The organism is Achromobacter denitrificans NBRC 15125, assembly GCF_001571365.1.
Taxonomy (GTDB): Bacteria; Pseudomonadota; Gammaproteobacteria; order Burkholderiales; family Burkholderiaceae_B; genus Achromobacter; species Achromobacter denitrificans.
The window spans coordinates 1-57201 of the sequence record NZ_BCTQ01000032.1 but is presented as its reverse complement, the minus strand read 5'-3'; the positions used below and the strand labels follow the sequence as shown (position 1 = coordinate 57201).

General features: G+C 66.8%; 48 protein-coding genes and 4 tRNA genes (1 of these 52 only partly in view). 29 read left to right on the top strand and 23 right to left on the bottom strand.

Annotated features, from left to right (window positions below):
* The 15 genes from ADE01S_RS32190 to ADE01S_RS23080 all read left to right on the top strand — a co-directional run.
* Window positions 1-310 carry the 3' end of a TetR/AcrR family transcriptional regulator gene (locus tag ADE01S_RS32190; RefSeq protein ID WP_062684092.1) on the top strand. Its footprint begins 356 nt before the window's first position, so 310 of the gene's 666 nt are visible here — the last part of the coding sequence; its start codon lies beyond the left edge, outside the window; the stop codon is at window positions 308-310.
* Window positions 311-367: 57 nt separating this feature from the next.
* Window positions 368-2716, top strand: a complete 2349-nt coding sequence (locus tag ADE01S_RS23145) for an acyl-CoA dehydrogenase (protein ID WP_062684091.1) — start codon at window positions 368-370, stop codon at window positions 2714-2716.
* Between the two features lie 13 nt (window positions 2717-2729).
* Window positions 2730-4025, top strand: a complete 1296-nt coding sequence (locus ADE01S_RS23140; RefSeq protein ID WP_062684090.1) for an acetyl-CoA C-acetyltransferase — start codon at window positions 2730-2732, stop codon at window positions 4023-4025.
* Complete coding sequence (locus ADE01S_RS23135) at window positions 4022-5989, top strand: 3-hydroxyacyl-CoA dehydrogenase NAD-binding domain-containing protein (RefSeq protein WP_062684089.1); 1968 nt, start codon at window positions 4022-4024, stop codon at window positions 5987-5989. Before ADE01S_RS23140 ends, ADE01S_RS23135 begins: the two co-directional genes overlap by 4 nt.
* Before the next feature lie 31 nt (window positions 5990-6020).
* The gene (locus ADE01S_RS23130; RefSeq protein WP_062684088.1) at window positions 6021-7343 is read left to right on the top strand and encodes an OmpP1/FadL family transporter; all 1323 of its coding nucleotides are present in this window, start codon (window positions 6021-6023) and stop codon (window positions 7341-7343) included.
* A gap of 52 nt (window positions 7344-7395) precedes the next feature.
* Window positions 7396-9786, top strand: a complete 2391-nt coding sequence (locus ADE01S_RS23125) for a 3-hydroxyacyl-CoA dehydrogenase/enoyl-CoA hydratase family protein (protein ID WP_062684087.1) — start codon at window positions 7396-7398, stop codon at window positions 9784-9786.
* Between the two features lie 145 nt (window positions 9787-9931).
* A complete protein-coding gene (locus ADE01S_RS23120) occupies window positions 9932-11131 on the top strand; it encodes an acetyl-CoA C-acyltransferase (protein WP_062684086.1) in 1200 nt (399 codons plus the stop codon).
* A 16-nt stretch (window positions 11132-11147) separates the two neighbouring features.
* Window positions 11148-11693: a DUF4442 domain-containing protein gene (locus ADE01S_RS23115; protein ID WP_062684085.1), complete on the top strand. Its 546-nt coding sequence runs from the start codon at window positions 11148-11150 to the stop codon at window positions 11691-11693.
* On the top strand, window positions 11657-12247 hold the full coding sequence (locus ADE01S_RS23110; protein WP_062684084.1) for a chalcone isomerase family protein: 591 nt from the start codon (window positions 11657-11659) through the stop codon (window positions 12245-12247). Before ADE01S_RS23115 ends, ADE01S_RS23110 begins: the two co-directional genes overlap by 37 nt.
* Before the next feature lie 165 nt (window positions 12248-12412).
* Complete coding sequence (locus ADE01S_RS23105) at window positions 12413-14110, top strand: AMP-binding protein (RefSeq protein WP_062684083.1); 1698 nt, start codon at window positions 12413-12415, stop codon at window positions 14108-14110.
* Between the two features lie 252 nt (window positions 14111-14362).
* Window positions 14363-16480: a TonB-dependent siderophore receptor gene (locus tag ADE01S_RS23100; protein WP_062684082.1), complete on the top strand. Its 2118-nt coding sequence runs from the start codon at window positions 14363-14365 to the stop codon at window positions 16478-16480.
* Window positions 16481-16656: 176 nt separating this feature from the next.
* Window positions 16657-17688, top strand: coding sequence for a 2-keto-3-deoxygluconate permease (locus tag ADE01S_RS23095; RefSeq protein WP_082775880.1), 1032 nt, complete (start codon window positions 16657-16659; stop codon window positions 17686-17688).
* A complete protein-coding gene (gene dtnK, locus ADE01S_RS23090) occupies window positions 17685-18902 on the top strand; it encodes a D-threonate kinase (protein WP_062684081.1) in 1218 nt (405 codons plus the stop codon). Before ADE01S_RS23095 ends, dtnK begins: the two co-directional genes overlap by 4 nt.
* Window positions 18899-19951 (top strand): 4-hydroxythreonine-4-phosphate dehydrogenase PdxA, encoded by a 1053-nt coding sequence (gene pdxA / locus ADE01S_RS23085; RefSeq protein WP_062684080.1) that lies wholly within the window; start codon window positions 18899-18901, stop codon window positions 19949-19951. Before dtnK ends, pdxA begins: the two co-directional genes overlap by 4 nt.
* A 5-nt stretch (window positions 19952-19956) precedes the next feature.
* Window positions 19957-20874, top strand: coding sequence for a GntR family transcriptional regulator (locus tag ADE01S_RS23080; protein ID WP_062684105.1), 918 nt, complete (start codon window positions 19957-19959; stop codon window positions 20872-20874).
* 7 nt (window positions 20875-20881) lie between these two features.
* On the opposite strand, the gene ADE01S_RS23075 is transcribed toward ADE01S_RS23080, so the two are convergent.
* Window positions 20882-21550, bottom strand: a complete 669-nt coding sequence (locus tag ADE01S_RS23075; RefSeq protein WP_062684079.1) for a FadR/GntR family transcriptional regulator — start codon at window positions 21548-21550, stop codon at window positions 20882-20884.
* A 190-nt stretch (window positions 21551-21740) separates the two neighbouring features.
* Between ADE01S_RS23075 and ADE01S_RS23070 the strand changes: the two genes are divergently transcribed.
* Both ADE01S_RS23070 and ADE01S_RS23065 read left to right on the top strand, forming a co-directional pair.
* A complete protein-coding gene (locus ADE01S_RS23070) occupies window positions 21741-22610 on the top strand; it encodes a fumarylacetoacetate hydrolase family protein (protein ID WP_062684078.1) in 870 nt (289 codons plus the stop codon).
* Window positions 22611-22671: 61 nt separating this feature from the next.
* Entirely contained in the window at window positions 22672-23643 is a 972-nt protein-coding gene (locus ADE01S_RS23065) for a tripartite tricarboxylate transporter substrate binding protein (RefSeq protein ID WP_062684077.1), read from the top strand.
* A gap of 31 nt (window positions 23644-23674) precedes the next feature.
* Here the strand turns inward: ADE01S_RS23065 and ADE01S_RS23060 are convergent, their stop codons facing one another.
* From ADE01S_RS23060 to ADE01S_RS23040, 5 genes are read right to left on the bottom strand one after another with little or no spacing between them, the layout of a single operon-like run.
* Window positions 23675-25156 carry a class I adenylate-forming enzyme family protein gene (locus ADE01S_RS23060; RefSeq protein WP_062684076.1) on the bottom strand — a complete coding sequence of 494 codons (1482 nt, stop codon included), beginning with the start codon at window positions 25154-25156 and terminating at the stop codon, window positions 23675-23677.
* A gap of 9 nt (window positions 25157-25165) precedes the next feature.
* Complete coding sequence (locus ADE01S_RS23055; RefSeq protein WP_062684075.1) at window positions 25166-25900, bottom strand: CoA-transferase subunit beta; 735 nt, start codon at window positions 25898-25900, stop codon at window positions 25166-25168.
* On the bottom strand, window positions 25893-26726 hold the full coding sequence (locus ADE01S_RS23050; RefSeq protein WP_062684074.1) for a CoA transferase subunit A: 834 nt from the start codon (window positions 26724-26726) through the stop codon (window positions 25893-25895). The genes ADE01S_RS23055 and ADE01S_RS23050 overlap by 8 nt, the downstream gene beginning before the upstream one ends.
* A gap of 42 nt (window positions 26727-26768) precedes the next feature.
* On the bottom strand, window positions 26769-27491 hold the full coding sequence (locus ADE01S_RS23045; RefSeq protein WP_062684073.1) for an enoyl-CoA hydratase/isomerase family protein: 723 nt from the start codon (window positions 27489-27491) through the stop codon (window positions 26769-26771).
* Window positions 27488-28657 carry a CaiB/BaiF CoA transferase family protein gene (locus ADE01S_RS23040; protein ID WP_062684072.1) on the bottom strand — a complete coding sequence of 390 codons (1170 nt, stop codon included), beginning with the start codon at window positions 28655-28657 and terminating at the stop codon, window positions 27488-27490. The genes ADE01S_RS23045 and ADE01S_RS23040 overlap by 4 nt, the downstream gene beginning before the upstream one ends.
* A gap of 311 nt (window positions 28658-28968) precedes the next feature.
* On the opposite strand from ADE01S_RS23040, the gene ADE01S_RS23035 reads away from it, so the two are divergent.
* Window positions 28969-29937 (top strand): Bug family tripartite tricarboxylate transporter substrate binding protein, encoded by a 969-nt coding sequence (locus ADE01S_RS23035; protein WP_062684071.1) that lies wholly within the window; start codon window positions 28969-28971, stop codon window positions 29935-29937.
* 135 nt (window positions 29938-30072) lie between these two features.
* On the opposite strand, the gene ADE01S_RS23030 is transcribed toward ADE01S_RS23035, so the two are convergent.
* Complete coding sequence (locus ADE01S_RS23030; protein ID WP_062684070.1) at window positions 30073-30834, bottom strand: IclR family transcriptional regulator; 762 nt, start codon at window positions 30832-30834, stop codon at window positions 30073-30075.
* A gap of 77 nt (window positions 30835-30911) precedes the next feature.
* Window positions 30912-31526 (bottom strand): cysteine dioxygenase family protein, encoded by a 615-nt coding sequence (locus ADE01S_RS23025; protein WP_062684069.1) that lies wholly within the window; start codon window positions 31524-31526, stop codon window positions 30912-30914.
* A 192-nt stretch (window positions 31527-31718) separates the two neighbouring features.
* On the opposite strand from ADE01S_RS23025, the gene ADE01S_RS23020 reads away from it, so the two are divergent.
* The 3 genes from ADE01S_RS23020 (at window position 31719) to ADE01S_RS31350 (ending at window position 33671) form a co-directional block, all read left to right on the top strand.
* Window positions 31719-32525, top strand: a complete 807-nt coding sequence (locus ADE01S_RS23020; RefSeq protein ID WP_062684068.1) for an SIR2 family NAD-dependent protein deacylase — start codon at window positions 31719-31721, stop codon at window positions 32523-32525.
* A gap of 148 nt (window positions 32526-32673) precedes the next feature.
* Window positions 32674-33291 (top strand): helix-turn-helix domain-containing protein, encoded by a 618-nt coding sequence (locus ADE01S_RS23015; protein ID WP_062684067.1) that lies wholly within the window; start codon window positions 32674-32676, stop codon window positions 33289-33291.
* 131 nt (window positions 33292-33422) lie between these two features.
* Window positions 33423-33671 (top strand): hypothetical protein, encoded by a 249-nt coding sequence (locus ADE01S_RS31350; protein WP_075873443.1) that lies wholly within the window; start codon window positions 33423-33425, stop codon window positions 33669-33671.
* A gap of 111 nt (window positions 33672-33782) precedes the next feature.
* Here the strand turns inward: ADE01S_RS31350 and ADE01S_RS23010 are convergent.
* Window positions 33783-33859 (bottom strand) — tRNA-Arg (locus ADE01S_RS23010).
* A 184-nt stretch (window positions 33860-34043) separates the two neighbouring features.
* Here ADE01S_RS23010 and ADE01S_RS23005 point away from each other — a divergent pair.
* The 3 genes from ADE01S_RS23005 (at window position 34044) to ADE01S_RS22995 (ending at window position 36996) form a co-directional block, all read left to right on the top strand.
* Window positions 34044-34268, top strand: coding sequence for a DUF3079 domain-containing protein (locus ADE01S_RS23005; protein ID WP_062684066.1), 225 nt, complete (start codon window positions 34044-34046; stop codon window positions 34266-34268).
* A gap of 414 nt (window positions 34269-34682) precedes the next feature.
* Window positions 34683-36125, top strand: coding sequence for a DUF1254 domain-containing protein (locus ADE01S_RS23000; RefSeq protein ID WP_062684065.1), 1443 nt, complete (start codon window positions 34683-34685; stop codon window positions 36123-36125).
* A 94-nt stretch (window positions 36126-36219) separates the two neighbouring features.
* Window positions 36220-36996, top strand: a complete 777-nt coding sequence (locus ADE01S_RS22995) for a hypothetical protein (protein ID WP_062684064.1) — start codon at window positions 36220-36222, stop codon at window positions 36994-36996.
* 127 nt (window positions 36997-37123) lie between these two features.
* On the opposite strand, the gene ADE01S_RS22990 is transcribed toward ADE01S_RS22995, so the two are convergent.
* The 3 genes from ADE01S_RS22990 to ADE01S_RS22980 all read right to left on the bottom strand — a co-directional run bounded on the left by ADE01S_RS22990 (window position 37124) and on the right by ADE01S_RS22980 (window position 38272).
* Window positions 37124-37200, bottom strand: a tRNA-Arg gene (locus ADE01S_RS22990).
* Between the two features lie 98 nt (window positions 37201-37298).
* A tRNA-Arg gene (locus tag ADE01S_RS22985) sits at window positions 37299-37375 on the bottom strand.
* Between the two features lie 102 nt (window positions 37376-37477).
* Window positions 37478-38272 carry an IclR family transcriptional regulator domain-containing protein gene (locus ADE01S_RS22980; RefSeq protein WP_062684063.1) on the bottom strand — a complete coding sequence of 265 codons (795 nt, stop codon included), beginning with the start codon at window positions 38270-38272 and terminating at the stop codon, window positions 37478-37480.
* 97 nt (window positions 38273-38369) lie between these two features.
* Here ADE01S_RS22980 and ADE01S_RS22975 point away from each other — a divergent pair, with 97 nt between their 5' ends.
* Window positions 38370-39251, top strand: coding sequence for a TauD/TfdA dioxygenase family protein (locus ADE01S_RS22975; RefSeq protein WP_062684062.1), 882 nt, complete (start codon window positions 38370-38372; stop codon window positions 39249-39251).
* Between the two features lie 23 nt (window positions 39252-39274).
* Entirely contained in the window at window positions 39275-40237 is a 963-nt protein-coding gene (locus ADE01S_RS22970) for a Bug family tripartite tricarboxylate transporter substrate binding protein (protein WP_062684061.1), read from the top strand.
* Window positions 40238-40244: 7 nt separating this feature from the next.
* Here ADE01S_RS22970 and ADE01S_RS22965 read toward each other — a convergent pair whose 3' ends face one another.
* The 11 genes from ADE01S_RS22965 to cysS all read right to left on the bottom strand — a co-directional run bounded on the left by ADE01S_RS22965 (window position 40245) and on the right by cysS (window position 54507).
* A complete protein-coding gene (locus ADE01S_RS22965; protein ID WP_131828754.1) occupies window positions 40245-42530 on the bottom strand; it encodes a hypothetical protein in 2286 nt (761 codons plus the stop codon).
* Between the two features lie 46 nt (window positions 42531-42576).
* On the bottom strand, window positions 42577-43470 hold the full coding sequence (locus tag ADE01S_RS22960; RefSeq protein WP_207554429.1) for a hypothetical protein: 894 nt from the start codon (window positions 43468-43470) through the stop codon (window positions 42577-42579).
* Between the two features lie 121 nt (window positions 43471-43591).
* The gene (gene mnmH, locus ADE01S_RS22955) at window positions 43592-44656 is read right to left on the bottom strand and encodes a tRNA 2-selenouridine(34) synthase MnmH (RefSeq protein WP_062684059.1); all 1065 of its coding nucleotides are present in this window, start codon (window positions 44654-44656) and stop codon (window positions 43592-43594) included.
* 195 nt (window positions 44657-44851) lie between these two features.
* Complete coding sequence (locus ADE01S_RS31645; protein ID WP_131828753.1) at window positions 44852-45871, bottom strand: hypothetical protein; 1020 nt, start codon at window positions 45869-45871, stop codon at window positions 44852-44854.
* A 4-nt stretch (window positions 45872-45875) separates the two neighbouring features.
* Window positions 45876-47576: a hypothetical protein gene (locus ADE01S_RS31640; RefSeq protein ID WP_131828752.1), complete on the bottom strand. Its 1701-nt coding sequence runs from the start codon at window positions 47574-47576 to the stop codon at window positions 45876-45878.
* A 1064-nt stretch (window positions 47577-48640) separates the two neighbouring features.
* Window positions 48641-48733, bottom strand: a tRNA-Ser gene (locus tag ADE01S_RS22950).
* 87 nt (window positions 48734-48820) lie between these two features.
* Window positions 48821-50086 carry an aspartate kinase gene (locus ADE01S_RS22945; protein WP_062684058.1) on the bottom strand — a complete coding sequence of 422 codons (1266 nt, stop codon included), beginning with the start codon at window positions 50084-50086 and terminating at the stop codon, window positions 48821-48823.
* Window positions 50087-50262: 176 nt separating this feature from the next.
* Window positions 50263-51237, bottom strand: a complete 975-nt coding sequence (tilS, locus tag ADE01S_RS22940; protein WP_305954979.1) for a tRNA lysidine(34) synthetase TilS — start codon at window positions 51235-51237, stop codon at window positions 50263-50265.
* A 151-nt stretch (window positions 51238-51388) separates the two neighbouring features.
* A complete protein-coding gene (locus tag ADE01S_RS22935) occupies window positions 51389-52354 on the bottom strand; it encodes an acetyl-CoA carboxylase carboxyltransferase subunit alpha (protein WP_062684056.1) in 966 nt (321 codons plus the stop codon).
* 36 nt (window positions 52355-52390) lie between these two features.
* Window positions 52391-53032 carry a DNA-3-methyladenine glycosylase family protein gene (locus tag ADE01S_RS22930; protein WP_062684103.1) on the bottom strand — a complete coding sequence of 214 codons (642 nt, stop codon included), beginning with the start codon at window positions 53030-53032 and terminating at the stop codon, window positions 52391-52393.
* Window positions 53033-53052: 20 nt separating this feature from the next.
* Window positions 53053-54507, bottom strand: a complete 1455-nt coding sequence (gene cysS, locus ADE01S_RS22925; protein WP_062684055.1) for a cysteine--tRNA ligase — start codon at window positions 54505-54507, stop codon at window positions 53053-53055.
* Between the two features lie 277 nt (window positions 54508-54784).
* Between cysS and ADE01S_RS22920 the strand changes: the two genes are divergently transcribed.
* From ADE01S_RS22920 to ADE01S_RS22910, 3 genes are all read left to right on the top strand, one after another.
* Window positions 54785-55468 carry a tetratricopeptide repeat protein gene (locus tag ADE01S_RS22920; RefSeq protein WP_062684054.1) on the top strand — a complete coding sequence of 228 codons (684 nt, stop codon included), beginning with the start codon at window positions 54785-54787 and terminating at the stop codon, window positions 55466-55468.
* A 134-nt stretch (window positions 55469-55602) separates the two neighbouring features.
* Entirely contained in the window at window positions 55603-56112 is a 510-nt protein-coding gene (locus tag ADE01S_RS22915; RefSeq protein ID WP_042794482.1) for a peptidylprolyl isomerase, read from the top strand.
* Entirely contained in the window at window positions 56105-56872 is a 768-nt protein-coding gene (locus ADE01S_RS22910) for a UDP-2,3-diacylglucosamine diphosphatase (RefSeq protein ID WP_062684053.1), read from the top strand. The genes ADE01S_RS22915 and ADE01S_RS22910 overlap by 8 nt, the downstream gene beginning before the upstream one ends.
* Window positions 56873-57201 lie beyond the last annotated feature (329 nt).

The window sequence follows — 57201 nt, the reverse complement described above, 5'->3', positions numbered from 1 at the left end:
ACGCACCATGACCGACCCTTCCGATTTCATCCGCGCGCTGTTCGCCGAGGAGTACGCGGACGTGCTGGAGCGCTACCGCAACGCGCTGTTCGCGGCGCTGCCCGACGTGCCCAAGGCGGAAATCATGTGGCGCTTCCAGTTCATGCTGGGCGCCACCTCGTACGCCATCATCGGCACCGACCTGCTGCGCTCCGTCACGGGCTGGACCATCGACGAAGCCGAGCAGCCCGACAACCCCGACCTGCTGCTGCCCCGCCTGATGAGCTTCCTGCTCGGCGGGCTGCGCTCCCCCCTGCCGCACGTGCCCTAGGGCCCCAAGCGGCAACGCGGCCCGCCGGCCGGAAACGAACACCATGGAGGCAAGACCATGAACGCAGTCATCCTCGCCCTGGCTCTCATCGTGCTGCTGGCGGCCGCCGCGCTGGCCTTGCGGCCCGTGCGCCGGGCCCTGCTGTCCGCGCCGATCTTCAACCTGTACCGCAAGGTGCTGCCGCAGATGTCGGACACCGAGCGCGACGCGCTGGAGGCCGGCACGGTGTGGTGGGAAGGCGAACTGTTCCGCGGCCGGCCCGACTGGAGCCGCCTGCTGGCCTATCCCCGCCCCAGCCTGACCGCGGAAGAACAGCGCTTCCTGGACAACCAGGCCGAAGAGGCCTGCCGCATGGTCGACGACTGGAGCGTCACGCAGGAGCGCCACGACCTGCCCGCGGAGGTCTGGGACTACCTCAAGGCCCAGGGCTTTCTCGGCATGATCATTCCCAAGGAATACGGCGGCCTGGCGTTCTCCGCCTACGCCCACTCGGAGATCGTCACCAAGCTGTCGACGCGCTCCTCCGCGCTCGCGGTGTCGGTCATGGTGCCGAATTCGCTCGGCCCCGCCGAACTGCTCCTGCACTACGGCACCGAGCAGCAGAAGCGCCACTACCTGCCGCGCCTGGCGCGCGGCGAGGAAGTGCCGGCCTTCGCGCTGACCAGCCCCTGGGCGGGTTCGGACGCTGCCGCCATCCCCGACAGCGGCATCGTGTGCAAGGGCGAATGGCAAGGCCGCGAAGTCATCGGCATGAAGGTCACCTGGGACAAGCGCTACATCACGCTGGCGCCCGTCTGCACCCTGCTGGGCCTGGCCTTCCGCCTGTACGACCCGGAGGGCCTGCTCGGCGGCAAGAAGGACCTGGGCATCACCTGCGCGCTGGTGCCGCACGACCATCCCGGCGTGGACACCGGCCGCCGCCATTTCCCGCTGAACGCGATGTTCATGAACGGCCCCACCCGCGGCACGGACGTGTTCATGCCGCTGGACTTCATCATCGGCGGCCCGGCCATGGCCGGACAGGGCTGGCGCATGCTGATGGAATGCCTGGCCGCGGGCCGCTCGATCTCGCTGCCCTCGTCCAACACCGGCATGTCCAAGCTGACGGCGCGCGCCGTAGGCGGCTACGCCCGCGTGCGCAGCCAGTTCCACACCGCCGTCGGCAAGTTCGAGGGCGTCGAGGAAGCGCTCGCCCGCATCGGCGGCAACACCTACATGATGGACGCCGCCCGCGCCATGACGGCCGGCGCGGTGGACCTCGGCGAGAAGCCCTCGGTCGTCTCCGCCATCGTCAAATACCACGTCACCGAACGGGCGCGCCAGGTCGTCAACGACGGCATGGACGTGATCGGCGGCAAGGGCATCTGCCTGGGCCCCTCCAACTTCCTCGGCCGGGCCTACCAGCAGATTCCCATCGGCATCACCGTCGAAGGCGCCAACATCCTCACGCGCAGCCTGATCATCTTCGGCCAGGGCGCGATCCGCTGCCACCCCTACGTGCTGGCGGAAATGCGGGCCGCGCAGTCGCCCGACCGCCGGCAGGGGCTGGACGATTTCGACCGCGCCTTCTGGGGCCACGCGGCCTTCGTCGCCCGCAACGCGCTGCGCGCCGCCGGGACCGCCCTGACGGGCGCGCGCCACGTTGGCGTGCACGCCGACGTGGCGCCCGACATGAAGCGCTACTACCAGTTGCTCAGCCGCTACAGCGCGGCGTTCGCGCTGCTCGCCGACACCGCGATGCTGGTGCTGGGCGGCAGCCTGAAACGGCGCGAGCGCCTGTCCGCGCGGCTGGGCGACATCCTCTCGCAGATGTACCTGATCAGCGCCACGCTCAAGCGCTTCGAGGACGAAGGCCGGCAGGCCGCCGATGCGCCGCTGGCGCACTGGTCGATCCAGGATGCGCTGTTCAAGCTGCAGCAGGCCTTCGACGGCGTGCTGGACAATCTTCCGAACCGGGCGCTGGCCTGGGTGCTGGCCCGCCTCGTCTTTCCCTGGGGCCGCCCCCAGGGGCAGCCGTCCGACCAGCTGGGCCAGGACGTGGCGCGGCTGCTGATCCAGCCCGGCGCCGCGCGCGACCGCCTGACCGCGGGCTGCCACCTGCCCGCCACCGACGCGGAACCGGTGGGCGCCATCGAGCAGGCGCTGGCCGCCACGCTGGACGCCGAGCCCATCGAAGCCAAGATCCGCGAACTCGAAAAGCGCGGCGCGCTGGAAGGCAATCCGCAGGCCAACGTGCGCGACATCGCCGATGCCGCCTTCGCGATCGGCGGAATCACCGCGGAAGAATATGCGGTGGTGAAACGCCGGAACCGCTTGCGCGATACCGTGGTGAAAGTGGATGATTTCGCCTTTGATTTCGGCGCCCAGGACCGCATGCATCCCGCGGCCGAACGCAAGGTCGCCTGAGGGAGGAAGTCGGATGGCATTCAAACCGGTTTACGTGGTCGACGGCCTCCGCACGCCTTTCCTGAAGGCGCGCACCGGGCCGGGCCCCTTCTCCGCCGGCGACCTCGCCGTGCAGGCCGGGCGCGCCCTGCTGCTGCGCCAACCCTTCGCACCCACGGACTTCGACGAGGTCATCGTGGGCTGCGCCGCGCCTTCCCCCGACGAAGTGAACATCGGCCGCGTGATCGCGCTGCGGCTGGGCTGCGGCAACAACGTGCCCGGCTGGACCGTGATGCGCAACTGCGCGTCGGGCATGCAGGCGCTGGATTCCGGCATCGCCAACATCCAGTCCGGCCGTTCGGAACTGGTGCTGGCGGGCGGCACGGACGCGCTGTCGCGGGCGCCGGTGTTGTTCTCGGACGACATGGTGCGCTGGCTGGCGGGCTGGTACGCGGCCCGCGGCATGGGCGCCAAGCTGGCCGCGCTGCGCCGGTTCCGGCTGCGCAACCTGGCGCCCGTCATCGGCCTGCTCAAAGGGCTGACGGACCCGGTGGTGGGCCTGTCCATGGGGCAGACCGCCGAAAATCTCGCGACCCGCTTCGGCATCGACCGCGCCGCCATGGACGCCTATGCGGCGCAGAGCCACCAGCGCGCGCTCGCGGCGCGCGCCGCGGGCGCCATGGGCGAGATCGCGCCCTTGATCGATACGCAAGGCCGCCTGTACCCTGAGGACGACGGCGTGCGCGCGGACTCCACGCCGGAAAAGCTGGCCAAGCTCAAACCCGTTTTCGACAAACCCTGGGGCAACATCACCGCGGGCAACAGTTCGCAGGTCACCGATGGCGCCGCCATGCTGGCGCTGGCCTCCGAAGAGGCCGTCCGCAAATGGAACCTGCGGCCGCTGGGCCGCATCGTGGACAGTCAGTGGGCCGGCCTCGACCCCGCGCAGATGGGCCTGGGGCCCGTGCACGCGGCCACCCCGATCCTGCAACGCCACGGCCTGGGCCTCAACGACCTGGACCTCTGGGAAATCAACGAGGCCTTCGCCGCGCAGGTGCTGGGCTGCCTCGCCGCCTGGCGCGACGAGGCCTATTGCCGGGAGCATCTCGGCACCCCGGCCTGGGGCGACCTCGATCCCGCCCGGCTCAACGTCGACGGCGGCGCGATCGCCATCGGGCATCCCGTGGGCGCATCGGGCGCGCGCATCGTGCTGCATCTGCTCGATGCCCTGAAGCGCCGCGGCGCCCGGCGCGGCATGGCCGCCATCTGCATCGGCGGCGGGCAAGGCGGCGCGATGCTGGTCGAAACCCTGGACGAGGACCGCCCATGACGACGATCGATACGCTTTCCCACTGGCGCCTGGAGCGCGATGCCGACGGCCTGGCCTGGCTCACGTTCGACCGCGCCGGCAGCGCCGTCAACGCGCTGTCGGCCGACACCCTGGCCGAATTCGCCGCGGTGCTGGACGCGCTGGACGCGGCGCCGCCCAAGGGCCTGATCATCCGGTCCGGCAAGGCGACGGGCTTCATCGTGGGCGCGGACGTCAACGAATTCGCCAGCCTGGATACCCCCGAGCAGGCGCGCGCGCTGGTCGCGCGCGGCTGGAATCTCTTCAGCCGCCTGGCCGCGCTGCGCTATCCCACGCTGGCGCTGATCGAGGGCCATTGCCTGGGCGGAGGGCTGGAGCTGGCGCTCGCCTGCCGCTACCGCCTGGTGGCGGACCAGCCCGGCACCTCGCTGGCGCTGCCCGAGGTGATGCTGGGCATTTTCCCCGGCTGGGGCGGCATGCTGCGCCTGCCCAGGCTGATCGGCGCGCCCGCGGCGCTCGACATGATGCTGACGGGCCGCGGCGCCGATGCGCGCCGCGCGGCGGCGCTGGGGCTGGCCGACGCCCGCGTTCCTCCGCGGTTGCTGCTGGCCGCCGCCCGCCAGACGGTGCTGTCGGGCAAGCCGGCGCGGCGCGCGCGGGGCCTGGGAGGCTGGGCCAACCGCTGGCCGCTGAAGGCCATCGTCGCCCAGCGCGCCCGCAAGCAGATCGCGGCCAAGGATCCCCAGGGCCACTACCCCGCCGCGTCCGCCATCGTCGACATCTGGGAACGGCACGGCGGCAACGCGCTGCAGGCGCCCGACGTGATCGACCGCATCCTATCCTCCGGCACCGCGCGCAACCTGTTGCGCGTGTTCCGCTTGCAGGAGCGCCTGAAGGCCAACGGCAAGCAGGCCGGCGCCGCGCCCGCGCGCCGCGTGCACGTGGTGGGCGCCGGCGTGATGGGCGGCGACATCGCGGCCTGGTGCGCGCTCAAGGGCCTGACCGTCACCCTGCAGGACCAGGACATGGGCCGCATCGCGCCCGCGCTGAAACGCGCGGCCGAGCTGTTCTCGCGCCGCCTGAAGGATCCGCGCCAGGCGCGCGCCGCGTTCGACCGCCTGATCCCCGATCCGGCGGGTGACGGCGTGCCGCTGGCCGACGTGCTGATCGAAGCCATCAGCGAACAGCCCGAGGCCAAGCGCGCGCTGTACCGCTCGCTGGAGCCGCGCATGAAGGCCGACGCCCTGCTCGCCACCAACACGTCCAGCCTGTCGCTCGAAACCCTGCGCGCGGGCCTGTCCCGCCCCGAGCGGCTGGTGGGCATCCACTTCTTCAATCCCGTGGCCAAGATGCCGCTGGTGGAAGTGGTGCACGCCGACGGCGACGCCGGCGAGGCGCAGGCCCGCGCCTGCGCCTTCGTAGGCCAGATCGACAAGCTGGCGCTGCCCGTGCGCAGCGCGCCCGGCTTCCTGGTCAACGCCGTGTTGGCGCCCTACATGCTGGAGGCCATGCGCAGCGTAGACGAAGGCCTGACGCCGCAGGCCGTGGACGCGGCGATGGTGGCCTTCGGCATGCCGATGGGGCCGCTGGAACTGGCGGACACGGTGGGCCTGGACATCGCTCGCGCCGCCGGCGAGGAGCTGGCCGGCGGCGCCGCGCCGCCCCATTGCCTGGCCGACCGGCTGGCGCGCGGCGACCTCGGCAAGAAAACCGGCCGGGGCTTCTACACCTGGCGCGACGGCAAGCCCGTCAAGCCCGAGGGCTCGCCGGCCGGCGCGCCGCCCGGACTGGCGCGGCGCCTGATCCAGCCCTTGATCGACGCCACGCGCCAGCGCGTGGACGCGGGCATCGTCGCCGACGCCGACCTGGCCGACGCGGGCGTGATTTTCGGAACCGGGTTCGCGCCTTTCACGGGCGGACCCTTGCATTACCAAGGCAGCGACAGGCCGGCGCCAGCCGGGCTGGCAGGACCCGCAGTGCAATAGAGGCATACATCCAATACGAGGAGGCAGTACCATGAGCAGACGTTCATTGTCCCTGAGCACCTTGTCGGTCTTCGTGGCCGGCCTGGGCGCAGCAACGGCAGCCCATTCGGCCGGCTTTCAGCTCCTTGAGCAGAACGCCAGCGGACTGGGCAACGCATACGCGGGCTCGGCGGCAAATCCGGAAAACGCCAGCATCATCTACTACAACCCGGCCGGCATGACCTACCTGCCGGGCTTCAACGTATCGGGCGGTGTCAACCTGATCAAGCCGTCCTTCAAGTTCAAGGACAACGGCAACAGCCGCAACCCCACCATCCCCGGCCTGCCCGGGGCCGGCCTGGGCGGCTCGATCCCCACCGGCGGCAACGGCGGCGACGCCGGCAACCTGGGCGTGGTGCCCAACCTCTACGCCTCCTGGCAGGTGAACGAACAGTGGTACCTGGGCCTGGGCATCGGCGCCCCCTTCGGCCTCATGACCGAATACGACGACGACTGGGTGGGCCAGTACCACTCCAACAAGTTCGACATCAAGACGATCAACATCAACCCCTCGGTCGCGTACAAGGTCAACGAACAGTTCTCGATGGGCTTCGGCCTGAACTGGCAGCACATCGACGCCAACTACAAGAAGAAGGCCGTGCTCCCCGTTCCCGGCATGGCGCTGGGCACCAACGGCGACGCCGACCTGAACCTCAAGGGCGACGCCTGGGGCTGGAACGTGGGCTTCATGCTGCAACCCACCGAAGACACCCGCATCGGCCTGTCCTACCGCTCCAAGATCAAGCACACGGCCAAGGGCGACACGGACATCGACAACATCTATCCGCGCGGCAACTCGGTCTCGTTCGACTCCAAGGCCACCGTGACCCTGCCCGACACCCTGGTGCTGAGCGGCGCGCACCAGCTGAACGAACGCTGGGAACTGCTGGGCGACATCTCGTGGACGGGCTGGAGCAGCATTCCGAGCCTGAAGATCCGCAATTCCGGCACCGGCGCGCGCGACGACGAGCTGCCGCTGAACTTCCGCGACACCTGGCGCGTCGCCGTGGGCGCCAACTACAAGTTCGCGCCCGACTGGAAGTGGAAGTTCGGCGTAGCCTTCGACCAGTCGCCCGTGTACAAGGAATCCGACCGCCCGACCTCGCTGCCCGACAATGACCGCTACTGGCTGTCGACCGGCGTTCAATGGCAGGCCACCAAGAACACGACGCTCGACGTGGGTTATACCTATCTGTATCTGCGCAAGACGGACATCGACACCACGTCCGGCAGCCAGCTGACCAAGGGCCGCGTCGCGGGCACCTACGACAGCAACGCCCACATCCTGGGCGTGCAGCTGTCGTCCCGCTTCTAGCCTTGCCCCGGACGGCGGGTCCGCCCGCCCTCCGCTCTTTCAGGAGACTTCCTTGAGCAAGTTCGTCGTCAAACACGTCGCCGTCCTGGGTGCCGGCGTCATGGGCGCGCAGATCGCCGCCCACCTGGCCAACGCCGGCGTGCCGGTCACGCTGTTCGACCTGGCCGCGCCCGAAGGCGACCGCAACGGCATCGTGAAGAAGGCGCTGGCCGGCCTGAGGAAACTGGAACCGGCGCCGCTGGCGGGCGCCGCGCGCCTGGCGCTGATCACGCCGGCGAACTACGACGACCACCTGGACCGGCTGCAAGGCTGCGACCTGGTCATCGAAGCCATCGCCGAACGCATGGACTGGAAGACCGCGCTGTACGAACGCATCGCGCCCCACGTCGCGCCCGGCGCCATCATCGCCTCGAATACTTCCGGCCTGTCGATCGACGCCCTGGCCCGCGCGCTGCCCGAAAGCCTGCGCGACCGCTTCTGCGGCATCCACTTTTTCAACCCGCCGCGCTACATGCGGCTGGTGGAGATCATCGCCACCCCGCACACCCGCCTCGCCGTGCTCGACCAGCTGGAAACCTGGCTGACGTCCAAGCTCGGCAAGGGCGTGGTCCGCGCGCTGGACACCCCCAACTTCGTGGCCAACCGCATCGGCGTGTTCTCCATCCTGGCCGCGATGCACCACACCGCCCGCCTCGGGCTGGGCTTCGACGAGGTCGACGCCCTGACCGGCCCCAGGATCGGCCGGCCCAAGAGCGCCACCTACCGCACCGCCGACGTGGTCGGGCTGGACACGCTGGCCCACGTGGTGGGCACCATGGAGAAGAACCTGCCGGACGACCCCTGGCATCGCTACTTCGCGCTGCCCGGCTGGCTGTCCGCCCTGATCGCCAAGGGCGCGCTGGGCCAGAAGAGCGGCGCGGGCGTCTACCGCAAGCAGGGCCGCGACATCCTGGTGCTGGACCTGAAGGCGCAGGATTACGTGCCCAGCGCGGGCAAGCTGTCCGATGAGGTCGCGGCCCTGCTCAAGGAACGCGACCCGGCGCGCCGATTCGCCGCGCTGCGCGCCAGCGAGCATCCCCAGGCCCAGTTCCTGTGGAGCCTGTTCCGCGACATCTTCCACTACAGCGCGGTGCAGCTGGAACACGTGGCGGATAACGCCCGCGACCTGGACCTGGCCATGCGCTGGGGCTTCGGCTGGGGGCAAGGGCCGTTTGAAACCTGGCAGGCCGCCGGCTGGCAAGGCATCGCCGCGGCCGTGGCCGAGGACATCGCGGCCGGCCGCAGCATGAGCGACGCCCCGCTGCCGGCCTGGGCGCTGGAGCCCGCGCGCCAGGGCGTGCATACGCCGGAAGGCTCGTATTCCGCCCGCACGGGCCAACTGCGTCCGCGCTCGGCCCTGCCGGTGTACCGCCGCCAGCTGTTTCCCGAGCGCCTGTACGGCGAGGGCGCGCCCGAACGCGGCGTCACGGTCTGGGAAAACGAGGGCGTGCGCCTGTGGCATCTGCCGCAGGTCGACGCCGGCATCGCCATCCTGTCGGTCACGTCCCGCAATCACACGCTGGGCGCCGAAGTGCTCGACGGCATCCTGGAATCGGTGGCCAAGGCCGAACGCGAATTCGACGGCTTGGTGATCTGGCACGACGCGCCCTTCGCCGTCGGCGCGAATCTCCAGCAGGTGGCCGAGGCCTGCGCCGCCGGCCAATGGGAAATGCTGGAAGCCACGGTCGAGAAGTTCCAGCGCACCTCGCTCTCGTTCAAGTATGCGCAGATCCCGACCGTCGCCGCCGTGCAGGGCATGGCGTTGGGCGGCGGCTGCGAATTCCTGATGCACGCCTCGCACCGGGTGCTGGCGCTGGAAAGCTATATCGGCCTGGTCGAGGCCGGCGTGGGGCTGATCCCGGCCGGCGGCGGCAGCAAGGAATTCGCCGCCCGCGCCGCCGTGCTGGCGGCCCGCACGGCCACGCCGGGCGAGGTCTTCCCCTACCTGCAACCGGTCTTCCAGAACATCGCCACGGCCCAGGTCGCCAAGAGCGCGCTGGAAGCCGTCGCGGCGGGCTTCGCCCGCGAGCACGACGTGGTGGTGTTCCATCCCGACGAGCTGCTGTTCGTCGCCATCAGCCAGGCGCGCGCCGCGGCCGAGGCCGGCTATGCGCCGCCGCCGCGCCTGCGCGACGTGCCGGTGGCCGGCCGCAACGGCATCGCCAACTTCGAAATGGTGCTGGTCAACATGCGCGAAGGCGGCATGATCAGCGCGCACGACTACCGGGTGGCGCGCAGCGCGGCCGTCGCCTTGTGCGGCGGCGAGGTCGACACCGGCGCGAAGGTGGATGAGGAATGGCTGCTGGCCGTGGAGCGCAAGGAGTTCGTGGCGCTGCTGCGCACGCCCGAAACCCAGGCACGCATCCGCCATACGCTGGACACGGGCAAGCCATTGCGGAATTAGGGGCTCCCCCCCGCAGCGCCTGCGGCGCTTCCCCCCCGGGGGGGCGCCGGTGGCGGACCGGCGGAGCCGGATCCGCGCGGCCTGGATTAGGGAAGACCGCGGCATGCGGGAGTGTTATGTCCTGTGGACACATGAGGAAATGAATATGAGCACGCAGATTCAAGACGCCTACATCGTCGCCGCCACGCGCCTGCCGGTGGGCAAGCGCAACGGCGCCTACGCCACCACCCGGCCCGACGACATGCTGGCCGCGGCGCTGAACGGCGCGCTGGCGCAGGTGCCGGGGCTGGACCATGCCCGCATCGAAGACGTGATCGCCGGCTGCGCCATGCCGGAGGCCGAGCAGGGCATGAACGTGGCCCGCATCGGCCTGTTGCTTGCCGGCCTGCCGCAAAGCGTGGCCGGGGTCACCGTGAACCGCTTCTGCGCCTCGGGGCTGCAGGCGGTGGCGGACGCCGCCGCGCGCATCCGCATGGGCGAGGCCGACATCATGATCGGCGCGGGCACCGAGTCCATGAGCGCGATGCCGCAGATCATGGGCAACAAGGTATCGATGAACCCGGCCATCTTCGCGCATGAAGAGAACCTCGGCATGGCGTTCGGCATGGGCCTGACGGGCGAAAAGGTCGCCGAACGCTGGAAGGTCTCGCGCGAGGACCAGGACGCCTTCGCCCTGGCGTCGCACCAGAAGGCCTGCGCCGCCATCGCCGCCGGGCATTTCCGCGCCGAGACCACGCCTTACGAAGTGGTCTCGCACCTGCCCGATGGCGCCAGCGGCGCGGTGCGCGTCGCGCGCCGCCTGGTGGAGGTGGACGAAGGCCCGCGGCCGGACAGCAGCATGGAGGCCCTGGCCCGGCTCAAGCCGGTGTTCGCCGCGCGCGGCAGCGTCACCGCCGGCAACAGCTCACAGATGTCGGACGGCGCCGCCGCCGTGATCCTGGTGTCCGAACGGATCCTGCGCGAGTTCAACCTGAGCCCGCTGGCGCGCTTCGCCGGCTTCGCGGTGGCCGGCGTGCCGCCCGAGATCATGGGCATCGGCCCGGTCGCGGCGATCCCCAAGGTGCTGGCGCGCGCCGGCATCGCCCAGGACGACCTGGACTGGATCGAACTGAACGAAGCCTTCGCCGCCCAGTCCCTGGCCGTCATCCGCGAACTCAAACTCGATCCGGCCAAGGTCAACCCGCTGGGCGGCGCCATCGCGCTGGGCCATCCGCTGGGCGCCACCGGCGCGATCCGCACGGCCACCATCACCCACGGCCTGCGCCGCACCGGCGGCAAGTACGGCCTGGTGACCATGTGCATCGGCACCGGCATGGGCGCCGCGGGCCTGTTCGAAGCCATGTAGGCGGCGCGGCGGCAGCATGAAGCCCTATTGGTTCAAGAGCCTGTCGCCGCAGTGGCGCGCGCGCCTGATGCGGGTGGGATTCAACCTGCATCCGGCGTTTCGCGCCACCGGCGGCCGCGTGATGCTGGTGTCGCCGGATTTCCAGCACATCCGCATCAAGCTGCCGCTGCTGCGCCGCACCCGCAACATCGTGGGGTCCATGTACGGCGGCTCGCTGTTCGCGGTGACCGACGGCGCCCATCCCACCATGCTCATGGCCGCGCTGGGCGCGGACCACGTCGTCTGGGACAAGGCGGCATCCATCCGCTACCGCAAGCCCGCGTACGCAACCCTGTACGCCGACTTCCGCCTGCCAACCGGCGAAATCGCCGAGATCCGCCGGATCCTGGCGCGCCAGCACGAGACCACCCGCGACTACACGGTGGAACTCAAGGACAAGGACGGCGTCGTCTATGCCGTCGTGGAGCGCACGATCTACATCGCGGACAAGGCGTTCTACAAGCAGAAGAACACAGGAGGAGACAAATGCCCTGCCCCCCCGGAGGACGATCCGCCGCCCTGAGCCTGGCGCTGGCGGCCTGCCTGGCCGCCGGCCCCGCCCCAGCGGCCGACCTGCAGATCGCCGGCGCGAGCGTGCCCGCCACCGTGTCGTCGGGCGGGCAGGCGCTGGTGCTCAATGGCGCCGGCGTGCGCACGAAAGTCATCGTCAAGGTCTATGTGGCCGCGCTGTACGCCACCGAAAAAAACAGCGACGCGGCCGCGCTGATCGACAGCGACCAGCCCCGCCGCCTGCGCCTGCGACTGCTGCGCGACGTGGACGGCAAAACCCTGGACGAGGCCCTCCAGGACGGTTTGCGCGACAATACCCCGGCGCGCGAGCTCGCCGCCCTGCAAGCGCCGGCGCAACGCCTGTCCGCCCTGATGGCGGAAATCGGCACGGTCCGCGAAGGCGACGTGATCGACCTGGACTTCGATGCCCGGGGCGTTTCGGTGGCCGGCAACGGCCAACCGCGAGGCCGCATCGACGACCCCGTTTTCGCCCGCGCCCTGTTGCGCGTCTGGCTGGGCGACAAGCCCGCGCAGGCCTCACTGAAGAAAGCCCTCTTGGGCAACTAGAGCCTGTCAACACTAAAAGGAGCCTCGCATGAGTACCCAGATGGGCGACTATCAAGGCGCGAAGCGCAGTCGTGGCGGGACCACGGCGAGCCTTCGCAACGCAGAGAGGCGCCCGATTACGGGCCTGTGCAAGGTTCCTTTTAGTGTTAACAGGCCCTAACGACGATGGAACGAATCTGGCAGAAAAGCTACCCTCCCGGCGTGCCCGCGGAAATCGAGATGGATGGCGTAACGACGCTGGTCTCGGTCGTGCGCGACAGCTGCCGGCGCTACGCCGACAAGACCGCGTACATCAGCATGGGCAAATCGATCCGCTACGCGGAGCTCGACCGCCTGACCCGCGACTTCGCGGCATGGCTGCACGCCAACGGCCTGGGGCACGGCGACCGCGTCGCGCTCATGATGCCCAACCTGCTGCAATACCCCGTGTGCCTGTTCGGCGCCCTGCGCGCCGGCTGCGTGGTCGTCAACTGCAACCCGCTCTATACCGCGCATGAACTCCAGCACCAGCTGGCCGATTCCGGCGCCCGCGCCATCGTGGTCGCGGACAACTTTGCCGCCACCCTGCAAAACGCGCTGGCCGGCACCGCGGTGGAGCGCGTGGTGGTGACCTCCATCGGCGAACTGCTGGGCCCGGTCAAGGGGCGCCTGGTGGACTTCGTGGTCCGCCGCGTCAAGCGCCTGGTGCCCGCGTGGTCCCTGCCCCGCAGCATCCGGCTGCGCGACGCCCTGCGCGCGGGGCGCGCCGCGCCCTTCGCCGAGGTGGATCTCGACCAGCGCGACCTGGCCTGCCTGCAGTACACGGGCGGCACCACGGGCGTGGCCAAGGCCGCCATGCTGACCCACGGCAACCTGGTGGCGAACCTGAGCCAGGCCTATGCCTGGGTGCGGCCCCTGGTGACCGAAGGCCGGGAGTGCATCGTGACGGCCTTGCCGCTGTATCACATCTTCGCGCTCACGGCGAACTGCCTCACCTTCATGAAGATGGGCGCGAGCAACCTGCTCATCCTCAACCCGCGCGACATCCCCGGGCTGATCAAGGAAATGCGCAAGGTGCCGTTTTCCGCGTTCACCGGCGTCAACACGCTCTTCAACGCGCTGCTCAACCACCCCGACTTCGCGCGCCTGGACTTCTCCCGGCTGCGGCTCACCATGGGCGGCGGCATGGCGGTGCAGCGTTCCGTGGCCGACCGCTGGCAGGCCGTGACCGGCCGCTCGCTCGCGCAGGCCTATGGGCTCACCGAAACCTCGCCCGCCGTCACCATCAATCCGCTGGACGTGAAGGTCTTCACCGGATCCATCGGCCTGCCCGTGCCGTCCACCGAACTCTCCATCCGCGACGACGAAGGCCGGGAACTGGGCGTGGGCGAAAGCGGGGAGATCTGCGTGCGCGGCCCGCAGGTCACGCAAGGCTACTGGAAGCGCCCCGATGAAACCGCGCTGGTGCTGTACGCGGACGGTTTCCTGCGCACCGGCGACATCGGCTACGTGGACGAAAACGGCTACGTGTTCCTGGTCGACCGCAAGAAAGACATGATCCTGGTGTCGGGCTTCAACGTGTACCCCAACGAGGTCGAGGACGTCGCCGCCCTGCACCCGGGCGTGAAGGAGGTGGCCGCGGTCGGCGTGCCCGACGAGCGCTCCGGCGAGGCCGTCAAGCTCTACGTCATCCGCAAGGATCCCGGCCTGGACGCCGAGACCCTGATCGCCCACTGCCGCAAGCAGCTGACCGGCTACAAGGTGCCGCGCTACGTCGAATTCCGCGACGACCTGCCGCGCACCAACGTCGGCAAGATCCTGCGCCGGGAACTCAAGCCCGCCGCGCCGCCCGCCGAACCGGCGCGGTCCCCCGCCAGGCCCTGAACGGGCATCTGTCGCGCCGCGCCAACAATCGGCGACGGAACCCCGGCGCTCCGCCCGCCGCCGCCAAGCCGCTGATAGCACGGCGCTTTTTCGGCTCGCGGCGCGGCCGCCCGCCCTGCCCCGCAGGGCTTTCTTACATCTGGGATCGGCCCGTATCCTGACAGCCGCCGGTGAATCAATTAATAATAATTATCGTTGTTATTCGTATATTTAATTGAAAGCCGGTCGCCCCGCGGCCGCTGGGGAGATCTCTTGAAACGCCATTCCTATCCGGCCGCCCGGCCGGCGCGGCCGCTGGCCCTGTTGCCCATCGCCGCCGCGCTGGCCGCCTGCCTGGGCGCCGCCGCTCAGGCCCAGACCGCCGAACCCGCCACCATCCTGCCCGCCGTGCAGGTCACCGGCACGGGCGAAACCGCCACCGGCCCGGTCGAAGGCTACGTGGCCACGCGCAGCGCCGCCGGCACCAAGACCGACACCCCGCTGTCGGAAACGCCCCAGGCCATCACCGTGATCCCCCGCGACCAGATCGTGGACCAGGGCGCGCAGAACATCCAGGACACCATGAACTATGCCGCCGGAGTGCGGCCGAACGCCTACGGCGTGGACAACCGCGCCGACTACGTCCGCATCCGCGGCGTCGAGCCGGTCCAGTACCTGGACGGGCTGCGCCAGTATTTCAGCTTCAACAATCCGCGCACCGAGGTGTATGCGATGGAACGCGTGGAAGTGCTGCGCGGCCCCTCGTCGATGCTGTACGGACAGGGCAGTACCGGCGGCATCGTCAACCTGGTCAGCAAGCGGCCCCTGGAGGAAAGGCAGGGCGAGATCGGCGTGGTGCTGGGCAACCACGACCGCCGCGAGATCCAGGCCGACCTGACCGGCCCGGCCAGCGAGGACGGGCAGTGGCTGTACCGCGTCATCGCCGTGGGGCGCGATAGCGACACGCAAGTGCAGTACGCGCCGGACGACCGCCTGATGCTGGCCCCCTCGCTGACCTGGCGCCCCAGCGCCGCCACCTCGCTGACGTTCCAGGCCACCTGGCAGAAGGACCGCGCCGGCACCACGCAATCGTTCCTGCCGTGGAGCGGCTCGGTGCAGGAGAACCCCAACGGCCGCATCCCGACGCGGCGCTTCGCCAGCGAACCCGGCTTCGACGCCTACGACACCGAGCAGTTCAGCGTGGGCTGGCTGTTCGAGCACCGGTTCAACGACACCTGGAAAGTCCGCCAGAATTTCCGCAACACGGTCAGCAGCGTCGACTACAAGACGCTTTATCCCAACGTCTACGGGGCGCGCCGCGGCGATTCCTACATCGATCCCGAGCAGACCACCGTCGACCGCATCTTCTACGTCAACAAGCCGCGCATGCGCACCCTGCTGGCCGACCAGAACCTCGAAGGCAAGCTGAACTGGGGCCGCACCGAGCACACGGTGATCTTCGGCATGGACTACTCGCGCTACCGCGAAACCAGCAAGACGGCCGGCGGCGCCGGCTCGCCGCTCAACCTGTTCCATCCCGAGTACGGCAACGTGCCCGCTTACGAGCTGTCCGACACGCCCAAGCAAAACCAGCAACAGCTGGGCTTCTATGCGCAGGACCAGATCAAGTTCGACCGCAACTGGATCTTCCTGGCGGGCATCCGCCGCGACCGCGCCGACAGCACCACCGAAGGCCAGGACCGGGAAACGGACCTGGCCACGACCAAGCGCTTCGGCCTGATGTATGCCGCCGACAACGGCTGGTCGCCCTATCTCAGCTACAGCGAATCGTTCACCCCGATCGCCGGCGCCGACTTCTATAACCAGCGCTGGAAGCCGATGCGTGGCAAGCAGGTGGAAGCCGGGATCAAGTACATGCCGAAGGACGCCGACATCGAGTTCACCGCGGCCGCCTACGACCTGCGCGAGAAGAACCGCCAGACCAACGACCCGAACAACCCCAACAACCAGCTGCAGGCCGGCAAGACGCGCACGCGCGGCGTGGAACTGGAGCTGCGCGGCCGCGTCACCAAGGAGCTGGACGTGATCGCCAACTACATCTACACGGATCTGGACCCGCAGCTGGAGGCGCAGCCCAAGCACATGGCGTCCCTGTGGGGGAAATACCGTTTCGCGCTGGCCGGCCAGCCCGGCTTCGCGGTGGGCGCGGGCGCGCGCTACTTGTCGGCCTTCCGCGACGGCGGCGCGCCCGAAACGCCCGCCGTCACGTTGTTCGACGCCATGCTCAGCTACGACAACGGGCCGTGGCGCTATGCCCTCAACGTGAACAACATCGCCGACCGCACCTACGAGGTGGTCTGCCTGGACCGCGGCGACTGCTTCTACGGCGCGCGCCGCACGGTCATGCTCAGCGGCGCCTACCGCTTCTAGCATCCGCTTCTACAATCCGCCGGCAGGATCCGCGGGGCCGCTCCAGGGCGGGAAAACCTGTACGTACATGCTGTACGTACAGGTGTACACTACGGTTTTTCCTCGTCTTTTCAACCGTCTGACAGACGCGCATACGAACGTCTGCAACCCGAAAAACCGTCCTGGAGACTCCGACAGTGTCGACCGAAACTTCGCGCTCGCCCTTTTTTGGCACGATGCAGAAAATCCCCGGAGGATTGATGCTGGTGCCGCTGATCCTGGGTTCCCTGATCGGCACCTTCGCCCCCGACGCGCTGGCGATCGGCGGCTTCACCACCGCCTTGTTCAAGAACAGCGCCCTGCCCCTGATCGCGCTGTTGATCTTCGCCACCGGCACCCAGGTCAATACGCGCACGGGCGGCCCGATCCTCGCCACCGCGGGCACCATCCTGCTGATGAAGACCATCGTGCCCGCCACCCTCATCATCATCCTGGGCAGCTACGTCGGCCTGGACGGCGTGCTGGGCGTTTCCATCCTGGCGATGCTGGCGGCCTTCGACAACAGCAACGGCGGACTGTGGCTGGCCTATACCGGTCAATACGGCGATGCCCGCGACCGCGGCGCCTACGTGGCCAGCGCGGTCAACGACGGCCCCTTCTTCAGCCTGCTGTTCCTGGGCGCCTCGGGCCTGGCCGACATCCCGATGATCGCCCTGGTGGCGGCGCTGGTGCCCTTCCTGCTGGGCGTGGTGGTCGGCAACCTGGATCCCAAGTGGCGCGACGTGCTCAAGCCCGTGCCCAACATCGTCATCCCGTTCTTCGCCTTCGCGCTGGGCACCGGCATCAACCTGGGCGCCGTCGTCAGCGGCGGCATCAGCGGCCTGATCCTGGGCCTGATCATCAGCCCGATCACCGGCGGCCTGGTCTACCTGGGCTACCGCCTGATCCTGCGCCGAGGCGGCAAGAGCGGCCTGGGCTTCGCGGCCGGCACCACCGCCGGCAACGCCATCGCCACCCCCGCGGTGGTGGCGGCGGCCGACCCCAACTTCCAGCAGTACGTGTCGACCGCCACCGCGCAGGTCGCGGCCTGCGTGCTGATCAGTTCCATCCTGGCGCCGGTGCTGGCCTCGTACTTCCTCAAGCGCGCGGGTGAACTCAAGTCCGAGGACGCGGATACGCCGGAAGGCCTGCCCGCCAGCCTGCGCGAAGCGCGCGGGGAGGCGCTTTGAATCCTACGATCGCCATCGTCGCCGACGACCTGACCGGGTCGGGCGACACCGCGGTGCAGTTCGTTCGCGCCGGCTGGAGCACGCACCTGTCCATCGGCGACGCGGACGAAGCGCTGTCCGGACCGGCCACGGCCGGCGTGGAAGTGCTGGCCGTGACCACCAACAGCCGCGCCCTGTCCGCCGCCGAGGCGGCGCGGGTCGTGCGGCAAAACGTGCAACGACTGCGCGCCGCCGGCGTATCGCGCCTGTACAAGAAAGTGGACTCCACCTTGCGCGGCGCCTTCAAGGCCGAGGTCGACGCGGCGCGCGAAGCCTGGGGCCCGGACACGGTAGCGGTCATCTGCCCCGCATTCCCCGCCACCGGCCGCACGGTGGAGGATGGCGTCCTCTTTGTGAACGGCAAGCCGGTCACGGAGACCTCGGCCGCCACCGATCCGGTCACGCCGGTGAAGGAAAGCCACATCCCCACCCTCCTGGGCTGCGCCCACGTGGCCGCGCTGGCCGGCGACACCCCGGAAACGCTGGCCGAGCGCATCCGGCAGGCCGGCCGCACGGTGGTGGTCGACGCCAAGACCGACGCGGACCTGGAGCGCCTGGCGCGCGCCATCGGCCTGCTGGGCGTGCATGCGCTGCCGGTGGGCGCGGGCGGCCTGGCCGTGCCGCTCGCCCGGGTCTGGGCCGGCGCGGACCAGGCGGCGCCCGTCGTGGTCGTGGTCACGTCCCAGCACAGCGCGGCGCGCGCGCAGGCCGCCGCGTTGCAGGCCGCGGGCGCCGACACCTGGACGCCTTCGCTGGCCCAGCTGGCCGATGACGCCGCCTGGCAGGCCTGGAGCCAGCCCCTGCTGCAGGCGCGCGCGCAGGCCCCCGCCCGGGCCGGCACCGTGCTGCTGCTGGCGCCCGAAGGGCAACGGGACGGGCTGGATTCGGAAACCGTCGCCCAACGCCTGGGCAGCCTGGCCGCGCAGTTGATCGCGGCATCGCGCGCGGCCGGCGTGGTCGCCACCGGCGGCGACGGCGCGCGCAGCGTGCTGCTGGCGCTGGGCGCGCGCGGCATCGCGCTGGTGGATGAAGTGATGGGCGGCGTGCCCCTGGGCACGCTGACCGGGGGCGCGGCCGCTGGCCTGCCCGTGGTGACCAAGGCCGGCGGTTTTGGCGCCGAAGACGTATTGGTTCGCGCGGTGCGCGCGATCCGCGACAGGAGATTCAATCGATGACACAACCCCAACCCAACAAGCTGCCGTTGCTGGCCGTGACCCTGGGCGACGTGGCGGGCATCGGGCCGGAGATCACGGCCAAGATGCTGATGGGCCATGACGACCTGCGCCAGAAGGCCCGCCTGCTGGTGGTCGGCGACGTGGACGTAATGACCAACGCCGTGCGCGGCCTGGGCGGCGATCCCGCCATCGTCCGCAAGCTGGACCGCGCGGCCGATTGCAGCAACGCGCCGGGCACGATCGAAGTGCTGCAGGCCGGCCCCTCGCTGGCCCACGTCAAGCTGGGTGAAATCAACGCGGACGCGGGCGACGGCTCGGTGCGCTTCGTCACCACCGCCTGCGCCCTGGCGCGCGCCGGCGAGGTCGACGGCATCGTGACCGCGCCCTTGAACAAGGCCGCCATGCACGCCGCCGGCCACAAGTGGCCCGGCCATACGGAACTGCTGGCGCACGAATTCGGCGTCAAGACCTTCTCGCTCGTGCTGTCGGCCGGCGACCTCTACATCTTCCACGCCACCACCCACGTGTCGCTGCGCCAGGCCATCGAAGACTTGACCCCGGCGCGCATGCGCGCGGTGCTGCGCCTGGCCGGCTCGTTCGCGAAGGCCCTGGGCCGCGGCGACCAGCCGGTGGCCGTCTCGGGCCTGAACCCGCACGCGGGCGAAAACGGCATCTTCGGCACCGAAGACGCCGACATCCTCGCGCCGGCCGTGGCCGAAGCCAATGCCGACGGCATCCTGGCCGCCGGCCCGATCCCGGCCGACGCCCTGTTCCCGCAGGCCGTGCGCGGCAAATGGCAGTTCGTGATCGCCTGTTACCACGACCAGGGCCATGCGCCCTTCAAGGCGGTGTACGGCGACGACGGCGTGAACATCACGGTCGGCCTGCCGGTCGTGCGCGTGTCCGTGGACCACGGCACCGCCTTCGATATCGCCGGAAAGGGCATCGCCCGCGAAGACAGCCTGGTCCTGGCCGCCGAGCGCGCCGCGCACCTGGCCCCGGGCTGGACGCATGTATGGGAAACTGCGCGGGCACAAACCGGAGGTTGATTTCCATGGCGCCCGCCACGCACGACGCATTGCCCGTTCTTGACCGCTCCGGCGACACGCCGCTGCACGCCCAGGTGGCGGCCCTGCTGCGCGGATACATCCGCGGCAACAAGCTCGCGGCCGGCGCCGCCCTGCCCAGCGAGGCCGCCCTGTGCGAACGCTTCGGCGTGGCGCGCAGCGTGGTGCGCCAGGCCCTCGGGGCCCTGGCCGCCGAGGGCCTGATCCAGCGCGAGAACGGGCGCCCCGCCACCGTCGCGGCGCCCCAGGAGCACCGCCGCCTGGTGCAGCGCTCCACCGGCCTGTACGAGCAATTCGCCCAATCGGGCGTTGCCCTGCAGACGCGCGTGCTGGCCTTCGCGCGCGCCGAACCGCCGGCCGAAGTGGCCGAGTTCTTCGGCTCCACCCGGCTGCTGATGCTGGAACGCCTGCGCCACGTGGCCGACGCGCCCTTGGCCTATGTCCGCACCTGGCTGCCCGCCGATGCCGTTCCCGGCCTGCGCGCCGAAGACCTGGCCGATGCCTCGCTGCATGGGGTGCTGACGCGGCGCTTCGGCCTGCGCCCCGGCGCGGGGCGCAACCAGATCCGTGCCGTGGCGGCCGACGCCGCGCTCGCGGACCTGCTGGACGCGCCCGCGGGCACGCCGCTCCTGATGCTTCAAGGCCGCGGCATGGACCAGCACGGCCGGCCGCTGGAATGGTTCACCACCTGGCACCGCGCGGAGCAACTGGTGTTCGACGTCGATGTCAGCGTGGGCCACGAAAGCGTCCAGCCCCGGCTGCAAACGCCGCCGGCGCAGCCCGACGCGGCGCCCGATGCGCCCGATCCCGCCGCCGCGTTCGACGGGCATGATCCGCTGGCTCGCGCCCAGGCCCTCGTGGCCGAACTCTCGGCGGAACTGGCCAGGCTGCGCGGCCAGCGCTGAAGCCCCCCTAACCCAGCAGATTGTCCCTGACGTGCAGCAGATGCCGGCGCACGGCCTCCATGGCCCGCTCGGCATCGCGGTCGCGCAGCGCCTCGACGATCTCGCGATGCTCGGCCTGGTAGGACTCGCGCCGCTCCGGCGTGAGGCTCTTGCGCTTGAGCGCGCCCCAGGTGGCCTGCGACCGCGCCGCCGTCATCAGGGCGAACACTTTTTCGATGAAGAGATTGTGGGTGGCGGTGGCCATCAGCTCGTGCAGCTTGGCATCCCAGACCTCGAACGCCTCGAAGCCGGCCGCGGCCTCGGCTTCGTCGCAGGCGTTCTGCATGGCGGCGAAATCGGCCGGCGTGCCGTGCTGCACCACCAGCGCGGCGATGGCCGGCTCCAGGACCAGCCGCGCCGCCATCAATTCCGCCGGGCTGGTGGACAGCACTTCGCCGCGCAGCACGGCCTCGACCTGCGCCAGTGACGACGGCGGATTGACGTAGGTGCCGCTGCCCACGCGCTGCGAGATCAGTCCTTCGCTCTTGAGTTCCGACAGGGTGCGCCGCACCGTGGACCGGCTGATGCCGAACTGCTCGCTCAAGGCCCGTTCCGTGGGCAAACGGTGCCCGGCCGGCCAGGCGCCGGAGTGCAGGTTTTCAATGATGACCGCGCGCAAGGCGGAGGCTTTGTCCATGGATGCTCTCTGAATGGCTGGCGCCAATCATACCAAATCAGTCCAATTAAAAAGCGCAGCGCAGGGCGCTTATTCCCTCCCTTTCTGGTTCACTTGGTATATCCTTTGCCAGAATTGGGTGGCCTATTCGCCTAATTGGTATTTTTTGGTATTAGATCAAGGGCGGCGACGGGCCGCCCGGGGAGCAAGCATGAAAATCGCAGTATTTCGGGTCGATGGCGAACGCCGCGTGGGCGTGGTGTCCGGCGACGGCAACACGGTCACGGCGCTGGACTTTCCGCGCGAGCTCGCGGCGGCCGGCGCGCTGACCGCGGTGGAATGGCTGGCCGAGGGGCGCGCCCTGCCGCCCGCCGTCGGGCCGGCCTGGCGCTGGGACCAGGTGGCGCACGAGGCGCCCCTGCCCGCGCAGCGCCGCAACCTGTTCTGCGTGGGGCGCAACTATCACGCCCACGCCAAGGAATTGCGCGACTCCGTGTTCAAGGACAACGACGCCAACCCCGAATCCTGGCCCATCGTGTTCACCAAGGTGCCGCAGACGGTGGTGGGCCCCTGGGCCGACGTGCGGCTGCCGGCGGGCATCTCCGAGAAAATCGATTACGAAGCGGAGCTGGCCGTGGTGATCGGCAAGGGCGGCTGCAATATTTCGCGCGCCGAAGCCATGGGCCACGTGGCCGCCTACACGGTCGTCAACGACGTCACCGCGCGCGACGTGCAGATGCGCCACCAGCAATGGGACCTGGGCAAGTCGTTCGACACCTTCTGCCCCATGGGCCCCTGGCTGGTCACGGCCGACGAACTGGACGGCCGGAAGACCCGGGTGCGCTGCTGGGTGAACGGCGAACTGCGCCAGGACGGCAACACCGAAGACCTGATCTTCGACATTCCCACCCTGATCGAAACCTGCTCGCGCGGCATCACGCTGTATCCCGGCGACGTGATCGCGACCGGCACGCCGGCCGGCGTGGGCCAGGGCCTGACCCCGCCGCGCTTCCTCAAGCACGGCGACGTGGTGCGCGTAGAGATCGACGGTATCGGCAGGATCGAAAACCGCTTCGTCTGAGGCAAAGCGCCGGACATGGACACGGCGCGCCGCAGCACATAACGACACTGAGGAGTGAGACATGAATCTGCGCTGCAAGCAGGTGGCCGCGGCTGCCTTGCTATCCCTGGGCGCGGCCGGCGCGATGGCCGCCGGCTACCCCGAACGCCCCGTGACCATGCTGGTGCCCTTCCCGCCCGGCGGGGTGGCCGACACGATCGCCCGGCCGCTGGCCCAGGCCATGGGCGACAAACTGGGCCAGCCCATCGTCATCGAGAACAAGGGCGGCGCGGGCGGCGCCATCGGCATCGGCCAGGCCGGCCGCGCCAAGCCGGACGGCTACACGCTCTTGATGAGCCTGTCGTCCATTTCCATCCTGCCCGCGGCCGATCGCCTGCTGGAACGCAAGCCCGCCTACCAGCTGGACCAGTTCGTGCCGATCGCGCGGATCACGGCCGACCCCACCGTGCTGGTCGTGCGCGCCGACGCGCCCTACAACACGCTGCCGGAGTTCATCGCCGCGGCGAAGAAACAGGCGGGCAAGCTCAGCTATGGCAGTTCCGGCATCTACGGCACCATGCACGTGCCGATGGAAATGCTGCAGGACGCGGCCGGCATCAAGATGATGCACGTGCCTTTCACCGGCGCCGGTCCGGCCGTGCAGGCGCTGGTGGGCGGACAGGTCGATGCCCTGGCCACCGGCCCGTCCAGCGTCATGCAACTGATCCAGGCCGGGCGCGTCAAGGCGCTGGCGCACTGGGGCGAGGGCAAGCTGGACAGCCTGCCCCAGGTGCCGTCCTTCAAGTCGCAAGGCTACGACATCAGCTTCGTGCAATGGTCGGGCGTGTTCGCCCGCGCCGGAACGCCGCAGGCCGTGGTGGACAAACTGCGCAAGACCGTCGGGGAGATCGCGGCGGACCCCGAGGTGCAGGCGCGCATCGCCGGCACCGGCAGCCCCGTGCAGTACCTGGACGCGCCGGCGTTCGACGCGTACTGGAAGAAGGACTCGGCGTCGCTGGAAGTCGCGGTCCAGCGGATCGGCAAGGTCGAGTAAGGGCGCAGCCGCGTTCCGCCGGGGGTGGCCGCTACGCGGCCACCTGCCCCGCCAGCGCCTTGCGGTCCACCTTGCCGACCGCGTTCTCCGGCAGGCGCTCCACCCACCGCACCTCGCGCGGCACGTAGATCCGGCCCAGGCGCGCCAGCACCTCGGCCTGGATGGCGGCGGCATCCGGCGCCTCGTCGCCGGCGCGCTGCACGAAGATCACCGGCACTTCGCCCAGGTCCTCGTCCGGCGCCCCCACCACGCAGCAGGCCGCCACGCCCTGCAATCCCGTGACCACGCCTTCGACCAGCGCGGGCGAGATGTTCTCGCCGCCCCGGATGATCACGTCCTTGATGCGGCCGGTGATGCTCAGGTAGCCCTCTGCGTCGAACCGCCCCAGGTCGCCCGTGCGCAACAGCGACGGCTCGCCCTCGGCCGCGTCGCCCACGCCCAGGTAGCCCAGCATCAGACTGTCGCCCGCGATGCAGATCTCGCCTTCGCCTCCCGGCGCGGCCTCGGCGCCGTCGGGCAGCCGCAGAATCACGCGCTGCCCCGCCAGCACCGTGCCGACCGAACCGAGGCGCCGCGCGCCCGGCGGATTCATGGTCGAGGTGCAGGTCGCTTCCGACAGGCCGTAGGACACCACCAGCGGGCAGCCCAGGAACGCCTCGATGCGGCGATGCAGAGCCTCGGTGATCGGGGCCGAGCCGCAGCGCGCGAAACGCAGGCCGGCCAGGCTGTCGGGATCGAATTCCAGCTCCAGCATGCGGGCATACATGGTCGGCACGCCAGTGACGATGGTAGGCCGGAACGCTCGCAGCAGGCCGGGCATGTCGTCCGCGCGGAAGCGGCCCGCCAGCGCCACGCTGGCTCCGGCCAGCAAGGGCGCGAAGATCTGGTTGTTCAGCGCGTTGGTGTGATGCAGCGGCATCACGTGCAGCAGCCGGTCTTGCGCGGTGAGGCCGGTGTGCGCCAGCAAGCCGCGCGCATTGTTCACCAGGCCCCGGTGGCTCAGGAGCACGCCCTTGGGCGCGCCCGTGCTGCCCGACGTGAACAGCAGCAGGCCCGGATCCTGCGGCGCGACGCCAACGGCGCCGCTCCAGTCCGGCGGCCCCTGCGCGACCAGGCCCGCGTCCAGGCAGCGCGCCGGCGCCAGGCCGCAGGCCCGCGCGGCCTCGGCGTTGGCGTCGTCGTGCAGCATCCAGGCCAGCCCGACCGCCGCCACGCGCCTGGCGGTCTCGTCGACCGACAGCCGCGGCTCCAGCGGGCACGGGCAAGCGCCGGCCGCGATAACGCCCAGGATCGCCAGCACCTGCTCCAGCGAGCGCTCCATCGCGACGGCCACCAGACTGCCGCGCGCGACGCCGGCGGCGCGCAGGCCGCCCGCAACCTGCCCGACGCGGCGATGCAGATCCGCATAGCTCAGCGCGCCCCGCGCGGTCACGATGGCCGCGCGCGCCGCCCATTGCGGCTGGCTCCAGGCGCGCCCGCACGCCGCCCCCAGCGTGGCATCGGCTATCGTCATTGGAGGCTCCTAGCGCAGCGTGACCGCGGCGTCGCGTTCGAACTGCCCGTCGGCATCGAGTTCGCGCAAGGCGCGGGCCTCGGCCGCGGTGGGCGGCTCGGAAGGCGCCGCCCCTGTCGCGTCGAACTCGAAGCCGGTGCGCTCGCGCACTTCGGACAGGCTGGATTCGGGATGCCACGATTCCAGGGCCAGCCGCCCGTCGCGCTTGACGAACACCGCGATCGGCGTCACCACGCCCTGGAATCCGCCCCAGGAGGTCATGAAGTCCAGCTTGGGCACGAAGGTGCGCCGCGAGTGCTCGGTGCGCCAGGTGCAGGCGCGCCTAGCGGTCGGCAGCATCACCGCGCCGCCTCCGCCGCCCGGCAGCCGCACCTTGGGCTCGTGCCAGTTTCCGATGCAGGAATTGTTGGCGCAGCCTTCGCCGTCTATCTGCGCCGCGCCCAGGAAGGTCAGGTCCATGCGGCCGCGGGTGCAGAGGTCGTAGAAATCCTCGTTCGAGAAGATCGACGCCGTGTGTTCCGCCAGCACCGGATCCGAGCTGGAGAGCGGAATCCGCGACGGTTTCGGGTTCACGCCGCCGGCTACGTTGATGTAGACGAAGTCCCAGTCGTAGGCGCGCTTGGCCATCAGGCAGGCCAGCATCGGCAGGGTGGAATTCACGCCGCTGAACGTGATCTCGTCCGGCCGGATGAAACGCGCCAGATTGGTCACGATGTACGAAAAACCCGACCACTGCTCAGCCATGTTGCACCTCCCGCGCTTCGGGCGCCGCGGCCATGTGCGCCTGCAGATCGCCCTGCTTGTCCATGTATGCCTCCACCGCCGGATAGTCGATGGCGTAGTCGGGCCAGCACGAGCCCGGCCAGGCGCCCCGCGGCACGACCGCATAGGCCTGCACCATGAAGAACGGGATCAGCGTGGATTCGGGGTTGGCCTCGAACACGGCGCTGTCCACCCGCTTCTCGGCCACCACCAGCACGCTGCCGGCGGCCCGCGACATGATGCGGTCCCAGTGCGCCGTGCCGTGCACGCGCACGTTGCCTTGCGCATCCACCTCGGAAGCCTGGATCACGGCGAAGTCCGGGCGGATGGCCGGCACCACCCAGGTCTTCTGGCCGCTGCCGTAGGGATCCTCCAGGCATTTCCAGCCATTGAGCTCGGGCAGCGCGCTGCCATGCAGCCCGCCGCAGGGCTGGAACGGCACGCCGAAGGCCGCCGCCCGCAGGCCCGCGGTGAGGCTGGCGCAGGCATGCTCTTCCAGTTCGACCTCGCGGCGCTCCACGGCCTTGCGATACCACGGCGCCAGGCCGAAGTTTCCTTCCATGGCGACGATGCCGGCGCGCACGCGGCGCAGCGCGCCCGCGCGGCACAGGATGTCCACGTCGTAGCCGGGCGACTGCTTGACCAGTTCCAGGTCGCGCCGCCCCTGGCGGATCAGTTCGCGCACGAAGGCGAACGGCCCGCGGTGCAGAAAGCTGCCGCCCAACGCGATGGACGCGCCGTCCGGCACCAGCGCCGCCAGTTCCGACAGCGAGCGCTGCTTGTTCTGTTGGTTGAATCCCGATGCCATGTTGTCTCCTTGCCTGCTTGTTCCCCGGCCTGCTGCCTGCGGCTAGCGCGCCTGCAGATAGGCCGCCACGCGCTCCTTCAGGCCGGGCTGCGCGGCCGATCGCACCAGCCGCGCCAGATCGGTGTCCGGCGTCTCGGTCGACAGCGCCGCGTACAGCTGCACCCGGCTGGCGCACGTCAGGGCGGACGCGGTCTCCAGCGCCTGCCGTTCGATGTCCGGCCATTCCTGTGCCGCGGCGAGGCGGCTGGCGAAACCGTCGCGCAATGCCTCTTCCGCGCTGAACGTGGCGGCCTGCTCCAGCACGGCGCGCGCGCGCTCCGCGCCGACCAGGGCGGCGTAGCGTCGCGTGCCGAGCACCAGGCCGAACTTCAGCCCTGGCATGCGGAACGTCGCGTCGGGCGTGCCGACGCGCCACTTGCAGGCGCCGAACAGGTCCACGCCGGCGCCGAAGTTGCGCCCGTGCGCCAGGGCCAGCGTCAGGCAGGGCGTGCCGGCCAGCCGCTGCAACAGCATCTCGATGCGCACGAAACGCAGCAGCAGGTCGCCTTCGCTCTGCGCCTGCCAATCGCCGAAGTCGAAGCCCGCGCTGAAGTTCTTGCCTTCGCCCTTGAGCACGATGAGCTTGGCGCCCTCGGCCTCGGCCTCGTCCAGCGCGGCGATCAGCGCCTCCACCAGATCGGCCGACAGGGCATTCATCTTCTCGGGCCGCGCCAGCGTGAACACATGCCGGCCGTCTTGCTTGTCGATACGCAGGACCGCGCTCATGCCGCCGCTCCCTTCTTGCCGGCGCGCAGCGCGCCCAGCACCTCGTCATTGTGTTCGCCCAACGCGGGCGGACGGCGGCGCAAGGCCGTGGTCTCGCCGTCGAAGCGCACCGGCAGCCCGAAGGTGCGCGTCTGCACCCCATTCGGGAGCGCCACCGGCTGCACCCAGCCCATGTGCTCCACCTGGGGATCGGCCAGCACTTCGGAATAGGTGTTGATCGGCGCGCACGGCACGCCCGCCGCGCGGAAGCGCGCCAGCCAGGCCTGCGCGTCCTCGGCCTCGAAGATCGCTTCGAGGATCTCGCGCAACGCCGTCTGGTTGCGCGCGCGGGAACTGGTATCGGTGAAACGGGCGTCGGCCAGCAGGTCTTCCCTGCCGACGGTGGCGCATACGCTCTTCCACAAGGCCTGATTGCCCGCCGCCATGCCGAAGTAGCCGCCCTTGCAGCGGAACGCCTGGTAAGGCGCGTTGCGCGGATGCGCCGAACCCAGCTTGACCGGATCCCGGCCGCTGCCGAAGAACTCCGAGGTCTGCAGGGCCGCGATGCCCAGCGTCGCGCCCAGCATCGGCACGTCGATGTGGGTGCCCTGCCCGCTGGCCTGCGCCGCGCGCAGCGCCGACGCGATGGCGAAGGCGCCGTACAGGCCCGCCGAAAAATCCGCCACCGGCACGCCGCACTTCACGGGTTCTCCGCCGGCTTCGCCCGTCACGCTCATCAGGCCGCTCATGGCCTGGATGGTGAGGTCGAACCCGCCTTCCTGCGAACGCGGCCCGGATTGGCCGTAGGCCGAAATCGAGCAATACACGAGCCGGGGATTGGCTTCGCGCAACTGGGCATAGCCCAATCCCAGGCGGTCCATCACGCCCGGCCGGTTGTTCTCGATCAGCACGTCGGCCGTCGTGGCCAGCTCGCGCGCCAGGGCCAGGTCCGCCGGATCCTTCAGGTTCAAGGTGACCGAACGCTTATTGCGGTTGAGCGATGCGAAGTTCTCGCTGTAGCCCTCGGAGATGGGCGGCCAGCTGCGCAGCGTGTCGCCGCCTTCGGGGTTCTCGACCTTGATCACGTCGGCCCCCATATCCGCCAACAACATGCCGCAAAACGGGCCCGCCGCGACATTGCAAATCTCCAGCACCGTGATGCCGGCTAGTGCCGAACTGGGTGTCATTTCTGACCTCTCGATATGAAAATTCAATATTTGGGACTTCAAAAATATTATAAGTGTGCGCGTTTCCGAATGGCATCATCCCTGGGGACTTGGCTCATCCCGCCCTGTTTTCGCGGGATTCCTAGTGCAATCCCTAGGTGCGACGCTTAATTGTTGACCAGCATAGCACCGTGTGGAATTCTACGTAAACCATTTATTGAAACTTGAATCCTATTATTTAGGATTTAAAAAGTGGCCGTGGCGGCAATAAGCATCCGCGCATACGAACCGCCATCCCGAAAGCCGGCACCCCCGACCCAAAGGAGACTCCCATGAAAAAGTTGTGGCGCATTGCCCTGGCGGGCGCGATCTTCGCCCTGGCCGCCGGCCCGGCCGCGGCCGACGGTTGGCCCGCGAAACCCGTGCGCATGGTGGTGCCGTTCCCGCCCGGCGGCGCGACGGACGCCGCCGCGCGCATCTACGCGCAGCACCTGGGCGATTACCTGGGCCAGGGCGTGGTGGTGGAGAACAAGGCCGGCGCGGGCGGCGAGATCGGCGCGGAGTTCGTGGCGAAGTCCCCGGCCGACGGCTACACCCTGCTGATGGGCGCCGTGGGCAGCCATGCCATCCACGCCGCCATGCCGGACAAGCCCGGCTACGATTTCGGCACCGCCTTCGTCGGCGTGTCGATGGCCACCAGCATGCCCATGGCCGTGGCCGTGAACAGCAGCAAGATCCCGGCCCGGAACGTCCAGGAACTCATCGCGCTGGCCAAGAGCAAGCCCGGGTCCATCACCTACGGTTCGGCCGGCCCCGGCACCTCGCAGCACATGGCGGGCGAACTCTTCCAGGTCGTGACCGGCACCCGGTTGATGCACGTGCCGTATCGCGGCAGCGGGCCGGCGATCACCGATCTGCTGGGCGGCCAGATCGACATGGTCATCGAAACCCTGCCGGCGCTGTTGCCGCAAGTGGCCAGCGGCAAGATCCGGCTGCTGGGCGTTACCACCGCCACCCGCGCCACGGCGCTGCCCGACCTGCCCACCCTGATGGAACAAGGCGTGAAGGACTACTCGGTCGCCACCACCTACGCGCTGCTGGCGCCCGCCGGCACGCCGCCGGCCGTGGTGGACAAGCTGTCGGCCGGCATGCAGAAGGCGGCCGCCATGGCCTCGGTGCAGCAGGCCGCGCTGAAGCTGGGCGCCGATGCGGTGGCCACCACGCCCGCCGACACCAGCCGCGTGCTCACGCAGGAAGTCGCGCGCTGGGCCGACGTCGTGCGCCTGTCGGCGGCCCGATGATGGCGCCGCAAGCAAGGCCCGCGCCGCAGGCGGCGGACCTGGCCATCGTGGGCGGCGGTTCGGCTCCAGCCGCTATCTGATCGACGCCACCAGCTTCTCGGTGCTGGGCAGCCTGGCGGCTAGCGCCCTCGCGCGCTAGCCGAGGAACCCCCGGCGATAGCCCATCCCTTGGGAAATGGACTGCGCACAGGCCGCCACGTCGGGGGCCAGCTGCTTCATCCTGGCGGCGCTCAGCCGGTCCAGCGGGCCGGAGATACCGACCGCCGCCACGGGCTGGTCCAGGCTGTTGAAGAGCGTCACGGCCAGCCCGCCCACGCCTTCGCGCCACTCGCCCCGGTTGACCGCGTAGCCCGCGCGGGCGATCTTGCGCAACTCGTCCTTGAGCAGCGGCATGGAAACGATGGTCGAAGGCGTGTGGCGCTGCAGCTTGTCGGCATAGCGCTCGACGTAGCCCTCGGCCTGATAGGCCAGCAGGGCCTTGCCCGTGGCCACCGCGTAGGCGGGCGCGCGGCCGCCCACCATCGAATAGGCGCGTATCGGCTGCGGGCTGTCGATCTTGTCGATATAGACCACGTCGAAACCGTCCAGCACCGACAGGTGCACGGTCTCGCCGGTCTGGTCCGCCAGGGCGCGCATGAAAGGCGCGGCAAGCTTGCGCACGTCCAGCTGCGCCAGCTGGCGGGCGGCCAGCTCGAACAGGCGCACGGCGCCCCGGTATCCGCCGCCGTCGTCGTCCTTGATCACGTAGCCGGCGTGTATTAGCGTCTGCAGGGTGCGATGGGTGTTGCTGCGGGTCAGCCCGACCCGGGCGGCCAGCGCGTCGATGGTGCGCGGCGGATTGTCCACGTCGGTCACCGCCTCCAGCACCATCAGACCTTTGAGCAGCGTCTTGTCCATGATTTTTCCTAATATTTAGGACGGAAACATAGCACGAGACGCCGCGCGCGAACAGGCTTGCGCGCGCGGCCGGCGCGCTAGGCGAGAGCGGCGCGCACCGCGGCGGAACGGTCCCACAGATTCGGCACGCTGGGCGAGGAATAGCCGGACACGAAAGGCTTGGCCTGGCCGGTGTCCGGGTCGTACACGTGGCGCGACACGGCGCCGATGTTGCCGCCGTACAGGTGCACGCTGATCGACACGCGGTCGGGGTAGGCATTGGACACGCGATGGATGTCGCCTTCGGCGGGCGACAGGCGTTCCACGTGGCCGGGCTGCAGCGTGACCGCGGGCCCCGCCAGCGCGATGCGGCCTTCCGGATCGCGCTGGTAGCGCTGATTCACCTCGGCGCCGCGCAGCATGCCCACATAGCCCCAGACCTCGTGGTCGTGCACGGGTGTGGACTGGCCGGGCCCCCAGACGAAGCTCACCAGCGAGAACCGCTCCAGCGGATCGCAATGCAGCAGGTACTGCTGGTAGAACTGCGGATGCGGGGCGGTACAGGCCTCGGGCAGCCAGTCGTCGTGGCGCACCAGGTCGGCGAACGCGGCCTCCAGCGCCGGCCCCTGCTCCAGCGCGGTCGGCGAGGCCAGCCGCGTCGCGGTGGCGATGAAACGGCGCAGCCGGTCCAGGCCGGCAAGAGATTCAGGCATTGCGTGTCTCCAAGGCGTAGAAAAATCCCAGATAGGAAAAACAGTATCTACCATTCGGGACGGATGCGCATCCATGGCCCTGCCGCCGGCCGGGTGATCCGTCGCGGGCTATTCTTGGCAGGTCCGCCCCGGCACGCACAGCGTATCGGGTTGCCCGTATGGGGTTGCCTTCCAGACAGATCGATCATCACCATGCCCTCCTCCCTGCGCCCGCCTGGCGCCCCCGCCCACCACGACATTCCCGCCGCGCTGGCCGACGCGCTGCGCGAGGCGCGACGCGTGGTCGTCTTCACCGGCGCTGGCGTCTCCGCCGAAAGCGGCATCGCCACTTTCCGCGACGCCCTGACCGGGCTGTGGTCGCGCTTCGACGCGCAGGCGCTGGCCACGCCCGAGGCGTTCCGCGCCCAGCCCGACATCGTCTGGGGCTGGTACGAATGGCGTCGCGCCCAGGTGCTGCGCGCGACGCCGAACGCGGCTCATCGCGCCATCGCCGAACTGGCGCGGCACGTCCCGGAACTACGGGTCATCACACAGAACGTGGACGACCTGCACGAGCGCGCGGGCAGCACCGGCGTCGCGCACCTGCACGGCAGCCTGCACGCGCCGCGCTGTTCCGTCTGCGCGGCGCCCCACGCCTGCGCCGCCGAAGCGCCGTCCGAACCCGAGGAAGGGCGGCGCATCGAGCCGCCCGCCTGCACGCGCTGCGGCGCGCCGGTAAGGCCGGGCGTCGTCTGGTTCGGCGAAAGCCTGCCCGCCGATGCGTGGGACGCGGCGATCGACGCCGCGCAGCGATGCGACCTGCTTCTGAGCATCGGCACTTCGGCGCTGGTCTACCCCGCGGCCGAGCTGCCGCGGCGCGCGCTGGCCGCCGGCGCGATCGTGGCGCAGATCAACCCGGCGGCCACGCCGCTGGATGCGAGCGCCCATCACAACCTGCGCGGCGCGGCCGCCGACATCATGCCCCGGTTGCTCGCCAGCGCCGGCTTCGACGCGCGCTAGCTCCGCCAACCGCCGCCGCGCGACGTGAAGATTCGTGAGGATGCGCGACGTCGGTGTCGCGCCGAATCCACGACGCCGCCGTTGCCAGGGGAAACCCCAAATCCCTCCTTGCGCACCGCGGGATAAAGTGGCGCAATAGGTTTCGGCCGTGGAGATAATCATTCCGTTTTCCTGGAGACTTCCCGACGTGTTCGTGCGTTCGCCAGACGGTGTCTTGCACCGCGTGGTGCGTCACGCCACGACCACCGAAACCATCGCCCAGCTCGAAAGCATGCCCAGCAATTACCACCTGGATTGTCAGTGCATGCTGGACAACGGCGAGACCCTCTGCTGGATCGGCAACGATCAATACCGCCAGCTCAACGGCGGCGCGATCTTCACCGCCGAATCCGTCGTCACCGCGCCCCGCGGTGAAGCCCGCAAGAGCGGCGCGGGCAAAAACGCAGCCGCCAAGAGCGGCGTGCACGACACACGCAGAAAAGCCGCCCCGCGCAAAAAGCTTGCCGCGGGCCAAGGCCACGTCCCATTGGCTGTCGTCAATCTCAAAACCGGCAACGACTGGAGCCTGATCCGCGCATGGCGCGAGCATCTCAATATCAGCACCGCTGACATGGCTGCCCGGCTAGGCGTCGACCACTCCATCTATATCGAACTGGAACGGCCGCGCCCCCGGCCCCGGCAGGTCATCCTGGACCGCGTGTCCGAAGCCCTGGGCGTCTCGCCCGACCAGCTCGACGATACCTTGTTGGGAGGACCGATTCATTAAGGCCTGTACATCCTGAAGGAATGGGCAGTCTTTGGCCACCGCCGGAACACGAGACTTCCCGCCTGGCTCTCTGAAATGTTCCAATGACTCTGGCGCCGAATCAATAATGACCCGCGCATGGAGGTGTGAATATGCTCGGCACAGCAAGACGACTTACCGACGTCCTCGCCACCGCTCCGGACGGCACGTTGTATCGCATTGAACGATTCGTCTCGGATCCCGACGCGTACTCCGCGCTGGGCACGTCGCGGTTCGATCCCCAAACCCACTGTGTATGCCGCACCAGCGCGGGCGACAAAGTCGCCTGGCTGGGCGGACAGACCTATCAGCTGCTCAAGAGCGGCACCGCATTGACCGCCGTGGACCGACGGCGAGCCTGATCATCGCGCAAAACAAAAAAAAGCGGCTTGATGATTTCTCATCAAGCCGCTTTTTTTCTTGCGGTGTTTTCTTGCAGTGGGAACGCGGCAAACCGCGATCCCGAATCAGGTTGGCGCGCCCGGCAGGATTCGAACCTACGACCCCCTGGTTCGTAGCCAGGTACTCTATCCAGCTGAGCTACGGGCGCCCCGAAAGAGGCGTGTTTATACCATGGAATAAATGGGGCGCGCAAGTTGACCTCGCGCCTGGCGGGGCCGCGCGCCCCGGCGATCCGGTTTGCGCCAGGTCAAGGATCGGCACCCGGGATGCGCAGTACGCTGGACATGTACGCGACGAATCGCCCCGAGCGCCGCCCCATCAGGCAACCGGCAATGGCCAAGAAGTTTCCCCTCCATCCCACGCACCCCGAGCGCATCTGCTGGGGCTGCGACCGCTATTGCCCCACCGATTCGCTCGCCTGCGGCAATGGCTCGGGCCGCACCATGCACCCCGCCGAACTGCTGGGCGAAGACTGGTATACGGTGGGGGATTGGGGATTCGACGACGACGAGATCAAACCGCAAGAGCAGGTCGTGAAGCAGACTGCGCAATCCTGAGGCAAACGCCGCGGCGCGGCAAACCGCGGAACAGGCTCCGTGCGAACCCCCGCGAAAAAACCTTGGAAAATCCGACGGGAAAGTCTTCGGAAAAATGCCCGCAAGAATAAATACATGAAACGGCCGAAAAACAAATAGTCCGAAAACGCCGGTTAATCCGCGCTCCGTTGCGCAAGCCCGCCATCAAACGAATAATTGTTTTTCTGTGCAATCTGGACAGAATAAGCAGTCATCGCGCGGGGAATCACTGCACAGGGCCCCTACGCGGCGCAGCGCCTGCAGCCGGGATTATCGAATCCCGGTTTCCTGCATCCCATACGTTTTTCCCGAGCGCGGCCCCTCCACCCGGCAGCGGCTGGTTTTTTTTGTTTGAAGCCTTTCGTGAACCCCCCGTATTCTCGTTGGAGCCACAACATGAAACTGACACGTCGCACCTTCAATGCTGGCAGCCTTGCCCTGCTGGCCGCCGGCACCCTGGACGCCGCCGCCCGCAGCGTCGATGGCCTGGTCATGGATTTGCCCGAAGGCGATGAGCGATTCGGCCTGGCGACCGATGCCTATGTGTACGCCTACCCCCTCGTCACCATGGAGATGACCCGGCGGGTCATTACCAATGTCGCGGAACCCAAGGGAACGCGGGCGCCGATGGGACAGCTCATCAAACTGCGCGAATATCCGAACGCCAAATTCCGGGACGTGACGGCGCCCAATGCCGACACGCTCTACACCACGGCTTTCCTCGACGTGGGCGACGAGCCCTGGGTCGTCAGTCTGCCCGACCTGAACGACCGCTACGCCCTGTTTCCGATGCTGGACGGCTGGACCACGGTATTCGACGTGCCCGGCAAGCGCACGACGGGCACCGGCGCGCAAACCTTCGTAGTGACCGGCCCCGGCTGGGAAGGCGCCGTTCCGCCGGGCATGACGCAATACAAGTCCCCTACCAGCATCGTCTGGCTGCTGGGCCGGATCTACTGTACCGGCACGCCGGAGGACTACGCCCAGGTCCACAAGCTGCAGGACGAGGTGAAACTCTGTCCGCTGAGAGCCTGGGGCAAGGAATGGACGCCGCCCCAGGGCAAGGTCGATCCGGCCATAGACATGAAAGCGTCCGTCCGCGACCAGGTCAACCGGATGGATGCGGTGGAGTACTTCACGCTGTTCGCCGACCTGTTGAAGCGCAACCCGCCTGGCGCGGCGGACGCGCCGATGGTGGAAAAAATGGCGTCGATAGGCATCGTGCCCGGCCAGGATTTCGACAAATCCAAACTAGACCCGGCCATCGCGAAACGCATTCCGGAGGTCGGCTTCGGCAGGATCATGACGCATTTCAAAGCCAGCGGCGGCGATATCCAGGACGTGGACGGCTGGGGCTTCACCACCAAGACCGGCATCTACGGCACCAACTATCTCCAGCGCGCCTTGATCACCGCCATCGGCCTGGGCGCCAACCGTCCGCAGGACGCGATCTACCCGACCTCGCTGAAGTCCGACACAGGAGCCGTCAAGCGCGTCTACAACGGCTCCGAAAAGTATGTGCTGACGTTCAAGAAGGGGCTGACTCCGCCCGTTTCCGGATTCTGGTCGCTGACGATGTACGACGCGGATTACTTCTTCGTCGACAACCCTTTGAACCGCTATTCCATCAGCGCGCGCCAGCCATTGAAGGCGAAGCCGGACGGTTCGATCGACCTGCTCATCCAGCATGAGTCGCCCGGCGCCGAGCTGGAGTCGAACTGGCTGCCGGCGCCCAAGGGAAAGTTCATCCTGATGATGCGCCTTTACTGGCCCAACGAAAGCGATCCCTCGATCATCAACGGATCATGGACCATCCCGCCTGTCCGGCGGATGAGCTGACGCCGGGGTTGCGCCGTTAAGGCCGGACTGGACTTGCGCTGAGGCTGGCGTGGCGGACCCGATCCGTCACGCCGCCGCCTGGAAAGGGGTTGCGATGAAAAAGAAGATCACTGGCTGCCTGGTCTGCGGGCTGCTTTATGCCGGTTCCGGGCTGGGCGCCGAACCGGAAGCCGCGCCCGGCGCGGACGGCCTGCCGTCGGACGAATGGAAATTCTCGGTCACGCCCTATTTCTGGGCCGCGGGCCTGTCCGGCAAGGTGTCGCAGCCGCGCCTGGCCGTCATCGATATCGACACGAGTTTCGACAAGCTGTTCGGCAACCTGGATTTCGGCGCCATGTTGATCGGCGATGCGCGCAAAGGACGCTACAGCATTTTCGGCGACCTGATCTACACCAAGATCGGCACGCAAGGCGATACGCCGCGCGGCATCCTGGCCACCAGCGCCGACGTGCGGGCTTCCACGTTCGCAGGATTACTGGGCATGGGCTATTCCGTGCTGGAGAATTCGCCGCATCAACTCGACGTAGTCGCGGGGCTGCGGGTTTGGTCGGTCGACACCGACATCACGCTCAAGGGCGCGCGCCTGAACGATAGGACGCGCAGCGACGGCGCCACCTGGGTCGACGGCCTGGTGGGCGTGCGGGGCAACTACGTGTTGAATCCGAAGTTCTACCTGACCGGCTGGGGCCTGATCGGCGCGGGCGGCGCGGATGCGGACTGGGACATGGGGCTGGGGCTGGGCTACAACGTCAGCAAGAACGTCTCGGCGGCCATCGGCTACCGCGCCCTGGGCGTGGATTACAACCGCAGCGGCTTCAAGTTCGACGCCGTGCTGCAAGGCCCGATGGCGGGCGTGACGATCCGCTTCTAGGTGCCGGGCTGGGTTTCACGCTGGGTTCGGCCCGGCGTTCCGCCGCGCGCCGCAAAACAAAAAGGCCTTCGATGCAAGATCAAAGGCCTTTCCATTTTTCTTTGCTGTATTGGCCAAGTTGAAAACTTGGCGCGCCCGGCAGGATTCGAACCTACGACCCCCTGGTTCGTAGCCAGGTACTCTATCCAGCTGAGCTACGGGCGCTCCGGCAAAGAGGCAAAATTATATCAGAAAATTCTGCCGTTTTTACTGCACTTGCGTTTTACTGCTACTGCGTTTTACTGCACTTGCTTTGCTGGAACTGGCGCGCCCGGCAGGATTCGAACCTACGACCCCCTGGTTCGTAGCCAGGTACTCTATCCAGCTGAGCTACGGGCGCGTTTCAAAGCAAGCCTTGAATAATAGCGTTATTTGAGGGACCGTGCAAGTCGAAACGGCTGCGCTGGGCCATCGCATTGCTACGCGTTGGCCCGACGTCGGGCTAGCCCAGCGCCCGCCCGACCTGCGCCGCGGCCTCGCGCAGCTTCGGGCAGAACTTGGCGGGAATCTCGCCGAGATCGTGCCGGGCCAGATTCAGGCTGGTGGTCAGGGCGGCCACGACGCGGCCTCTTTCGTCCAGGATCGGCACCGCCAGTCCGCAGATGCCCAGTTCCAGCTGCTCGCTCGCCAGCGCGTATCCCGCCGCGGCCGCGTCGTCGATGGCGCGGCGCAAGGGCGCGGCATCGACCAGCGTGTGTTGCGTATGGCGCTCGAACGGCGCCCGGGCGAGGAACGCCTCGCGTTCCTGCGCGCTCGCGCCGGCCAGCAGCACGTGCCCGCTGGAAGTCGCGTGCGTGGGCAGGCGTTCTCCCACCCCCAAGCGGCGCGACAGCGGGCTGGGCATCTCCGCGCGCGCGACGTACACCACGTCGTCGCCGTCCAGCACCGACACCGTGCAGATCTCGCCGGTGTCGCGCATGAACGCCTCCACCGCATGGCGCGCGATATCGCGCCACGACAGCGAAGACAGATAGGCGTAGCCCAGTTCCAGCACCGCCGGCGTCAGGCTGAAGCGGCGCTCTTCGTTGCGCGCATAGCCCAGCGTCACGAGCGTGTACAGCAGCCTGCGCGCGCCCGCCGGCGTCAGCCCGGTGCGCTCGGCCACTTCGCTGAGCGTCAGCGCCTGATGGCCCGGGCCGAACGCCCGGATCACCGCCAGGCCGCGCGCGAAAGCCTCCACGAATTGATCGCTGCCCTTGGGTAAACCCCAAGTTTGTTCGCTCGGAATATTGGGCATGATATTTTCGATAGAAGAAATATTTTTCGATAGTCGAAAAATAATAGCACGCCAGGATGCGATCGAGCACGAAGGCTGCGCGAGGAAAAGGAAAAAAATGATTGAAATCACACCCGTCGATGCGGACTTCGTCGCGGAGGTCTCCAACGTCGACCTGCGCACGCCGCTCTCCGCGCAGGACGCGGAGGCCTTGCAGGACGCGCTGCACCGATACGCCGTGCTGGTCGTGCCGGAGCAGCCGCTGAACGAAGCGGAGCAGATGGCCGTGGCGCGCCAATTCGGGCCGCTGGAGATTTCCGTGGGCGCCTCGGTGTACAACGCCGACCGGCCGCGTCGGCTGGGCCATGCCGAACTGTCCGACATTTCCAACCTGGACGAACGCGGCGGCATTCTCGATCGGGGCGACATCCGCCGCCTGATCAACCTGAGCAACCAGCTCTGGCACACCGACAGCTCCTTCAAGCGCACGCCCGCCAGTGTGTCGCTGCTGTCGGCCCAGGAGATCCCGCCCGTCGGCGGCGCCACCGAGTTCGCCGACATGCGGGCCGCCTGGGACGCGCTGGACGAAACCATGCAGACTCGCCTGGCGCCGCTCATCGCCGTGCACGACTATTTCCACTCGCGCGGCCTGACCGACTTCGACGTCGGCTCGATCCCCGACGCCTGGCGCGAGCGCCAGCCTCCGGTGCGGCAGGTGCTGGTGCGCACGCACGCCGCCACCGGCCGCCGCGCGCTGTACATCGCCTCGCACATCAGCCGCATCGAAGGCATGAGCGACGAAGCCGGACGCGCCCTGGTCGATGAGCTGATGGCTTTCGCCACGCAGCGCCGGTTCGTGTATCGGCATCGCTGGCGCACCAACGACCTGGTCCTTTGGGACAACCGCTGCACCATGCACCGCGGCGCCGGCTTCGACGAGAAATACCGCCGTTCGATGCGACGCGCCACGGTGCAGGACACCGACCCTACCGTCGCCTGATCCCAAGACCGAGACCCCTATCCATGTCCAAAACGATGAAGCAAATCGCGACGCTCCTGCTGCTGGGCGCCGCCTGTATGAACGCCAGCGCCGCCTTCCCCGACAAACCGATCAACATGGTGGTGCCGTTCGGCGCCGGCTCCGCCACGGACACGCTGGCGCGCGGCGTCGCCAAAGGCCTGAGCGAACGGCTCGGGCAGCCCGTCACGGTAGAGAACAAGCCCGGCGCGGGCGGCGGCATCGGCGCCGCCTACGTCGCCCGCAGCGCGCCCGACGGCTATACGCTGCTGATGGGCACCAACGGCCCGATGGCCGCCAACGCCAGCCTCTACCAGCGCCTGCCCTACGACCCGGTCAAGGACTTCGCCCCCGTCGCGCTCATGGGCCGCCTGCCCATGATCCTCATCGGCAACGCCGACGCCAAAGCCACGACCCTGCCCGAACTCATCGCCGCGGCCCGCGCGCAGCCAGGCGCGCTGAACTTCGGCGCCAGCAACACCACGGCGCGGGTCTGGGTGGAACTACTCAAGCGCATGGCCGACGTCGACGTCGCGACCGTGCTGTACAGCAACGTCGGCGGCATGATGACCGACCTGATGAGCGGGCGCATCACCTACGCCTTCGAGAACGTCGGCCCCAGCCTGCCGCAGATCGCCGCGGGCAAGGTGCGGGCCCTGGCCGTCACCACGCCGCAGCGGGCGCCGTTCGCGCCCGACATTCCAACGGTGGCGGAAAGCGGTCTCGACAAGCACGAGCTCGTGGTGTGGTTCGCCATGTTCGCGCCGCGCGGCACGCCGGCGCCCGTCGTCGAGCGCATCAACGCCGAGGTCAACCGCGTGCTCGGCACCGACGAGCTGCGCCAGCTCTCCGCGCAGATCGGCATGACCCCGGCCGCGGGCAGTCCCAAGGACCTGAAGGCCTACCAGGAAAGCGAAGTGAAGAACTGGCGCAGCCTCGTCGACATGACGGGCGTGCGCATAGACTGAAGGCGGCTCACGCCGCGCCGATACAGGCGCCCTCCTGCACGAGCCGCGGACCAGAATCCTGCGGCCGCAGCAGCATCTGGGTGGACAGGGCGGGAAACCCATTGAAGACCATGGTCAAGGCCAGCAGGCTTTTCCCGTCCTCGGACATCCGTTCGGACGCAATCAATTGGCTCATCCTCCAGCGATACGACAAGTCCCTGACCAGCCGTTCCTGCACATGTGCGGGCAGCGCCCGCGCAGTATCACCCTGCCAGTTCTTCTCATTCAGCGCAAAGGCGCGGAATGCGCGTGTCCGTATTTGCGCCGCGGCGGGCAATTGCCATTGCTTTTCCAGATCGATCAGGCAAGTGAATTCTCCCAGGCTAGAGAAAGCCTTCGCCGCCAGATCCGTGTTGCCAAGCGTCAGCACCTGGAACCGTAGACGCACCGTTTTCTTGGGATCGGCAGGGGATGGATCATCAGGCGCTCCCCGCGTCAGCGGGTCGTCGACACGCACGAAAACGAACAAAGGGGAGTCCATTCCAGGCTGGCGCACGACCACGGGAGGAATATCGATGAATCTATCCTTCAGCGCCTGAGGCAGCGCAACCTCCACGGGCTGGGGATCAGGAAGCTGCCCCGGAGCCGGCATGGTCCAGAGCTTCACAATGGGAGCGGATGCCGGCGGCTTTCCGTCTACGACACGACCGAGGTCATCTCCCTTCCAGGCAAGCCCCATCAATACAGTTCCCGCCGCCGGTCCCAGATTCACCAGGGAAAGCGGTTCATCCGCTTCCGATACGTTCAGGGAAAAGCGCTGCGTATCGTCATGCTTCCCATTGCCCAATGCCTGACGCACGACCACCAGCCTGGACGCGTAGTCCTTCCCCGGACTCTCGGTGACAAAGGGAACGCCCTCGCCGGAAGTGAGTAAGGCCCCGCGGCCCAGCACCCAGGCGTGAGTCGCGTTGCCCGCGCCATCTTGCTCCAGCAGGACATCGTGCTGCAAAAAGCGGTACTTGTCCCCGACCAACCTGGGGCCGTTCAAGGGATAGTCGTCCATTACGCACCTGGACCTGCCGTCGGATCCGGTGACACTGATGGTTCCCGCCATGCATACGACATCCGAAGCGCCGGACGAACCTGACCCCGCGTCATCGACGATTAGCCGCGCGAGGCTTTTCTGCACGATCTTCACCGTGCTGCCGCTCCCAGACCCGGTGTCGGCGGAACCTTTGAGCGTTCCTCGATGGGTCAGTGACAGGAGGACGGGAGCGCCGTCGATCACCGCCAGTTTTCGTATCGACGCGTCGGTCGCGCTCACGCAGGGGCCTTCTTGTCCACCCTCGCATGTCGAAAGTGAAAACGCGGGATTGGACTCGCGGCCCGAGGGCGAGCCGCTGATGCGATAGCTGACAACCGTCAGATCGGTGTTCCCAAAGGAATCCCGGGCCAAGGCCGCGAACCGCTCCTGGGACGATCCCGCCGCAAGCAACATAGGGGGAGTGGCGATCAGACGCTCGGGGAACAGCGCCGGCCCTGTCCGTCGCCCGCCCAACCCCGGTTCCGCAGGCGAGGGACTCGTCAACATGGCCATTTCCACCGTATTCCGTCTGACGTAGAAGGTACGGATCCCGATGTCATTCTTGTCGCCGCCCTCTCCGGCCATGGGCACCGCCCTTCCGACCACGTAATCATCCGCGCGCACCGGCATCGGGTCATACTCGAAATAGGTGGAACGGTCCGCCGCCAGATACGACCCGCCCCCCCCCAACGTGACCCCAAGCAGTACCTTCTTCGCTTCGGTCTCGCAGTCATCGTAGACCTTCTGCACGGCGGAGTTGCCCGCCGGGCGATAGATCTGACGGCACAGCCTGTATGCCGACTGCTGCAGCATCGTGTCGCAGTCCGCCTGGGTGTAGCGATACGTGGCATAGCCGTGCCGATAGCACATGTCATGCATGACGCAGGCCTGACGAAAACGCAGGCTCACATCCGACTCGTTGCCTTCCCCACTAAAGGCCAGGCGCGCCAGCAGCGGCGGAATCGAACAATTGAGCCCCTGGCCCCGCCCGCCCAGGATCGCCTGAGTGGTTGCGGAAGGCAGGTACGCGGTAAAAGTTGGCGGAGCTTCGGTTTCTTCAGGTTGGGCCAGGCTGGGATAAACAGTGTTGGCAACGCTTCCCATCACCCCACTGCATCCTGCGGCGAGCAATAGCGCCAGCCCGGCGCAAACCAGCGCCAACAGCATGATCGGCCCTTTGGAGGCCCATTTCCGCCGCGGCAAGGCGGCCTCTTCGGTTTGTGCATGCATATCCCCTCTCCCCGTGCGTCAACTGATTTTCTGGCACACCTCTGTATCAATTCCCGGGTTTCGGTTGACGCTCCGCGAGCCGCCGTTCGACATACACCAGCATGCGCACGGAGTTCATCAAAACGTCCCGGTACTGCAAATCGAACAGCGCATCGAGTTGCTCCCGCCCCTTGCATCCCTGAGCGGCGTTGTCGACCTTGAATTCACAATCCCCGTAACTGCCCCAGCCGTCGCGCGCTTGCGAGGAATCCTTGGACGGATAGATCCAGTATCTCTCCCACTCTCCCGCGCCGGGCGTCGGACCAGGCTGGCCTATCCGCTGCAGTGTGGCCAAGGCCGTTGCCTGCAACAGCGTCTGCGGATATCCCCGGCCGGTCGTCACCGACTGGCGCAAGGCGGCGCATTCCGGCGCCGAGAGGCTGAATGGCGGCGCTGCCGCGTTTCGCCGGTAGGCATCGAACGGGTCTCCGCCTCCCAACAGCGGCAGTTTCGCGTGATACACGGGAACGACATGAGCCGGCACGCTCATGTCCTGGATGTAATGCAGCACCCGGCCTGCCTGTTTGTAGATCTTTTCGGTGTCGAGTTTCCTGGCCGTCAGCAGCGCCTCAAGCTCGTCGTTGCGCTTGGCGAAAATCACGTCGAGGCTGCGGTTGACGAACCAGCCATCCTGGAGCTTTCCGTCGCGGTTATGGAAATGCCAATTGGCGGCGCGCTGCCCCAGGGTGACGAGATTGGAGTCCTCGGCCTCGGTACCGTCGGCGTAGGCTTCAGCCTGCTGCTCGGAAAGCGTTCCTCCGCCGCAATGACGGTATGCCGTCACCGCCTGCTTCGTGTATGCCGGATGCATTTCCGCATCGAACGCGCTGGCCGTCGTGGGCGCGACGATGATCGCCGTCAGGCAAGGCAAGACCCCGGTTCGCCACAAGGTATGCATCATCGTCGCTCCGTAGCAGATTGCTGCAAGGCAGATGATTCGCCCAAATGACGCTGATTCTCTCGCAATTCCCTGGAAAACGCGATCGTCACCGCCCCCCTTCGAATGGATGGGCCGACACCGCCTAGATACCATCTCCCGCCGCGTCCAGCCGAGCCAGCAGCGCTTTCGCCTGCTCCACCACGTCGGCATCGTTGGGCCGGAACTCCAGTCGCAAGGCTTGCGGCAGCCGCGTGAAATGCGCGTGGCAGCTGCGGGCATAGGCCGGGTCGTAGTGCCGGTCTATCAGTTCGCGGGCCAGTTCGGCGCGCGCGCCGCTATCGACCAGCGCCTGCCAGCCGCCGACGCGCTCGCGGCTGTGCAGGCCGATCATGCGCGCCAGCTGCGCCTTGAGCGAGCCCGGGTCGTCGAACAGCTGGGCATAGTCCTGCTGCAGGAAGGCGGCGCGGTCTTCGCGGCGGGAATTGACCTCGACGCACGGGCTGGCGTGCATGGCCGCGAGCAGCGCCGCCGGCAAGGCGACCGCGCCGATCTTGCGGCTCTCCGCCTCGACGAAGACCGGCCGCGCCGGATCGAAAGCGCGCAGCGCCTGCGCCAGCAGCGTATCGAAGCCTTTCTGCGAGGGCTGGGGCACGCCGGCCCATGCGCCCAACAGGGAGCCCCGATGCGCGGCCAGGCGCTCCAGGTCCAGCGTCTGCGCGCCCGCCTGCACCAGCGCGTTCAGCAGCCGCGTCTTGCCGCTGCCGGTGGGCCCGGCCAGCACGATGTAGCGCAAGGCGGCCGGCAGCGTATCCAGCGCGTCCAAGGTGGACTGGCGATAGGTCTTGTAGCCGCCGTCCAGCTGCCGCGCGCGCCAGCCGATCATGTTGAACATGGTCGTCATGGAACCGGAGCGCGTGCCGCCGCGCCAGCAATAGATCAGCGGGCGCCAGCCCTGGCGGCGGTCGGCGAAGGTGGTGTCGAGGTGCGCGGCGATGTTGCGCGCCACCAGCGCGGCGCCGACCCGCGATGCCTCGAAGGGCGAGACCTGCTTGTACAGCGTGCCGACCACGACCCGCTCTTCGTTGCTCAGCACCGGCGCGTTGGTGGCGCCGGGGATGTGGTCGTCGGCGAATTCGAGCGGCGTGCGCACGTCGATGATTTCATCGAATTCGTCCAGCCGGTCCAGCGTGGCGAGCAGGTGTTTCAAGTTTGCGGCGCTAGTAGGGGAAAGCGGGATTTTCGCACACCAGCTCAACACGCTAAGGATGGACTATCAAGAACAACACGACCACCACGACTTACGCACGTGCCGTCTATTTTATTTTCAGCCACGCTTAGGGGCAGCATCTTTCCCTCTCCAAACCCATCAATTCGTCGCAATCAAATAATATGAAATACGCTATCAACCGGGAAATTCCGGGCCAAATTCTCCAACACTAAACTCCACATTCCGCAGATTATCCTCCGCAATCGTTGCCTCACCGGCTATCGGGGGAACTATCAGCGGAAATAGCCCTTTCTTTGCATACTCTTTAGCGCTCTTCTCTGCCTCCAACAACTCTTCATGTGTCCGCTTTCGAAACGCACGCTCGCCCTCAAAAAACGTCTCTATAGAGTCCCCTTTGAAAAATCGCTGTACTCGTATCGCGCTATATGAGGTCTGCCATTCACTTGGATGATGGAGCCTACTTACCGAAAGCAGTCGTCGTTCAGAACTTCGAATTACTTCGCAATCCTTCACATAATCTGTCTTTACAGATGGACAGCCACCAAAGAACGCATCGCGATAGCCAAGCCCATTTGTTCCTCCCTTTTGGGCGGAAAAATATCTAAACCCCACTGCAGACTTGCCATCTGAAGGCGCCCCTAATTTATTGAGATAGGAAATAAAAACTGCTGCGTGCCCGCCGCCGCCCGCCCGATTAAAGTATATAAAATCCCCTGCTTTGGCTGCTTCGAAGGCCACATACCTTCCCATCCCAAACAGCACAAACGCATCACCAGCCCCAGCCGAAAATTTTCTCCCATACTCAGGAAAAATCGCGTTCGATCTATATTGAAAAATGTATGGCGCAACACTTAAAGCCGAGGATCCCCCGAGCACCTGTCCCGGCATCAAGCGATCACTAACCAACGTCCCATCCTCTTGCCTAGCGTCGGCTAACGAGCGAACAATGATCTCGAAAACGGCTGCCACACACATAGTATTCGGGCTATTCCTTCCGGGAAACACATACGAACCGTATTTCAAATTATCTGTATATCTTGATTTTAAATCATACCCCAGGCTTGCCTTATTTTTTGCCAACCAATCCACAGTATCAACAATGTTCTTATTATAGTCTTTCCACTCCTGGGCCACCGCAGGCGAAGTCAAAACAAACAAACTAACCAACAACGATACAGTTTTATCTGCGACCATGAGCTCACCTCTTATGCGTATTATCGCTACCGAACTGAGAATTTGGCTTGGTAGAAAGTGGCAGTAAGGCTTGATTATTCTTAGCTCTGTACTGCCAGCGGTCATCCGTAGCATTGTCAAGCATTATTAGACTTTGCGCAGAAACACAGACATTATCCGGATTAAAAACACCAGACATAATATCCTTATTGAGAACTCCCACCATTTCTGGATGAGGGACTCCGAACCAATGCCCTACTTCGTGTACAAGGATGGGTCCAAGACTATGGGTAGCCTTTGAGGTCGCACTCCTCAACATCGTCGTACCTGAGGGAGTCGATATACGGAACTCATAGTCGCGAATTGTGATCTGCACCTTGCCGCCGGGCACAGCGCATGCAATGGCCATTTCTCCACAATCAGTCGGAGTTTTTTTTATTTCCAACGTGGGCAGCAAAACCATCTTGGACTGAGGCGATCCATCGCACAGAAATCCTCGTGCGCTGTTCACCCAATCACTTCCAGTTGACGAACCCAACCCGCACAGAACATTTATAACTTCGTTGTCCCCATCTACTTGACTGAATCCTACGATGGCGCTTCTAGGCACTAATGGGCTTGGAGCATTAATGTATGTAAGAGTCTCGTCTGGCAATGACTTACCAAGGTCGAAATCAACCCTAATGTTCCTATCCTGCAAAATCCTCCTTATTCTGTTGGTTGCTTTCCGATCCAACCAAACACTGGACCCCACCCGCACGACCGACAGAGCACTCCCTCGACACCTCTCACACCCGGATCGCCAGATCGCAATAGCCTTCGCAAACGCTACGCCGATTCCTTTCATACATACGTTGTCACACAAGCCGGTTTCATCCAGAACGGAAATATCTATCCCTGTCTGAAGCGCCACTGGCATCGTATGTGTGCCCGCCTCCTCGCGACTCTCACTAATCTTCGCCCTGCCGGCATTGAACATTGCCAGCGCGCCGATGAGTTTTATTTCGCCTGACGGACTACAGAAGCTCTCAAGAGGAACGTCGATTCGTCCAGTCGTAGCGTCAGCCTCGTTCATCTCCTTCCATCTTCCAGTTCCCAACATAGGCATTTCCACTCGCACTGATACAACACTCCCATCGCCCGCAGTGGCCACCAAATCATGGTTCCCAGGACTGAGCAACAGAAAATCAGCTGCGCTCCCAATCCGCTCCAGGCCGTACGCGGTACGCAACGAAATATCTGTGCGCCGGAACCTTTCCGGAACTTGCACAATTCCAATATAATTTTCACGTTTTTCAGCAATGCCTACATCGGCCATAGTCAAGCCTGCACGATGTGCCATTCGTGAAGAGATAGTTTCTATCTTGGCTGGACGCCTAAGCGCATCAGCAAGGAAAGCCGCCACAATAGAGCGCAGTTCGTCCTCATTGAAAAAGACAGCAGTACAGGGATCCTGGGCACCTTTTGGAGCATATTCCCCGCAGAAATTCGCCACAAATCCGACAGAATCCGCCACGATTTCCTGGCCAACTACAGGATCGACACCTAATGATTTATTGTTTGCCGCATCGCGGATTGCGTCTCCTACCCGCTTTTTCACGACATCCAAAGTGGGCGTAGGCAATGGCGTGCTCGCGAGAGCGTGCCACCCACTCATTAAAAATAAAACCAATGCTAGACACATCCGAAGTTCACGGTTGCAAGCAATCATGGCAATCATTTCCATTCGATGCCATCTCTATTGGATATAACGAAACTAAGCAGTACTGATCTGGCGTCCTTTATTTTTCATTTGAATCAAAGAACCGTCAATCATGCAAAAGTAGACATCCTTCTTCCTTCCGTTTCGGGGAAGAACATCTTCCTTTCACACCCAGAGCGAAGGGCGGCTCACAATCCGCCCCCTTTTTTTTTCAAACCCCGACCAGAAAATGTGCCAGATCATTTTTTCTACGGAGCTTTCGCTCTCTCTGCCATTCCCAACATAGTTCAGAGATAGGTCGACAAAGAAAAGATTAGTTCGACTATATTTTCACCGCCACTTTCGCTTCAAAGTCATCATCTGGGTCGAAACCAAGTAGTTTTAGATTCAAGCCCTGGCGCGTCGCCTATCCATAGATGAGATGTCTCGCCGCGACGGCTATGAGTGGCAGGTCAAGCTGAGTTGACGTGTTGGACTAACGGAACAAGCCTCTGCGCCCATAGCGGATTTGGTGGAACTCAGGAGTTGCTGGCCGCATCCATTGATTGCCGTACGGAATTGTAGGTATCCCGGTGCTTGGCCTTACATTCCGCATTTCCTGACGTTATTGCGCTACGCGACGACCGGGCTCGGCCATGATCCCGGACATCTGCTGAGCTCCGCTCGTTCTGCACGTCGGACGTTGAAAATGAAGAAATGCGACGATTCCAGGAGCGAGGTATTCGTGGAGGTAGCTAGCACCCCTTCAACCTGCACTACTACACCTGTCTGTGTACACAGTGAGTCTCGGCTCAGGTTGCCTTCGATGCGTATCCAACGCCTCCGCTTTAGGTCGCAAGGGTAGACCGCGTGACTCATCTTAGCTACGCCCGATTTGACCTCGGCGTGTTTCTTCAGAGCCGTACCACTCAGACGTTGGCTTGCTCCTGTCCACGAGTAGACTCCTCTGGCGCCAAACAAGGCCGTTGGATACCGAGACTTACTGAATCCTGGGAGACAACGATAAGATAATGAAAAAACCCGCAATCACTTTCGCGATTGCGGGTTTCTTATCTCCGGGGCCGGTCGGAACCGGCTCGGAGAGAATCTGGCGGAGATGGTGGGATTCGAACCCACGATGCAGTTTTTAGCCACATACTCCCTTAGCAGGGGAGCCCCTTCAGCCTCTCGGGCACATCTCCGAAGAGAACGAGATTCTAGCACGACTTTTTACACTCTTGCTGCCTCGCGGCATACATCGCGAAAAAAATCGTGCCGAAGCCTTATCTTCAGGCCTTCTCGGCCGGCGCCTGGTCCAGGCCGAAGGCCTTGTGCAGCGCGCGCACGCCCAGTTCCATGTACTTGTCGTCGATGATCACCGAGGTCTTGATCTCGCTGGTGCTGATCATCTGGATGTTGATGCCTTCCTGCGACAGCGTCTGGAACATCAGGCTGGCGACGCCCACGTGCGAGCGCATGCCGATGCCGACGATGGAGACCTTGGCGACCTTCTCGTCGGTGGACAATTCGCGAGCGCCCACGGCGGGGATGACTTCGCGCTTGAGCAGGTCCACGGCGCGCGCGAACTCGTTGCGATTCACGGTGAACGAGAAATCGGTCGTGCCGGCCACGGACTGGTTCTGCACGATCATGTCGACGTCGATGTTGGCGGCGGCGACCGGACCCAGGATGGAGAAGGCGATACCTGGCTTGTCCGGAACGGCCAGCAGGGTGATTTTGGCTTCGTCGCGGCTGAAGGCGATGCCGGAGACAACGGCGGCTTCCATTTTTTCGTCTTCCTCAAAAGTAATCAGCGTGCCCGAGACCATTTCTTCATCGAGCGGGATAAGCGGGTCGGTCAGCGAGGACAGGACCCGGACCGGCACACGGTATTTGCCGGCGAATTCGACCGAGCGGATCTGCAGGACCTTGGAACCCAGCGACGCCATTTCCAGCATTTCCTCGAAGGAAACGACGGCCATGCGGCGCGCTTCGGGCACCACGCGCGGATCGGTCGTGTAGACGCCGTCCACGTCGGTGTAGATCAGGCATTCGTCGGCCTTGATGGCGGCCGCCACGGCCACGGCCGAGGTGTCGGAACCGCCGCGGCCCAGCGTGGTGATGTGGCCTTCGGGATCGACGCCCTGGAAGCCCGTGACGATGACCACGCGGCCGGCATCGAGGTCGCCGCGGATGCGGGCGTCGTCGATGGAGCTGATGCGGGCTTTCGTGAAGGACGAATCCGTGCGCACGGGCACCTGCCAACCGGCATAGCTGCGCGCCGGCACGCCTTCGGCCTGCAAGGCAATGGCCAGCAGGCCGCTGCTGGCCTGCTCGCCGGTGGCGGCGATCATGTCGAGCTCGCGATTGTCGGGCTGCGGCGAAATCTCGCGCGCCAAGCCCAGCAGGCGATTGGTTTCGCCCGCCATCGCCGACGGAACAACGACAACCTGGTGGCCGGCGGCGTGCCACTTCGCGACGCGGCGCGCCACGTTCTTGATGCGCTCGACCGAGCCCATCGAAGTACCGCCATATTTGTGAACGATCAGGGACATCTCGTACTCTGGCTGGGGACCCGCCGCAAAAGGTTGACGGGCAAAGCCGTATATTCTAGCGCGACGGTAAAATTTTGCGCAGTTTGCGCAATTTTCCGTCCATACCGCGGTAATTCCGGCGGTTTTCGCGGCGAATGCGCCACGAAACGCCTGGAGCCAGCGTCCCCAGATAGGCCCTAGGCCCTGGGCTCCACCCAGACCCGCCCCCGGTGGCAGCGGATGACGTGGCCCGCCTGCTCTACCCGCAGTTGGCGGTCGTGTCCCAGGCTGTGCAACCCGCGCAGCTGGCGCAGCAGGTCCTGCATGCGGGCATCCGTGGGCATGCGGGCGCCGTTGCGCTCCAGCCAATGGCGCAGCACGTGCGCTTGCCGCGCTTCCGACAGGCCGCGCCACGCCTTCAGCGAAAAACTGGCGCCGTCCGGGCTGGGGTCGAGCGCCGCGAAATCTTCCCGCGCTACCTCATCGAGGATCTCGGCCGCCTGCGCCATGTGGCGCGCGTGCCGGGCGACGATGGCCCGCCACCCCGGCCAGCGGGCGTCCAGCGCCGGCGCCAGCAGTTCTCGCAGCGCGGCGCGGGTGTAGCGGGGATCGGCGTTGGTGGGGTCCTGTACGGGACGCCAGCCGCAGGCGGCCTCGACGTCGTCGGCGGCCCGCAGGATCGCTTCGCGCCCGAGTTCCAACCAGGGACGCAGGTAGACCACGCCGTCGCGCGCCGAGACGGGCTTCATGGCCGCCATGCCCACCAGGCCCGTTCCGCGCAGCAGGCGCAGCAGCACGGTTTCCGCCTGGTCGTTGCGATGATGGGCCAGCAGCACGTGGCGGATGCCGTGCTCGCCGGCCAGACGGGCCAGCGCGGCATAGCGGGCGTCGCGAGCGGCGGCCTCGATGCCCTTGCCCGCCCCCAGCGCGACGTCGACGCGGGCTTCGGACAGGGGCAGCGCCAGGCGCTCCGCCAGCACGCGCACCTGCCGCCCCCATTCGTCGGCGCTGGCCTGCAGCCCGTGGTGCACGTGGAACAGCGCGATGCCGATGCCGAGCTCCCGCGCCACGGCCGCCGCATGCACGGCGAGCATGGCCGAGTCCGCGCCGCCGCTCACCGCCACCGCGATGCGCGCCGGACGCTCGGGCAGCGCCAGCAGCGCGCGGCGCAAGGCTGAGGCCAGCTCGGGAGACAGGGGCAGCGCAGGAGACGGATCCGCCCCGGTCGGCTCGGGGGTGCCGGGCGCGTCGGGGGCAGTCATGAGGGGAGGAGGCGTGGCGCGTGGCCGAGGCGCCGGCGCGAAGCCGGCGCCCTGCGCGGCCTCAGGCGCGCACTTCCTGGAAGGCGCCGTAGGACAGCAGGCGCTGGACGCGCTGTTCCACGAGCTGTTCGGGCGTCATGCCCTGGAGCTGGCGCAGGGCGTCGCCCAGCGCGCGGCGCAGCAGGCGGGCCATGACGCGCGGATCGCGGTGGGCGCCGCCCACCGGCTCGTTGACCACGCGGTCCACCAGGCCCAGGTCCTTCAGGCGCGGGGCGATGATGGCCAGGGCCTCGGCCGCCTCCGGCGCCTTCTCGGCGCTGCGCCACAGGATGGACGCGCAGCCTTCCGGCGAGATCACGGCGTAGGTGGCGTACTGCAGCATCAGCACGGCGTTGCCCACGGCGATGGCCAGGGCGCCGCCCGACCCGCCTTCGCCGATGATCGTGCAGATCACGGGAACCTTCAGCTCGGCCATGGCGTACAGGTTATGGCCGATGGCTTCGGACTGGCCGCGCTCTTCGGCGCCGATGCCGGGATAGGCGCCCGGGGTATCCACGAAGGTGAACACGGGAATGCCGAACTTCTCGGCCAGGCGCATCAGGCGCAGGGCCTTGCGGTAGCCTTCGGGACGCGGCATGCCGAAATTGCGGGCGGCGCGTTCCTTGGTGTCGCGGCCCTTCTGATGGCCGATGACCATGCAGGGCGTGCCGTTGAAACGCGCCAGGCCGCCCACGATGGACTGGTCGTCGGCGTACATGCGGTCGCCGTGCAGCTCGTGGAAATCGGTGAACATTTCGCGCACGTAGTCCAGCGTGTAGGGGCGCTGGGGATGGCGGGCGACCAGGGCCGTCTGCCAGGGCGTCAGCTTGGCGTAGATCTCCTTGGCCAAGGTCTGGCTCTTCTGCTGCAGACGTCCGATCTCGTCGGAGATGTCCACCGCCGAATCGGCCTGCACGTAGCGCAGCTGCTCGATCTTGTTCTCAAGCTCGGCGAGCGGTTGTTCGAATTCCAGAAATGTATTGCGCATGTAGTGTGGTTCCGTAGATGGGCTGCCTGGCCTGCGTCAGTACTGGACCGGAGTCGGTTCCAGACTGCGCCACAGATACCAGGTCGCCACGGTACGCCAGGGTTGCCACGCCAACGAGACTTCGCGAGCCTCGAAGCGAGAGACAGGCTCGCCGCTGAAATAGTGTAGCGAGATTGCCTTGAGCAACCCGGGATCATCCAGCGGCAGAACGTCAGGCCGCTGCAGATTGAAAATCAAAAACATCTCCGCCGTCCAGCGTCCGATGCCGCGGATGGCGACCAGCTCGGAAATGACGGCTTCGTCGTCCATGGCCGCCCATTTCTCGGGGTGCACCCGCCGTTCGCCGAAATGCACGGCTAGGTCGACGACGTACTCGGCCTTGCGCTGCGACAGGCCGGCTGCGCGCAGGCCGTCCAGGCCGACGCGCAGCACGGCGACGGGCGTGGGGCGCTTGCCCACGGCGTCGATGAACTTGGTCCAGACGGCATCGGCCGCCTTGGGGGAGATCTGTTGCCCGATGATCGCCCGCGCCAGCGTCACGAAAGGCGTGCCGCGCGAGGTCAGCCAGACCTCCGGGTGCTGGGGGATGATCTTCTTCAGGATGCGGTCGCGCCGCATCAAGTGGGCTACGGCGGCTTCCCAATACTCGGGCTTGGGAATCTCAAGGTCGGTGGACATGGCGGGCGTATCCTGGCGGCTCAAGCGCGGCGCCATTGCGTCAGGCCGCCCGGCTTGTCGTCGAGCTCGATGCCGGCGTCGCGCAGTTCCGCGCGGATGCGGTCCGCTTCGGCGAAGTTGCGGGCGGCCTTAGCCGCCGCGCGCGCATCGATCAGGGACTGGATCGCGTCGGCGTCCAGCGCCCGGCGCTCGCCCTGCTCCATCGCGGCCGCCGAATAGCGGGTGGGCGATTGGAAATAGGCAGCCGGATCCTGTTGCAGCAGGCCCAGCAGGGCCGCCAGCGCCTTCATCTGGCCGGCGCTGCGCGCACTCTTGCCGCGGTTGGCCTCGGAGGCCAGCTCGAACAGGGCCGCCACGGCGCCGGAGCTGTTGAAGTCGTCGTCCATGGCCGCCTTGAAGGCCTGGGCCTGGGGTTCGTTCCAGTCGATGCCCTGGTCGTCGGCCGGCACGTTCTGGAGCGCCTGGTACAGGCGGTCCAGCGCGTTCTGCGCATCGACCAGGTTGTCCGGCGTGTAGTTCTGCGGGCTGCGGTAGTGGTTGCGCACGATGAAGAAACGCACCATTTCCGCTTCGCGCGGGTTGACGCGGTAAGTGGACTGGTCGGCCGACGGGTCATCCAGCGCGACGGTCTGGCGGATGGTGCGGAAGTTGCCCAGGGACTTGGACATCTTGTCCGAGTCGACCATGAGCGGGCCGCAATGCATCCAGATATTGGCCAGGGCGCCGCCGAAGGCGCCTTCGGTCTGGGCGATCTCGTTTTCGTGGTGGGGGAATTTCAGGTCCGGCCCGCCGCCGTGGATGTCCAGCGGCAGCCCCAGCAGGCTCTTGCTCATGGCCGAGCACTCGATGTGCCAGCCCGGACGGCCCAGCCCGTAAGGCGATTCCCACTTGGTGTCGGCGGGTTCCTCGGCCTTGGCGGACTTCCACAGGACGAAATCCAGCGGATCGCGCTTGGCCGAGCCCACGGCGACGCGTTCGCCGGCGCGCAGGTCGTCCAGGGTCTTGCCGGAGAGCTTGCCGTAACCGGGGAAGCCGCGCACGGCGTAGTTCACGTCGCCGTCGTCGGCCTGGTAGGCCAGGCCGTTCTGTTCCAGCTTGCCGATGATGTCCAGCATTTCACCCACGTACTGGGTGGCGCGGGGCTCGCGGTCCGGCGTCTGGACGCCCAGCGCGCGCTCGTCCGCGTGCATGGCATCGATGTAGAACTCGGTGACTTCGCCGATGCGGCGGCCGGTCTCGACGGCGCGGCGGATGATCTTGTCGTCGATGTCGGTGATGTTGCGCACGTAGTCGACCGCCAGGCCGCTCGCGCGCAGCCAGCGCTGCACCACGTCGAACGAGACCAGCATGCGGGCATGGCCCAGATGGCAGAAGTCGTAGACGGTCATGCCGCACACGTACATGCGCACCTGGCCAGCCTGGGTCGGCTTGAACGGTTCTTTCGTACGCGATAACGTGTTGTAGATTTGCAGCATGGCGCTTTATTCGGCTTTGTCTAAATTTTCCGTGGCGGTTGCGGAAAGTTGCCGTCGAAGGAAAATACCTTCGACGCGTGCCGCCGGATCGGATCGCGATCCTGGGTTTTGCATCCCCACCCCATTTCCGGCGATCTCGTCGACAATACGCCCGGGCCTCTTGCCCCGATGTCGAGCCAAAACCCAACCGGGGCTAAAATGGTGGTCGTCAAGTATAGCAAGCGGCCCGGTCGCGCGCGTAAGCGATGACCCGCCACGACTTTTAACGGATGACCACGTGACTATCAAGCCGCGCTTTCGCGTCGCCCTGCTCGCTCTGGCCCTGGCGAGCGCGCCGGTTGGAGCCTCTTTTGCCCAGTCCATGGCCGGCGGCGGCGGCGAAAACCCCAATGCCAGCCGCACCACCCTGGATCCCATCCCGCCCGAAGGCGGCTGGGACAGCCTCGCCAAGCTGCTGGAAGCCGCCAAGCCCGGCGTGGACACCCGGCTGACGCCCTCGGCTTCGCAGATCACCACCCACATCGAGCGCCTGCTCAACCGCGGCGACGACGAAGAGGCGCTGGCGCTGATCGAGAAACGCCTGGCCGAGACCAAGGACCAGCGCGGCACCGACGTGCAGCTGATGTTCCAGCACGCGCGCGCGCTGGCCGCCCTGCACCGCACCAACGAGGCCATCGACGTCTACAACGAAATGACCACCCGGTTCCCGGAGCTTCCGGAACCTTGGAACAATCTGGCGGCTCTATATGCGGGCCGCGGCGAACTCGAAAGAGCGCAGGATGCCCTCCAGATGGCCCTGCGCGCCGACCCGAACTACGCCGCCGCGCGCGCCAACCTGGGCGACCTGCAGCTCCTGCAGGCCCTGCGCACCTACAAGAAGGCCGCCAGCGACGGCGTGCCCGGCATGCAGGACAAGGCCCGTGAAGTCGAAACCATGTTGAAGGATAAACAAGGCAAATGATGTCCCGCTTCTCCCCTCTCCACCTGCTGCGCCTGACGGCGTGCTCGTTCGCGCTGGCCGCATTCGCGCCGGCGCTCGTCAGCGCCGCCCCGGCGGCCAATTCCTCCACCTCCACCTCTGAAGGCACAAAAGCCATGAGCACCAATCCCCGCGTCAAGCTTCAAACGAACCAAGGCGACATGGTCATCACCCTGGACGCCGCCAAGGCGCCCAAGACCGTCGAGAACTTCCTGACCTACGTGAAGGAAGGCTTCTACAACGGCACGGTGTTCCATCGCGTGATCGATGGCTTCATGATCCAGGGCGGCGGCTTCGAACCCGGCATGAAGCAGAAGCAGACCCATGCCCCCATCGAGAACGAGGCCAACAACGGCCTGAAGAACGACAAGTACACCCTGGCTATGGCCCGCACCAGCGATCCGCACTCGGCCACGGCGCAGTTCTTCATCAACGTGTCCAACAACGACTTCCTGAACTTCACCGCCCCTACCCCCAACGGCTGGGGCTACGCCGTGTTCGGCACCGTGACCGAAGGCACGGACGTGGTCGACAAGATCAAGGGCGTGAAGACCGGCAACAAGGGCTTCCACCAGAACGTCCCGAACGAAGACGTCATCATCGAGAAGGCCGAAGTTCTTGAATAAGATCAGCCTGCCCGGCCCCGTCTGGCTGGCGTCCGACCTGCACCTGGGGCCGGCCACGCCGGCGACTTCGGAGGCCTTCCTGGCCTTCCTGGAGGCGGCCCGGGAAGAAGCTGCCGCCCTGCTGCTGCCGGGCGACATCTTCGATGCCTGGATCGGGGACGACGTGATCCGCGCCGCGCCGCCGTGGCTTGCCACGGCGCTGACGGCGCTTCGCGACACGGCCGCGCGCATCCCAGTCTGGCTGGGCCGCGGCAACCGCGACTTCCTCATCGGCGAGGAACTCGCCCAGGCGCTGGGCGCCCGGCTGCTGCCGGAGCCCGCGCTGCTGGAAACGGACTTCGGCCCGATCCTGCTGACGCACGGCGACGAATACTGTACCGACGACGCCGCGTACCAGCAGTTCCGCCAGATGGTCCGCAACCCCCAGTGGCAGGCCGAATTCCTGGCCAAGACCATTCCTGAACGGCTGGCGATGGCGCAGCAGGCCCGCGGCGAAAGCCAGGCGGCCAACCAGACGAAATCCATGGAAATCATGGACGTCAACGCCGGCGCCGTCGAACAGGCCTTCCGCGACACGGGCGTGCGCGTGCTGATCCACGGCCACACGCACCGCCCGGCCCGCCACGTGCTGGCCGTCGACGGCAGGAAATGCGAACGCTGGGTGCTGCCCGATTGGGACTGCGACCACGCCAACCCGCCGCGCGGCGGCTGGCTGGTCATCGACCGCGACGGCCTGGAGTTCTACGATTTAGAAACGTAGGATGGGTGGAGCGCGGCAGTTCCTGAGCAAGACCCCCGGTGCTCAACGCGCGAAACCCATGCGGCAGTGGGCAGACGGTGCCCGGCATAGACCCAAAACCAGTCTGCCCATGGCCGCATGGGTTTCGCGCGATGGATGGCGGTTTTCTGGCTTAAGAACTCTCGCGCTCCACCCATCCTACGGCCCCCACGGGGCCCTTTTTTTTCGCCGCTGCGAAGGCTTCAGCGGGTGAAGATCCAGGCCGCGACCACGGCGCCGAAACGCAGCACCGCGCGCACGACCACCTGGAAGCGTAGGATGGGTGGAGCGCGGCAGTTCCTAGGCAAGAA

What these genes read in the sequence shown, in the direction of transcription:
- ADE01S_RS23030 (WP_062684070.1), bottom strand. Translation starts at nt 30,834, where the DNA reads ATGGACAAGACGCTGCTCAAAGGTCTGATGGTGCTGGAGGCGGTGACC.
- ADE01S_RS23000 (WP_062684065.1), top strand. Translation starts at nt 34,683, where the DNA reads ATGAAACTGACACGTCGCACCTTCAATGCTGGCAGCCTTGCCCTGCTG.
- ADE01S_RS22965 (WP_131828754.1), bottom strand. Translation starts at nt 42,530, where the DNA reads ATGCATGCACAAACCGAAGAGGCCGCCTTGCCGCGGCGGAAATGGGCC.
- ADE01S_RS31640 (WP_131828752.1), bottom strand. Translation starts at nt 47,576, where the DNA reads ATGGAAATGATTGCCATGATTGCTTGCAACCGTGAACTTCGGATGTGT.
- ADE01S_RS23065 (WP_062684077.1), top strand. Translation starts at nt 22,672, where the DNA reads ATGAATCTGCGCTGCAAGCAGGTGGCCGCGGCTGCCTTGCTATCCCTG.
- ADE01S_RS23050 (WP_062684074.1), bottom strand. Translation starts at nt 26,726, where the DNA reads ATGGCATCGGGATTCAACCAACAGAACAAGCAGCGCTCGCTGTCGGAA.
- ADE01S_RS23135 (WP_062684089.1), top strand. Translation starts at nt 4,022, where the DNA reads ATGACGACGATCGATACGCTTTCCCACTGGCGCCTGGAGCGCGATGCC.
- ADE01S_RS22980 (WP_062684063.1), bottom strand. Translation starts at nt 38,272, where the DNA reads ATGCCCAATATTCCGAGCGAACAAACTTGGGGTTTACCCAAGGGCAGC.
- pdxA (WP_062684080.1), top strand. Translation starts at nt 18,899, where the DNA reads ATGACACAACCCCAACCCAACAAGCTGCCGTTGCTGGCCGTGACCCTG.
- ADE01S_RS22970 (WP_062684061.1), top strand. Translation starts at nt 39,275, where the DNA reads ATGTCCAAAACGATGAAGCAAATCGCGACGCTCCTGCTGCTGGGCGCC.
- ADE01S_RS23070 (WP_062684078.1), top strand. Translation starts at nt 21,741, where the DNA reads ATGAAAATCGCAGTATTTCGGGTCGATGGCGAACGCCGCGTGGGCGTG.
- ADE01S_RS23130 (WP_062684088.1), top strand. Translation starts at nt 6,021, where the DNA reads ATGAGCAGACGTTCATTGTCCCTGAGCACCTTGTCGGTCTTCGTGGCC.
- ADE01S_RS23140 (WP_062684090.1), top strand. Translation starts at nt 2,730, where the DNA reads ATGGCATTCAAACCGGTTTACGTGGTCGACGGCCTCCGCACGCCTTTC.
- ADE01S_RS22995 (WP_062684064.1), top strand. Translation starts at nt 36,220, where the DNA reads ATGAAAAAGAAGATCACTGGCTGCCTGGTCTGCGGGCTGCTTTATGCC.
- ADE01S_RS23040 (WP_062684072.1), bottom strand. Translation starts at nt 28,657, where the DNA reads ATGACACCCAGTTCGGCACTAGCCGGCATCACGGTGCTGGAGATTTGC.
- ADE01S_RS23145 (WP_062684091.1), top strand. Translation starts at nt 368, where the DNA reads ATGAACGCAGTCATCCTCGCCCTGGCTCTCATCGTGCTGCTGGCGGCC.
- ADE01S_RS22915 (WP_042794482.1), top strand. Translation starts at nt 55,603, where the DNA reads ATGAGCACCAATCCCCGCGTCAAGCTTCAAACGAACCAAGGCGACATG.
- ADE01S_RS22960 (WP_207554429.1), bottom strand. Translation starts at nt 43,470, where the DNA reads ATGATGCATACCTTGTGGCGAACCGGGGTCTTGCCTTGCCTGACGGCG.
- ADE01S_RS23060 (WP_062684076.1), bottom strand. Translation starts at nt 25,156, where the DNA reads ATGACGATAGCCGATGCCACGCTGGGGGCGGCGTGCGGGCGCGCCTGG.
- ADE01S_RS22945 (WP_062684058.1), bottom strand. Translation starts at nt 50,086, where the DNA reads ATGTCCCTGATCGTTCACAAATATGGCGGTACTTCGATGGGCTCGGTC.
- ADE01S_RS23075 (WP_062684079.1), bottom strand. Translation starts at nt 21,550, where the DNA reads ATGGACAAAGCCTCCGCCTTGCGCGCGGTCATCATTGAAAACCTGCAC.
- ADE01S_RS23005 (WP_062684066.1), top strand. Translation starts at nt 34,044, where the DNA reads ATGGCCAAGAAGTTTCCCCTCCATCCCACGCACCCCGAGCGCATCTGC.
- ADE01S_RS23105 (WP_062684083.1), top strand. Translation starts at nt 12,413, where the DNA reads ATGGAACGAATCTGGCAGAAAAGCTACCCTCCCGGCGTGCCCGCGGAA.
- ADE01S_RS23055 (WP_062684075.1), bottom strand. Translation starts at nt 25,900, where the DNA reads ATGGCTGAGCAGTGGTCGGGTTTTTCGTACATCGTGACCAATCTGGCG.
- ADE01S_RS31645 (WP_131828753.1), bottom strand. Translation starts at nt 45,871, where the DNA reads ATGGTCGCAGATAAAACTGTATCGTTGTTGGTTAGTTTGTTTGTTTTG.
- ADE01S_RS23080 (WP_062684105.1), top strand. Translation starts at nt 19,957, where the DNA reads ATGGCGCCCGCCACGCACGACGCATTGCCCGTTCTTGACCGCTCCGGC.
- ADE01S_RS23115 (WP_062684085.1), top strand. Translation starts at nt 11,148, where the DNA reads ATGAAGCCCTATTGGTTCAAGAGCCTGTCGCCGCAGTGGCGCGCGCGC.
- ADE01S_RS22930 (WP_062684103.1), bottom strand. Translation starts at nt 53,032, where the DNA reads ATGTCCACCGACCTTGAGATTCCCAAGCCCGAGTATTGGGAAGCCGCC.
- cysS (WP_062684055.1), bottom strand. Translation starts at nt 54,507, where the DNA reads ATGCTGCAAATCTACAACACGTTATCGCGTACGAAAGAACCGTTCAAG.
- ADE01S_RS22975 (WP_062684062.1), top strand. Translation starts at nt 38,370, where the DNA reads ATGATTGAAATCACACCCGTCGATGCGGACTTCGTCGCGGAGGTCTCC.
- ADE01S_RS23035 (WP_062684071.1), top strand. Translation starts at nt 28,969, where the DNA reads ATGAAAAAGTTGTGGCGCATTGCCCTGGCGGGCGCGATCTTCGCCCTG.
- ADE01S_RS23025 (WP_062684069.1), bottom strand. Translation starts at nt 31,526, where the DNA reads ATGCCTGAATCTCTTGCCGGCCTGGACCGGCTGCGCCGTTTCATCGCC.
- ADE01S_RS23110 (WP_062684084.1), top strand. Translation starts at nt 11,657, where the DNA reads ATGCCCTGCCCCCCCGGAGGACGATCCGCCGCCCTGAGCCTGGCGCTG.
- ADE01S_RS23045 (WP_062684073.1), bottom strand. Translation starts at nt 27,491, where the DNA reads ATGAGCGCGGTCCTGCGTATCGACAAGCAAGACGGCCGGCATGTGTTC.
- ADE01S_RS23020 (WP_062684068.1), top strand. Translation starts at nt 31,719, where the DNA reads ATGCCCTCCTCCCTGCGCCCGCCTGGCGCCCCCGCCCACCACGACATT.
- ADE01S_RS23120 (WP_062684086.1), top strand. Translation starts at nt 9,932, where the DNA reads ATGAGCACGCAGATTCAAGACGCCTACATCGTCGCCGCCACGCGCCTG.
- ADE01S_RS22935 (WP_062684056.1), bottom strand. Translation starts at nt 52,354, where the DNA reads ATGCGCAATACATTTCTGGAATTCGAACAACCGCTCGCCGAGCTTGAG.
- ADE01S_RS31350 (WP_075873443.1), top strand. Translation starts at nt 33,423, where the DNA reads ATGCTCGGCACAGCAAGACGACTTACCGACGTCCTCGCCACCGCTCCG.